This is a genomic window from Crocosphaera sp. XPORK-15E, assembly GCF_034931425.1.
Taxonomy (GTDB): domain Bacteria; phylum Cyanobacteriota; class Cyanobacteriia; order Cyanobacteriales; family Microcystaceae; genus UHCC-0190.
Genome location: NZ_JAYGHQ010000022.1, coordinates 14900 through 64098 on the forward strand (window position 1 = coordinate 14900; position 49199 = coordinate 64098).

At 39.8% G+C, this 49199-nt stretch carries 34 protein-coding genes; 24 read left to right on the plus strand and 10 right to left on the minus strand.

Annotation, left to right across the window (positions count from 1 at the left end; translation table 11 throughout):
• Positions 1–750: helicase C-terminal domain-containing protein (locus tag VB691_RS21650; protein WP_323293611.1), on the plus strand; the 750-nt coding region annotated here is incomplete at its 5' end.
• Positions 751–1189: 439 nt separating this feature from the next.
• On the opposite strand, the gene VB691_RS21655 is transcribed toward VB691_RS21650, so the two are convergent.
• Positions 1190–1883 (minus strand): IS1 family transposase gene (locus VB691_RS21655; RefSeq protein WP_416245406.1). Its coding sequence is split into 2 segments (ribosomal slippage): positions 1190–1790 and positions 1789–1883, totalling 696 coding nucleotides; the frame shifts between segments, so codons are not numbered across the junction.
• Positions 1884–2002: 119 nt separating this feature from the next.
• On the opposite strand from VB691_RS21655, the gene VB691_RS21660 reads away from it, so the two are divergent.
• Together VB691_RS21660 and VB691_RS21665 are read left to right on the plus strand one after the other, a co-directional pair.
• Positions 2003–2386 (plus strand): hypothetical protein, encoded by a 384-nt coding sequence (locus VB691_RS21660; RefSeq protein ID WP_323293612.1) that lies wholly within the window; start codon positions 2003–2005, stop codon positions 2384–2386.
• 21 nt (positions 2387–2407) lie between these two features.
• Complete coding sequence (locus tag VB691_RS21665; protein ID WP_323293613.1) at positions 2408–5128, plus strand: AAA family ATPase; 2721 nt, start codon at positions 2408–2410, stop codon at positions 5126–5128.
• A gap of 4 nt (positions 5129–5132) precedes the next feature.
• Here VB691_RS21665 and VB691_RS21670 read toward each other — a convergent pair whose 3' ends face one another.
• On the minus strand, positions 5133–6113 hold the full coding sequence (locus VB691_RS21670) for an FHA domain-containing protein (protein ID WP_323293614.1): 981 nt from the start codon (positions 6111–6113) through the stop codon (positions 5133–5135).
• Between the two features lie 62 nt (positions 6114–6175).
• Here VB691_RS21670 and VB691_RS21675 point away from each other — a divergent pair, with 62 nt between their 5' ends.
• Positions 6176–6778 (plus strand): 4Fe-4S single cluster domain-containing protein, encoded by a 603-nt coding sequence (locus tag VB691_RS21675; RefSeq protein WP_323293615.1) that lies wholly within the window; start codon positions 6176–6178, stop codon positions 6776–6778.
• A gap of 235 nt (positions 6779–7013) precedes the next feature.
• The gene (locus VB691_RS21680) at positions 7014–7568 is read left to right on the plus strand and encodes a hypothetical protein (protein WP_323293616.1); all 555 of its coding nucleotides are present in this window, start codon (positions 7014–7016) and stop codon (positions 7566–7568) included.
• A gap of 33 nt (positions 7569–7601) precedes the next feature.
• Here the strand turns inward: VB691_RS21680 and VB691_RS21685 are convergent, their stop codons facing one another.
• From VB691_RS21685 to VB691_RS21695, 3 genes are all read right to left on the minus strand, one after another.
• Positions 7602–9227, minus strand: a complete 1626-nt coding sequence (locus VB691_RS21685) for an NADP-dependent glyceraldehyde-3-phosphate dehydrogenase (RefSeq protein ID WP_323293617.1) — start codon at positions 9225–9227, stop codon at positions 7602–7604.
• Between the two features lie 204 nt (positions 9228–9431).
• Entirely contained in the window at positions 9432–10427 is a 996-nt protein-coding gene (locus tag VB691_RS21690) for an L-lactate dehydrogenase (RefSeq protein WP_323293618.1), read from the minus strand.
• A 359-nt stretch (positions 10428–10786) separates the two neighbouring features.
• Positions 10787–13312, minus strand: coding sequence for a glycogen/starch/alpha-glucan phosphorylase (locus VB691_RS21695; RefSeq protein ID WP_323293619.1), 2526 nt, complete (start codon positions 13310–13312; stop codon positions 10787–10789).
• A gap of 451 nt (positions 13313–13763) precedes the next feature.
• Here VB691_RS21695 and VB691_RS21700 point away from each other — a divergent pair, with 451 nt between their 5' ends.
• On the plus strand, positions 13764–13970 hold the full coding sequence (locus VB691_RS21700; protein ID WP_323293620.1) for a hypothetical protein: 207 nt from the start codon (positions 13764–13766) through the stop codon (positions 13968–13970).
• Positions 13971–14240: 270 nt separating this feature from the next.
• On the opposite strand, the gene VB691_RS21705 is transcribed toward VB691_RS21700, so the two are convergent.
• Positions 14241–16652, minus strand: coding sequence for a phosphoketolase family protein (locus tag VB691_RS21705; RefSeq protein ID WP_323293621.1), 2412 nt, complete (start codon positions 16650–16652; stop codon positions 14241–14243).
• A 390-nt stretch (positions 16653–17042) separates the two neighbouring features.
• Here VB691_RS21705 and VB691_RS21710 point away from each other — a divergent pair, with 390 nt between their 5' ends.
• Together VB691_RS21710 and VB691_RS21715 are read left to right on the plus strand one after the other, a co-directional pair.
• Positions 17043–18914, plus strand: a complete 1872-nt coding sequence (locus VB691_RS21710; RefSeq protein WP_323293622.1) for an alpha-amylase family glycosyl hydrolase — start codon at positions 17043–17045, stop codon at positions 18912–18914.
• A 348-nt stretch (positions 18915–19262) separates the two neighbouring features.
• Positions 19263–20432 (plus strand): Na/Pi symporter, encoded by a 1170-nt coding sequence (locus tag VB691_RS21715; protein WP_323293623.1) that lies wholly within the window; start codon positions 19263–19265, stop codon positions 20430–20432.
• 102 nt (positions 20433–20534) lie between these two features.
• Here the strand turns inward: VB691_RS21715 and VB691_RS21720 are convergent, their stop codons facing one another.
• Positions 20535–20729, minus strand: coding sequence for a hypothetical protein (locus VB691_RS21720; RefSeq protein ID WP_323293624.1), 195 nt, complete (start codon positions 20727–20729; stop codon positions 20535–20537).
• Positions 20730–20778: 49 nt separating this feature from the next.
• Here VB691_RS21720 and VB691_RS21725 point away from each other — a divergent pair, with 49 nt between their 5' ends.
• The 12 genes from VB691_RS21725 (at position 20779) to VB691_RS21780 (ending at position 43266) form a co-directional block, all read left to right on the plus strand.
• A complete protein-coding gene (locus VB691_RS21725; RefSeq protein WP_323293625.1) occupies positions 20779–22056 on the plus strand; it encodes a DUF1576 domain-containing protein in 1278 nt (425 codons plus the stop codon).
• Positions 22057–22670: 614 nt separating this feature from the next.
• The gene (locus VB691_RS21730; protein ID WP_323293626.1) at positions 22671–26999 is read left to right on the plus strand and encodes a 5'-nucleotidase C-terminal domain-containing protein; all 4329 of its coding nucleotides are present in this window, start codon (positions 22671–22673) and stop codon (positions 26997–26999) included.
• 216 nt (positions 27000–27215) lie between these two features.
• Positions 27216–27749 carry a PEP-CTERM sorting domain-containing protein gene (locus VB691_RS21735; protein WP_323293627.1) on the plus strand — a complete coding sequence of 178 codons (534 nt, stop codon included), beginning with the start codon at positions 27216–27218 and terminating at the stop codon, positions 27747–27749.
• Between the two features lie 555 nt (positions 27750–28304).
• The gene (locus VB691_RS21740) at positions 28305–30137 is read left to right on the plus strand and encodes a cyclic nucleotide-binding domain-containing protein (protein ID WP_323293628.1); all 1833 of its coding nucleotides are present in this window, start codon (positions 28305–28307) and stop codon (positions 30135–30137) included.
• 172 nt (positions 30138–30309) lie between these two features.
• Positions 30310–31998 (plus strand): L-lactate permease, encoded by a 1689-nt coding sequence (locus VB691_RS21745; protein ID WP_323293629.1) that lies wholly within the window; start codon positions 30310–30312, stop codon positions 31996–31998.
• 303 nt (positions 31999–32301) lie between these two features.
• Positions 32302–33963: a phosphoglucomutase (alpha-D-glucose-1,6-bisphosphate-dependent) gene (gene pgm / locus VB691_RS21750; protein ID WP_323293630.1), complete on the plus strand. Its 1662-nt coding sequence runs from the start codon at positions 32302–32304 to the stop codon at positions 33961–33963.
• Positions 33964–34034: 71 nt separating this feature from the next.
• Complete coding sequence (gene eno / locus VB691_RS21755; protein ID WP_323293631.1) at positions 34035–35309, plus strand: phosphopyruvate hydratase; 1275 nt, start codon at positions 34035–34037, stop codon at positions 35307–35309.
• 78 nt (positions 35310–35387) lie between these two features.
• On the plus strand, positions 35388–36962 hold the full coding sequence (locus tag VB691_RS21760; RefSeq protein WP_323293632.1) for a glucose-6-phosphate isomerase: 1575 nt from the start codon (positions 35388–35390) through the stop codon (positions 36960–36962).
• Between the two features lie 424 nt (positions 36963–37386).
• Positions 37387–38811, plus strand: a complete 1425-nt coding sequence (gene pyk, locus VB691_RS21765) for a pyruvate kinase (protein WP_323293633.1) — start codon at positions 37387–37389, stop codon at positions 38809–38811.
• 2 nt (positions 38812–38813) lie between these two features.
• Positions 38814–40727, plus strand: coding sequence for a transketolase C-terminal domain-containing protein (locus VB691_RS21770; RefSeq protein ID WP_323293634.1), 1914 nt, complete (start codon positions 38814–38816; stop codon positions 40725–40727).
• Positions 40728–40830: 103 nt separating this feature from the next.
• On the plus strand, positions 40831–41526 hold the full coding sequence (locus tag VB691_RS21775; RefSeq protein WP_323293635.1) for a 2,3-bisphosphoglycerate-dependent phosphoglycerate mutase: 696 nt from the start codon (positions 40831–40833) through the stop codon (positions 41524–41526).
• A gap of 132 nt (positions 41527–41658) precedes the next feature.
• Positions 41659–43266, plus strand: a complete 1608-nt coding sequence (locus tag VB691_RS21780) for an aspartate:alanine exchanger family transporter (RefSeq protein ID WP_323293636.1) — start codon at positions 41659–41661, stop codon at positions 43264–43266.
• A 17-nt stretch (positions 43267–43283) separates the two neighbouring features.
• Here the strand turns inward: VB691_RS21780 and VB691_RS21785 are convergent, their stop codons facing one another.
• Together VB691_RS21785 and ppk1 are read right to left on the minus strand one after the other, a co-directional pair.
• Entirely contained in the window at positions 43284–43511 is a 228-nt protein-coding gene (locus VB691_RS21785; protein ID WP_323293637.1) for a hypothetical protein, read from the minus strand.
• 290 nt (positions 43512–43801) lie between these two features.
• Positions 43802–45967 carry a polyphosphate kinase 1 gene (gene ppk1 / locus VB691_RS21790; protein ID WP_323293638.1) on the minus strand — a complete coding sequence of 722 codons (2166 nt, stop codon included), beginning with the start codon at positions 45965–45967 and terminating at the stop codon, positions 43802–43804.
• 152 nt (positions 45968–46119) lie between these two features.
• On the opposite strand from ppk1, the gene VB691_RS21795 reads away from it, so the two are divergent.
• From VB691_RS21795 to VB691_RS21805, 3 genes are read left to right on the plus strand one after another with little or no spacing between them, the layout of a single operon-like run.
• Positions 46120–46410 (plus strand): hypothetical protein, encoded by a 291-nt coding sequence (locus VB691_RS21795; RefSeq protein ID WP_323293639.1) that lies wholly within the window; start codon positions 46120–46122, stop codon positions 46408–46410.
• 57 nt (positions 46411–46467) lie between these two features.
• Positions 46468–46854 (plus strand): cyclic nucleotide-binding domain-containing protein, encoded by a 387-nt coding sequence (locus tag VB691_RS21800; protein WP_323293640.1) that lies wholly within the window; start codon positions 46468–46470, stop codon positions 46852–46854.
• A gap of 33 nt (positions 46855–46887) precedes the next feature.
• Complete coding sequence (locus VB691_RS21805; protein WP_323293641.1) at positions 46888–48567, plus strand: NAD-binding protein; 1680 nt, start codon at positions 46888–46890, stop codon at positions 48565–48567.
• On the opposite strand, the gene VB691_RS21810 is transcribed toward VB691_RS21805, so the two are convergent.
• Positions 48561–48794: a hypothetical protein gene (locus tag VB691_RS21810; protein WP_323293642.1), complete on the minus strand. Its 234-nt coding sequence runs from the start codon at positions 48792–48794 to the stop codon at positions 48561–48563. The two genes, VB691_RS21805 and VB691_RS21810, sit on opposite strands and share 7 nt — an antisense overlap.
• 76 nt (positions 48795–48870) lie before the next feature.
• Between VB691_RS21810 and VB691_RS21815 the strand changes: the two genes are divergently transcribed.
• Positions 48871–49041 carry a hypothetical protein gene (locus tag VB691_RS21815; RefSeq protein WP_323293643.1) on the plus strand — a complete coding sequence of 57 codons (171 nt, stop codon included), beginning with the start codon at positions 48871–48873 and terminating at the stop codon, positions 49039–49041.
• The last annotated feature ends 158 nt before the right edge of the window (positions 49042–49199 follow it).

The following is a 49199-nucleotide window of genomic DNA, read 5'->3' on the forward strand; positions in this document are numbered from 1 at the left end:
AAAGTCGCTGAAAATATCAGGAGTCAACCTCAATGGAATCGGCAAACTTATCCCTTTCAAACTTCAGATGATGGCACAATTGTTAAACTTGATTCTGAGCAATGGTTAAAGTTAGCGGTTGAACATTTTAACCAAGAAGACTGGTTGATTAATCCTGATTATGTCAGAATTATCGCCTGGAGAAATAAGACGGTTGATAAATACAATGAAGCTATTAGAAAGGCTTTATACGGGGAAAATGTAGAACAGTTAGTAATCGGGGATAGGTTGATTGCTAAAAAGCCTGTATTTAGAAAATTACCAGGGGGGAACACACAACAGAAAAAGATAATCTTGAATAATTCAGAAGAATGTAAGGTCATAGAAAATCCTGAATTAGCGTATAATGAGCAGCATAAGTGGGAGTTCTATCAAGTTAAGGTAAGAACGGATGAAGGTACAGTTTTAGAGTTAAGAATCTTGACAGATGAATCTGAAGAAAAAAGACAAAAAGAATTAAAACGGTTGGCTGATAGAGCCAAAGAAGATGTTACTTACACAGAGAAAAAGAAGCGATGGGCGATCTATTTTGAGTTAGAAACCTTGTTTGATAATATGGCTTATGCTTATGCTCTGACTTGTCATAAAGCTCAGGGGAGTTCCATTGATAATGTGTTTTTATTGGTCAGCGATATGCACTATTGTTCTGATAAGCAAAAAATGATTTATACTGGGCTGACTAGGGCTAAGAAGTGTTGTTATGTGGCTTAAAAACAAAAGATAAAAGACAAACATAAACTCATGTCTCCCTTTCCATTCAACTGATTTCTCTTAATAAAAGAGAGTCAATGTTCTTATTGATACATCCATCTTTTTTAATGAACTGGTTTGAAGTTGCTGTGCGGCATCTGAGTCCAGTGATGAGTTATGTCGATCTTAATAACCGTTTTAGCCCTTTGATTTGTTCCTCAAAATCTAGTTGATAATTGAAACTAAACACTTTATATCCAGTATGCCACTCAAAATTATCTCGTTTAACCTGATCATACTGTTTGAGTTCTGGGTTATCATGAACTGAACCATCACAAAAAATGGCGTTGCATCACTGCGGGATGATTTCGGCTTTCTCCTAATTTTTAAGTTTTCCAATTTCAACAGCGTTGCTTTCGCACTCGCTCCGCGAGACCGCCAAATAATAAAATAGCAAAATTTAACCTCTGATTATTGTAGAAAGGTTTTTCTCTTTCAAATAATAAATAAGTAGTTTAATTGACAAAAATAACATCTCCTTTGACTTAGAATAACAGAATGTCTTACGGTGTAGTCTTGCCAAATAATGACGTAAACGACTATTTTCTCCTTCTATTCTTGTCATAGATGTTTTACTGATAATTTGGTCACCATCAGGAATGAATTTTGGATAAACTTTATATCCATCTGTTATCCAAAAATAACAATTCCAATCTTTAATTTTTTCCCATAATTCTTCAAATATTTTGGCACTTCTATCACCTATTACATATTCTAAAATCTCGGAGTAGTCTTTGTTTAAAGCTGTCCAAATCCATATCTTATTTTTTTTACCTATAAATGTTTGTAATTCGTCTAGTTTGCCTACCTGTGGAATTTGGTGGTCGTTAGAACTATCTGGTAACTGATTTTCTGTCTGTCTTACCCAACGTATGACTGTGTTATGATTGACTTTTGTAATTCTTTCAATCGCTCTAAATCCGTTACCATTAAGGTACATAGTTAAACAGTTTTCTTTGACCTTTTTAGAATAACCTAGTTCAGAATGAAATTCGTGCTTATTGACGACCACAAGTCTTACATTGATAGTTTTGTTTTCCTCTTCTATGACCATTTTTTCTAATATTATTGGAATTACATTTTGGACAGTTCATTTTCTTTTTTTAGAGACGCGATCGCTGTCATAAAATTTTCCTCTTTATTATAAATCATCCGGCAATGGTGCAACGCCCGATTCCTGAGAAGATTTCATTTGGCAATGTTGAGTTCTCAAATGCGCGCTGAAATTGCGGATCTTGTTGTATCTTCTCTGTCGGATTTAGGCTATACTTTGGTTAATTCTGAAACCGATGCTATTTACGAAGGTGATGATCAACGAAAAGCTTACGTTGTCAAAGTTAAAAATCTGGCTGGGGATGAAGTTGTCGCAATAATCAAGCCAGAAGAAGAGTTTGGTAGGAATTCGATTTCTATCAATGCTTTTAGTGAAATTCTAGTCGATGAAACTGCTGCTCAACAAAATGCCAAAGCGGTTTTTGAGTCTTTGGATGCTTCAGGTATTCAAGGAATAGGTGAATTTCAATGCAAGTCAAAAGCCAGACCAGAATATCGTAATCTCAATGAAATAAAACAGCGTGGAATCCCCCAATCTTTTTAATAAGTTGAAAAAAGGTAGATTATGCTAATCTTTTCCTTATTTGATCCTCAACAAAGTAAAACTCTTCAGCAATGGCAATTTGAGCAGGAAGATCTTGTGCGTATTGGGCGTGCTAGTGATAATAATGCTGTAATTAACAATGATTTGATTTCCCGATACCATCTAGAACTTCATCAAATTCAGCCTCAACAGTGGCAATTAATTAGTAAGGGAACGAATGGAACTTTTTTCAAAGGACAGCGAATAGAGCAGTTGATGTTATCAACTGGGATAGAAGTTCAACTAACTCAAGGTGGTCCTTGGTTAAAATTTGAACTTTCACCTACTGCTGAAACTGAAACCCTTCCAATTTTCATCATAGTCAAACCCCCAAATCCAGAATCACCGACAATTGATCCTACCGGGTCAGATTCTCATATAAGTCAATTAGAAATTTTTTTAACTGGTCTTAATGCACAGTTTTCTAGGAGCTTTCTCAGTCAACGCAAGGAAGAAATCAATAAACGCTTAGGAGAAATTCAAAAGTTACAAACAGAATTAAAAGAAGCAGTTAATTTAGTAGAAAAAAACAGCCAATATCCCAAAAAATTGCCAATCTTTGAGAAAGTTATGCAAGATACTAGCCAAAAATCAGCACTGATCTTCTCTCAAGCAGAAGATATTGGAGAATTTGAAAACAGGCGAGAATTATTTGGACGGATTGCCGATTGGTCACGCCTTTTACCGGATAATCTTAACCTCTGTATTTTTATATTTCATCACGAAAACAGGAAAGAATTAGAAGACTTTTGTAATCGTATTGGATTTACTTTTTTAGGGAATCTGACAGCAAATCGTAATACAATGGGAATAAGTTCCTTTAATTTTATTCGTTTAAAAGGCCCAGAGCGCAAAGAAATTACAAATTTAGTCGAATACTTTCGCCTCCATCATCATCGTCCCCTAGACTGGAAAAATCGAGATCAATTGATGGTCTGGTTGTCGGCGGAAAATCGCTCTTTAAACTATTGGTATGCTAACTTTCAAACAGTCTCGGAAATTTCCCTCGCTTCTGCTCAAAAGTGTCATTGGTTGTCTGGAACTGTCAGCACTAAACCTGCTTTAGAACGACTAGAACAAATGATTGGACTAGCTCAAGTTAAAAAAAATATTCGTCAACGGATACAGGTTTTAGAAGTCCATAAAGCCAGAGAAACGACTGGACAAATAACTGAACCCCCTCGTCTTCATCTAGTATTTAAAGGCAATCCAGGTACGGGAAAAACAACGGTTGCTCGTCTGATTGGGGAAATTTATCGAGATTTAGGATTATTAGAAAGAGGTCACGTTATTGAAGTAGGTGGTAGAGATTTAGTAGCAGGTTATGTAGGACAAACAGCAATACGAACTAATCAATTAATAGATAGTGCTTTAGATGGAATTTTGTTTATTGATGAAGCTTATACTCTGGTTCAGGGAGGACAGAATGATTTTGGAACTGAAGCAATTGATACCCTACTCAAAAGAATGGAAGATGAACGCGACCATCTTGCTGTAATTGTGGCAGGTTATCCAGCCAATATGGATGAGTTTATCAAGGCTAATCCTGGCTTAGAACGTCGCTTTAATACGGAAATTATCTTTGAGGATTATAACCCCAAAGAATTGATGGCAATTTTTCAACAACGCGCTACTAAAGTTAAATGTAACCTCTCCCAAGAATTGATGGATTCTATGCAGGTTTTATTCACCGCACTCTATGAAGGACGCGATCGCACTTTTGGTAATGCAGGAATGGTTGAAAACCTCTTTCAAGCAATGGATGAACGCCGCGCTAGTCGCGTGCTTGAAAGCAATCTAGATCCGCTAAATGAACCTTTTCAATTGCATGATATTCCCGAAGTTTATCAACCTCTGATTCGAGATAATTCGACCACTTCTAGCACTGTTAATGATCTGCTTCAAGAATTAGGCAGTTTAATTGGTTTGGATTTAGTTAAGTCCGCTATTCGGGAAATTGTTGATACCCAGATTGCTAATCAAAGATTACGAGAAGCTGGATTAGTTGAAAAGACAGAATCTACCATCGGTCACATGATTTTTTTGGGAAATCCAGGAACAGGTAAAACCACAGTAGCTAGATTGATTGGACGAATTTTTAAGGCTTTAGGAGTATTACCAAAAGGACATTTTATTGAAACGACTCGTCGGGATTTAGTAGCGGGTTATGTGGGACAAACTGCTGAGAAAACAGCTAAAGTGGTCGAGTCTGCTTTAGGAGGAGTTTTATTTATTGATGAAGCTTATGCCTTGGCACGTTCTGAATCTTCGGGAGATTTTGGTCGAGAAGCTATCGATACTTTAGTCCCGATGATGGAAAATAATCGTGATCGATTAGTGGTTATTTTGGCTGGTTATTCTCAGGAAATGACAGCCTTTATTGAGGCTAATTCTGGTTTTTCATCTCGCATTTCTTATACTATCGATTTTCCGGATTATAGTGGGGAAGAACTCTCTCAAATTTTCCGGCGAATGTGTCAGCAAGATAAGCGTATTTGTCCCAAGGATGTAAGCAGGAAAGTCCAAGAAATTTTTTTTCAAATTTATGAAAACCGCGATGCCAATTTTGGTAATGGTCGAGAAGTTCGCAATTTTTATGAGAAAATGGTTAGGCGTCAAAAAAGCCGTATTGTTCGGGATAATCTTTCGGGAGCAGCTATGATGACTTTTATTCTTCCAGATATTCCCTCAATTGATTTTTAGTAAATTATTCATGCTCTAAATACTTTTGAATCCAATCAATTAACTGAGTAGCATTATAAACTAATTGAGCCTTCTCAGCATCTCTACTAGAACCAGAGAGAAATTGAAAAAGGTTAGAGTTCAAATATTGCCGCCATGTAAAAGCTAGTCTTAAACTTTTATTATCTTCGCGGACTAATTCTATATTAAAATCGTTATATTGAGTTCCACTATCCCCTTCATAAACAGATTTTTGTAAACGGACAGCCGTAAATTCTTCTAAAGGATAAAATTGATAACGATAATGATTAAATAAGCTATCAACAAAAGATTGAGAGGTAATAGTTAATTTTTGAGTATCGAGATCGAATTGATAGCTAGTTACTGGGGCATAAAAAAATATAGTCATTATAATTATAGCAATAATAATGTTGAAAGGAAATAGATTTATTGAAGACCATAAAGCGTAAATCAAAAAGAATAAAATGATTCCTCCAACTAATTTACCAGCCACATTCCACCAAAATTCACGTTGTTTTTGACGATTATTGCCAATAATCGTGTTAATAATCAGTTGTCTCGGCAATATTTCTAGACAATATTGTTGTGTCTCAATTGTCTGACGAGGTGCTACTGCTTCTGATTGATTTTTCTCAACAGCTATTCCAACAGGAACTTGATATTCAAAAACAAATTCAGGACCTCCTTGGGAGAATATCAAATGATCGCCTGGATGCAGTATTTGTGTTCCTTGTAGTCGATTACCATTAATATAAGTTCCATTAGAACTATTGTGATCCACAATTTCCCATCCTCCTCCCTTTAGAGGACGAATACTAGCGTGGCGGCGTGATATATTAGTATCAAAGTCTAAAGGAATATCACAAGTAGAATCGCGTCCGATGAGAATTTCTAGATCATTGGATAAAGGATAGGTAGCATCTGGTTGAATTTCTCCCTCAATTACCAATATTAGAACCCCTTGGCTAGAATGTTGATGTCCCATTGAACTTTCTTCCTAATTCTTAGCATTAAAAATAGTGTTAATTTATCCGATAGGTTTAGGTTATGACTTTGTTAAATATTGCTGAAATATGCTCTTCAACTCGCGTCTTAGGACCTGGTCAACGCTGCGCGATTTGGGTGCAAGGTTGTTGTTTTGATTGTCCGGGTTGTGTGGCTCCTGATTGGATTCCTCAGAAGCAAGCTCAGTTAATTGAACCAGAAAAACTAGCTAACTATATCTTAACACTACCTCACCTCGATGGTATTGCAGTTTCAGGAGGGGAACCCATGCTGCAAGCTGAAGGATTAAATGAACTTTTCACCTACCTCAGACGAAAAAGTAACCTATCGATTATCTGCTACTCTGGGTTTACTCTCAAGCAGATTCAATCTAAAAATGAGCCGATTTTTAGGCAGTTACTTCAGCAAATTGATGTTTTAATTGATGGATTATATATTGCCCAATTAAATGATAATTTAGGTTTTCGTGGTTCATCTAATCAAGTTGTTCACTTTTTAACAGATCGCCATCTTCAGGAAAGAGAATTATTTACTCAACGCAAGCGCGATGTGGAAATCCATGTTCAAAAAGATTCTCTCTTGGTTGTTGGCGTACCGCCTCTCAATTTTTCCCCCGATCTTAAGCAGTCTCTAGGGTTAAAATGAAGACTTGATCAATGGTGCAACGCCAATTTAATTAAACCCTCAATATCATGGAGAAAATGCCACCTTACTCAAAACACGATGGCAATCACACATCAAGTTGGTAAAAGTCCCCATGCCACTCCATGAAAAGCTCAAAGAACAGTTTATTAACAAAATATCTAGATCCCCTTGATCTAAGTTAAAATTTGAGAGGTGAAATCGAATTGGCTAAATTGCCAGGGAATAGGGTGTTTGTATGCTAACTTCGTTTCAAAAACAGAAACTGACTAAACTATTTAGTATGTATGATGCGGAGAACATGGGAGTTCTCAAGTTATCGAGTTTTGAAACGATTGCGCGTCGTCTAGGGGGTTTGAGGGGATGGAAGTCCGGTTCCCAAGAGGAACTAAATCTTCTAGAACAATATACTTATCGTTGGATGAGATTAAAGAATAATATTAAAGAGTCTACCCACCATGGTTCGGGTAGTACCATCAACTTAGAAGAATGGTTTGTTTATCACGAAATATTGCTCGAAGAAGATGCTTTTAAACAAGATATCAAAGCTCTAGGAAATCTCATTTTTGATGTGATTGATCTAGATGAAAATCAGAAAATTGATCAACAGGAATGGACAACTCTCTTTAAAATTTATGGACTGCCCGTTGTTTACAGCCCGATGGCATTTTCTCAAATGGATGAGGATGAGGATGGATTTCTCACCAAAGAAGATATTTTGAGACGATTACAAGAATTCTATTGGAGTCAGAATCCACAAGAGAAAGGGAATTACCTATTTGGTCCTATCTAAGTAAATAGATTCTTAGATGAGTTAATCAAGTGTTTACAAAATGAAATCAGTGGAGAGAAAATTAGACTGATGTTCCCTGACAATTTCAGTGATTAATCGTTTGTTGAGATCAATCTCTTTTGCCGCCACCAAAGTACGAATAGAAAAAGCGCGTAAGGCATCATGAACCGATAAAGTTCCTTCAGCAGAATCTTTTCTTCCCGTAAAGGGAAACGTATCAGGCCCCCGTTGACATTGGCTATTTATATTAACACGACAAACCTGGTTAACCAAGGGATCAACTAATTGAGCGATCGCTTCTGAATTTTGTCCAAAAATACTTACCTGTTGACCATAATCTGACTTCACTAAATAATTAATTGGAGTTTCAATATCATCGAAAGGAACAATGGGAACAACGGGGCCAAATTGCTCAACAGAATAGATTTTCATTTGGTCATTAACGGGATACAAAATAGCGGGATAAAAGAAGGTTTCATTAATGATACCGCCCCCTTCATTAATAACTTCTGCTCCCTTATTTTTAGCATCTTCTACCAATTCTTGAAGATAGGTCGGTTTGCCGGGTTCAGCAATCGGAGTTAAGAAAACATTGTCTTCCCAAGGCATCCCAAATTTTAAATCACTAACGGCGGCAGTAAACTTTTCTAAAAACTTATCAATAACTGCGCGATGAACAAAGATAATTTTGATGGCAGTACAACGCTGTCCATTGTAAGAAAGGGTTCCTAAAATACATTCTTTGACTGTCAAATCTAAATCAGCATGGGGCAGAACAATGCCTGGATTTTTTGCTTCTAATCCTAAAATAGAACGCAAACGATGAGATTTTGGGTGTTGTTTTTTGAGATTATTAGCGGCATGACTACTCCCAATAAAAGCTAAAGCATCTATCCTTCCTGATTCCATTAAAGGTGGAGTAATGGTTCTTCCTTTGCCATAAATTGTATTAACAACTCCTGGGGGAAAAGAGTCTTTAAACGCTTCTAACAAAGGATAATTTAATAATACGCCGGGTCTGGGAGCTTTAACAATTACCGTATTGCCCATAATTAAGGCGGGAATTAGAGTCGTAAACGTTTCATTTAAAGGATAATTAGCTGGCCCCATGCTTAGAACAACGCCCAAGGGAGCGCGGCGAATTTGTCCGATAACCCCTTGAGAAATTTCAAAGCGAGAAGATATACGATCTAGGTTTTTCAAAGCATCAATGGTATCCTCAATATAGTCAACTGTTCGGTCAAATTCTTTACAAGAATCGGTGTAAGATTTGGCAATTTCCCATATCAATAAATTAACGACTTCATGGCGTTTTTCTTTCATGCGATAGGCGAAATTTTGAAGACATTCGATGCGTTGACCCACAGACATGGTGGGCCATTGTCCCCTACCATGATTATAAGCTTTCACAGCCGCTTCTAAAGCCGATAGAGCAGTCTCTTGATTAAAAAGCGGAAACTGCCCAATTTTTTGACGAATTAGTCCTTCCGTGGTTTGTAGATAAACAGGAGAAAAAGCTGATTCCATTTCTCCCTCCCAACTCTGCAATTTCCCATCCACAAGGTATTCCCTTTGGTCAATGGGATGCTTTAATTTGAATTGGGAAGGAATGTGTTCAATTCGGGGAAAAATTTCTTTAATTCTTGCATTAATGTTCATTGGTGTTGGCCTTTTGTTCAAAGTAGGTTATTAATAACTGCCTAAACAAAATTAATCACAGGGCAGGTTTTAATTTATTGTAACATTTTTGTACAATAATGGCGGGTTTTTGAAACTTATTTATGAGAAGCATTAATAAGTTTCAAAAACCCGCCCCTACAAAATGACTTTTTGAATTTGTGTATTTTTTTTGTCTACTTAATATTAAAGCTTAAGTTTTTCAAACACCCCTTGTAAAACTTGAGCCGAATTTAACAATTGAGTTTTCTCCATTTCATTGAGAGATAAATTGACAGTTTTCAGCGCACCTCTTTCGTTAACAACTGTGGGGATACTTAAACAAATGTCGTTAATTCCGTACAACCCATTCATTAAGGTACTCACCGTTAAAATCCGTTCTTGAGAGCGTAAAATGGCCTTGACAATATCAGTCACAGCTAACCCAATAGCATAGGAAGTATAGCCTTTGAGTTTAATAATTTCATAGGCCGCATTTTTGACCTGATTAAAAATAGAATTTAATTCGTCCTTATCTTGCTGTGGAAGACTTTCCCAATCTTGAGGAATGATTTTTGCTCCCCCAATATTGGCCATACTCCACACAGGAAATTCACTATCTCCATGTTCTCCCATAATATAAGCATGAACACTACGGGAATCAATATTGAGTTTTTGTCCAATCAAAGAACGTAATCTCGCTGTATCTAAAACTGTTCCCGAACCGATCACCCGCGCACTAGGAAATCCTGTTAATTTTAAAGTAACGTAAGTCATAATATCCACAGGATTACTGACAATTAATAAGATGGCATGGGGACAATATTTAACCACATCAGCCAAAATACTGCGAAAAATATTAACATTGCGTCCTACTAATTCTAAGCGACTTTCACCTGGTTTTTGAGCCGCCCCAGCCGTAATAATAACAAGATCTGCATCTTTTCCTTCATCAGCAACTGTACCACTTTTTAGTTCAGTTGGAGGAAGAAAAGGCATTCCTTGGATTAAGTCCATGACTTCTCCTTCAACCTTTTCTTTGGCAATATCTTGCAGGACTAATTCATCAAAACAATCTTGAATCAAAATTGAATAAGCGCAGGCCATTCCTACTTGTCCTAGACCAATAATTACACCTTTACGGGGACGAATTAGTGTAGGTTTTGCTGCGTCAGGATTAGGAGTAAAAATTTGTTCAAACATCTATAAATCACCTAAACAAGAACTAATGTTGACCGTAAGAACAATGAAAGATAGCAGTCCTAAATTATTGAGCATAGTTTTCTCTTTCCTATTCCCTGTGGCTGAGATCTATATCTCATAATTTACATAGAACTGCTATAGAAAAAGTCAATCTTATCGACATTTAAAGGGAGCATCCCATTTGGGTAAGCTCATAACTCAAAGTTATGACAGAAAAGGGTTTCAGCCCCCCTTCAAAGGTAAACGTGCAAAATGGGGATGCTCCCCATTTAAAGGATATTTTTGGCTAAATAAATCCTTATTTCAATGAGAGTTTTTATCATAAAATGGAAGACTAAGCTTCCATTTTATGATAACATTTAAAACCCATTATTGAGATTTAATTTGGCTTCAGCTTGCACATAATTTTTCAATTCAACGGAAACAGCTTTGGCATTCCAAATGCCTTCACAATATTCTTGAATCGAGCGATCGCTGGAAAATTTACCCATCCGTGCCACATTTAAAATGGACATCCGACTCCAATATTCAGGATCTTTGTAAGCTTGAGATACCTTTTCTTGACATTCAACATAAGATTGATAGTCAGCTAACAAAAGATAGGGATCATCGTAGAGTAAATTATCGACAATGGGCTTAAATAATTCTGTATCACCACGAGAAAAGAAACCAGAACTAATTAAGTCTAAAACCCCTTTAAGTTCAGGATTGGAGTCATAATAACCGCGAGGATAATAACCTTGGGCTTTAGTTTCTAAAACCTGTGGGGTTGTTAACCCAAATAAGAAGAAATTTTCTTCTCCAACTTCTTGAAGAATTTCTACATTAGCCCCATCTAAAGTACCGATAGTTAAGGCACCATTGAGGGAAAACTTCATGTTTCCTGTGCCTGATGCTTCCTTACCTGCAGTAGAAATTTGTTCCGATAAATCCGCCGCAGGATAAACCCTTTGACCAAAGGTTACATTATAATCTGGCAAGAAAATAACCTTCAAGCGATCACCGATATCGGGATCATTATTTACCACATCTCCCACTGCTGTAATTAACTTAATAATTCGCTTGGCCATGAAATAACCAGGGGCAGCTTTTCCACCAAAAATAAAGGTACGGGGTGGAATATCTAAACTGGGATTTTGTTTGAGACGATTATAAAGGGTGATAATGTGTAACACATTAAGATGCTGCCGTTTATATTCATGAATGCGCTTAACTTGCACATCAAATAAGGAAGCAGGGTTAACAATTATGCCCAATTTTTGATGAATATAATTGGCTAAATCTTGCTTAATTGCCTGTTTAACTTCCCGCCACGCCCAACGAAAACCGCCATCATCAGCACAACCTTCTAAATAGCGTAATTCCTGTAAATTCTTAATCCAATTCTCCCCAATTTTTGAGTTAATTAATTCAGTCAATCGGGGGTTACTTTGAACAATCCAACGACGAGGGGTTACGCCATTAGTAACATTGGTAAATTTTTCGGGAAATAGTTGATAAAAGTCATGTAAAACTGTTTCTTTGAGCAACTTTGAATGTAACTCAGCTACCCCATTAATATGATGGGAACCTACACAAGCTAAGTTAGCCATTCTCACATATTTATCCCCACTTTCATCAATAATAGAAAGGCTAGAAAGTTTGTAATCATCATTGGGGAATTTAATACGAACTCGCTCTAAGAAACGCTGATTAATTTCATAGATAATTTCTAAAAGACGAGGTAACAAATTACCAAAAAGAGCGAGGGACCATTTTTCTAAAGCTTCAGGTAATAATGTATGATTGGTATAACCAAAAGTATTTTGTGTAATACTCCAAGCTTTTTCCCATTCATAATGATAAACATCCACCAATAAACGCATTAACTCAGCTACCCCAATAGAAGGATGAGTATCATTGAGTTGGACTGCCCATTGTTCCTGGAAATTATCTAAATTAGGATTATCATTAAGATGAATCCTAATCATATCTTGAAGAGAACAAGAAACGAAGAAATATTGTTGTTGTAATCGTAATTCTTTGCCTTGAATGGGTTCATCATTTGGGTAAAGAACTTTACTAATATTTTCTGAGTGAACTTTACTATCTACTGCCCCATAATAGTCTCCTACATTAAAGCGTTGAAAATCAAAAGATTCACAAGCTTCGGAACGCCATAATCGTAACGTATTGACCGTATTTACTTTATAGCCAACAATGGGTGTATCATAGGGAATTCCTTTAACTACATATCCAGGAACCCAACGCACACGATAACACCCTTGATCATCAGTATAAGGTTCTGTCTGACCCCCAAAATTAACCGCAACGGAAGCTTCTGGACGGGCAATTTCCCAAGGGTTTCCATAGGCTAACCATTTATCCGTAATTTCTACTTGCCAACCGTCCCGAATTTCTTGATCAAAAATGCCAAATTCATAGCGAATTCCATAACCAATAGCAGGGACTTCTAAGGTTGATAAAGAGTCCATATAACAAGCGGCTAAACGGCCTAATCCACCATTCCCTAAACCGGGTTCTTCTTCGGTTTCAATCAATTCTTTGATGTTTAGACCCGATTCTGTGATGGCTTGTCTCACTTGTTCGGCAATGCCTAAATTGATTAAATTGTTTTCTAAATGAGGGCCAACTAAAAATTCAGCAGATAGATAACAAACCTTTTTGACTTCTTTTTTCATAGCGGTTTGAATCGTGTTTAACCAACGTTGTAAAAGACGATCTCTTACCGTATAAGCTAAGGCCATGTAAAAATCATTCTTGCTGGCAATTTCAGGAAATTTACCTTGAATATACAAAAGGTTATCTAATAAGGCACGTCGTAAGGTAGAAATCTCTAAACCGGTACGATCATCTTCGATTTGAACGGGTGTTGTGTTAATCATATTCCTCGCTGACTTGATCCTTCTTTTTAAGCCAAGATGTTCTCAGTGTAAGCTATTTTGTCTAAACAGAAATTTTTTTTTCATAATCTTAAGTATTCTAAATGTTCAATAATTCTAGACAAAAGAAAGAAAAGATTAACTTTATGTTAACCTTGGTTAAAGAGAAAAAAAAGCATTTTTTTGATCCCTTTTCTGGGCTGTTTTTTCTTCCAAAAAATCGTGATTTCTGTCCTTGTTAGTCCAGTGATTTTTAAATTGAAACTTAATGTTTTTTTAATTAGAAGTTAATCAATTTTTAAATTGAAACTTAATGTTTTTTAAATCAAAAGTTAATCAATTTTTAACCTCTCTGAAAAACGGAAAGGGCTATGATCATTGTGCATGGTAAAATGTAACAATTGCTACAGTTTTCTGTCCTTGATAACCCAACTTCTCTTAAGAGGCAACTTTAATGGAAAATCTTCAAAATAAGACAGCAACTTTATTTTTGCCGTCTTTACCACAGGAACAAAGTAAACAGTCGCCGTTGAAGTCATTAGATCCCCTTGAAGAAGATTTTGATTTTGATCATTGGGCGAGAGTTGTCAAAAAACAGATGATAGCTTCTCTAAATGCCTCTTTATTACTTGCATTAGATGAGGAATTTCCCAATAATTGAGAATTGGAAAATAAAGAACATTTAGTGAATTTCCGTTGTCTGTTTCTCTGATCAGCAATTCTCATTTTGAAACGAGTTTGCGCCGTTTCAGCGATCACTAGATTTGTTACGAATTGTCAACCCCTCTTTATGTAAGGATTTCAATGTCATGAAATCTTAAAATGAGAATTGCTGTTCTCTGATTGATACTTAAGAAAGGTGGGCAAGGCTCATCCCAGGAGTTTTATTAGGACTTAAATAAAACTTAAGCCCTAATAAAGTTAGCTGAAACTAAAACGGCCATTTCCAGTCAGTAATTTCTGGCTTATCAATGCCATTTTCGTAAGCATAAGCCCGATGTTCAATCATCTCATTCTTCATGCGTTGTTGAACATAAGCAGCAGCAGATCCTAATTTTGGCACCCGATCAATCACATCCAAAACCAAGTTAAATCGATCAATTTGGTTGTTCATTGCCAACTCTAAGGGTGTATTAATATTACCCTTTTCTTTATAACCCCGTACATGGAGATTATCATGATTAGTCCGATGATAGGTTAACTTATGAATTAACCAAGGATAGCCATGATAATTGAAAATAATCGGCTTATCGGGGGTAAACAATGTATCAAAATCTCGGTCAGATAATCCGTGAGGGTGTTCTGATTCTGATTGCAGTTTAAACAAGTCTACCACATTAATAAACCGGACTTTTAATTGAGGGAATTCTTCCCGTAAAATAGCAGTCGCGGCTAAAGATTCTTGAGTCGCTACATCTCCACAACAAGCCATAACTACATCAGGATGATCCGGTTCTTTGCCACAGTCATCATTACTGGCCCATTCCCAAATTCCAATGCCTTTTGTGCAGTGTTTAACGGCATCTTCCATGTTTAAAAATTGGAGATGTTTCTGTTTATCTGCAACAATTACATTGACGTAATCTTTGCTTTTTAAACAGTGATTGGCTACGGATAATAAACAGTTAGCATCAGGGGGAAAATAAACCCGAACAACTTCTGCACTCTTATTAGTTACTAAGTCAACATAACCAGGATCTTGATGGGAAAACCCGTTATGATCTTGTCGCCAAACTGTCGAAGAAAGTAGAATATTTAAAGAAGAAACAGACGCACGCCAAGGCACTTCATGCTTACAAATATCTAACCATTTGGCGTGTTGGTTAAACATAGAATCTACCACATGGGCAAAGGCTTCATAGGTGTGGAAAAATCCATGACGACCTGTTAATAAATACCCTTCTAACCAGCCTTGTAAGGTATGTTCACTTAACATTTCCATCACCCGACCATCTCTGGTGATTTCTGTGCCGTCTGCATCCTCTTCTAAGATATCAGCCATCCACACTTTTTTGCTGACTTCATAGATCGCATCTAAACGGTTAGAAGCGGTTTCATCTGGGCCAAATACGCGGAAACTGTTCATATTATTAGCCATGACATCCCGCAAAAAGATCCCTAATGGCTTTGTATTTTCTGCTTCTACCGCACCAGGTTTGTCCACTTCTACGCCGTATTCCCGAAAATCAGGCATTTTTAGGTCTTTTCGCAAAACTCCCCCATTAGCGTGAGGGTTGGCACTCATGCGACGGTTTCCCGTGGGGGCCAAGTCTTTTAACTCTGGTAACAGTTTACCTGTCGCGTCAAAAAGTTCTTCCGCTTTGTAGCTTTTTAACCAGTCTTCTAATATCTTGATGTGTGCAGGGTTGCCGTGCATTCCTGATAAGGGGACTTGGTGCGATCGCCAAAAATCTTCAGTCTTTTTCCCATCTACGAAGGCGGGGCCAGTCCACCCTTTAGGAGAGCGTAACACAATCATGGGCCACATGGGACGTTCAGCCACCCCACTAAGACGGGCCTCGTTTTGAATCTGTTTAATCTCTAAAACGACTGTTTCGAGGGTTGCAGCCATCTTCTGGTGCATAATTTCGGGATCAGATCCTTCCACAAAATAGGGTTTATAACCATACCCTTTAAAGAGATATTCTAATTCTTCGTGACTAATACGGGCTAAGATGGTGGGATTAGCAATTTTATAACCATTTAGGTGCAAAATCGGTAAAACTGCCCCATCTCGGATAGGATTGATAAATTTGTTAGAATGCCAAGCCGTTGCTAAGGGGCCGGTTTCAGCTTCTCCGTCTCCCACTACCGCAACGGTAATGAGATCAGGGTTATCTAACACAGAACCGTAAGCATGGGATAAACTATAGCCTAATTCTCCTCCTTCATGAATAGAACCGGGGGTTTCTGGGGTGCAATGACTACCGATACCACCGGGGAAGGAAAACTGTTTAAAAAAGGCTTTCATTCCTTCTTCATCTTCGCTTTTTTCGGGGTAAACTTCCGAATAGGTTCCTTCTAGATAAACAGGGCCTAAAATTCCAGGCGCACCATGGCCAGGGCCGGCCATATAAACAGTATCTAAATCGTATTTTTTGATCAGTCGGTTAAGGTGAATATAGATAAAACTTAGACCAGGACTTGATCCCCAATGACCTAATAAACGGTTTTTAACCTGTTCTTCTTTTAAGGGTTCTTTAAGTAAAGGATTATCCCGTAAATAAATCATCCCAACGGCGAGATAATTACAAGCACGCCAATAAGCGTGAATTTTACGCAATTCTTCGGGAGATAGGGGGTTTTCTGTTGACATTGTTGTTTGGGAGGGTGCCTGAACCATAATCTTCTCCTTATAATTACCAAGTTAATAACGAATCTTGGTTAATAACTTTTCATTTTGCCTTAGTTTGTGTCCATTTTGAACTGACTGGTTTCTTAAGAAAAAATAAATAATCGAATCATAAACTTAGCTTCATCTTTTGTTAATTTTTCAAGAAAACTTTAATGATAGACTAAGCCTGAAAGACATTTTAAAGGGACAATAGGCATCTCCAAAAGCCCAGATTCCGCCCCGATGCTACAAGGGTTTGAGGTTAATTTATGGAGATGTCTAATGAGTTCAAGAAGTGATATACTCCCATCGTTGAATCAAAGATTTCAACGTGGGCTTCTCTAGGAATTACTTCTTTCGAGCATTTTTTACTAAATCTTGTAAGGAAAAATTTCACTCATGGTTTCTCTACCTACTACTATCGCCCAACAAGCCTCAAAGGGTTTTGACAGCCCCAAACCTGAATCAGATAAAAAAGCGGACTTTGAGTTTTTCTTCACTCGTTCTCTTGAATTTCGGCAAGAAACGATCTACTTCATTGTGGTAGATCGTTTTTTTGACGGAGACTCTAACAATGATGAAGGTCCCAACCCCAAACTATACGATCTTTCACGGCAACATTGGGGAAAATATTGGGGCGGAGATTTAGAAGGAGTAATCAAAAAATTAGATTATCTCAAAGAGTTGGGGATAACGGCGATTTGGTTATCTCCTCTCTTTGAACAGGTGGAGGAAATGGCTGAAAGTGCTGCCATGCACGGTTATTGGACAAAAGATTTTAAACGAATCAATCCTCGTTTTATTGGCAAAGGGGAACCTAATTCCCTTTATCAAGAGACGGTTTTTGATCGTTTAGTGGCAGAAATGCAGAAACGAGGGATGAAGCTGATTTTAGATATTGTTTGTAATCATAGTAGCCCTGACATCAACGGACAAAAAGGCAAACTTTATGATGATGGTCAACTAATTGCTGATTATCATGATGATCGCAACGATTGGTATTATCATAATCCGAGTATCAGTGATTGGAATGATGAACACCAGTTGTTGTACTACGAAATGTTAGGATTAGCTACTTTTAACGAAAATAATGCCGATTATCGCCACTATATCAAGACAGCTATTAAACAATGGTTAGACAAGGGAGTAAATGCCCTGCGTATTGATACCGTTAAGCATATGCCTGTCTGGTTTTGGCAGGAATTTCTCACAGATCTTAAAACCCATAAGCCGGATCTGTTCACTTTTGGAGAATGGGGATTTGGAAACCCTAATGATGGTCGTTCCCCTCAATTTGTTAATGATACAGGAATGTCCATTGTTGACTTTGGTTTATGCTACGCTATCCGAGAAGCGATCGCTCAAAATCAATCCGGTGGTTTTCATCGTCTTCAAGGGATTTTTGATTGTGATCACTACTACAATAGCGCGACAGAATTAATCACTTTTTTTGATAATCATGATATGTCCCGTTTTTTGAGCTTAAATGACAACGGGAATAAATTAAGGTTAGCCGTTGCTGTGATCCTAACCTGTCGAGGTATCCCTTGTCTTTACTATGGCACAGAGCAATATTTACATAATGACACCAACGGAGGCAATGATCCCTATAATCGTCCCATGATGTCTGAGTGGAATACCGATACGGATTTATATCAAACAATCGGAAAATTATCAAAGTTAAGACGAAAAAATCCAGCAATTTCACTGGGTAGCCAAGAACAAAAGTATCTTTCCGATAATATCTATGCTTATCTACGCCGTTATCGTGATTCTCGCTGTTTAGTGATCATGAATAAAGGAGAAGCAACCACCATCGATATTGACAATACGGAATTACCCGATGCGAACTATACTTGTGTGATAACAGAACGCTCCATTTCTGTATCTGGTGGACGCATTTTTGGTCTTAATCTTTCCCCTGATGAAGTAATCGTTTTAAGTCATGAAGGAGAAATTGTCACGGGGCAAATGGTGGTGCGAGTGCAACTCAATGGCGTTCAAACTAATCTTGGAGAAACCGTCGTGGTCACAGGAGATTGTCCAGAACTGGGTAATTGGGAGATAGACAAAGCTTATCCCCTTGAATACATTAATCAAAATACTTGGTTTGGAGAAATTCCTTTTAATGAAAGTGCGGGTAAAGCGATTGCCTATAAATATGCTGTCATTCGCCCATCCAGGCTTCCTCTGCGAGAAAACTTACCCTGTCGTCGCTGGATATTGTCCGAAAGTGGAATGGTAAAATGGCGTAATAAGTGGGCTGGATAATTAATTGAGGTATCTTGAAACCGTTCAAAAGATTTACCAAGAAAAAATGAAGTTTTGTCAAAAAAAAAGGGAAAGGGAGGATAACCTTTCCCCGAAAAAGGCAATGCCAGAATGGAATTTTCTTAACCTAAAAATAACATACCCTGAATCTAAAAATAAAATTCTCTTAACCTAATGATGTAATACTTTTGATTGATAGTCAGCTAAAATAGGCAATTTTAACCTGAAGACTCTAATACCATAGTACAAAGTCCCCCTAAAAGGGGGAGGCTTTAAACCCAAATTTTCGGTAAATTTACTCGAATTCTTCTATATACATATTTTCGGCAAGCAATCACGAGGTTCTTTATGAATACACATCCGGCTGAGTCTTCTTTACCTGAAGCGACTAGCAGAAGAAAAACGTTTTTCCTTTGGCTACTGGTTTTGGTGTTAGTTTACATACTGATCCTCGGCGTTGGAGTCATTAGCAGAGGCTTTAGAGCAGCCGTTGGCGATGAAGCAGAACAGCTTTTTGCCTTTGCCAACAACCCATTTGTCGGACTCGTCGTGGGGATTATTTCAACTTCATTAGTTCAGTCCTCTAGTACCACAACGTCGATTATTGTGGGTTTAGTCGCAGGCGGTTTACCCGTCCGGATCGCCATTCCAATGATTATGGGTTCTAATATTGGAACCTCTATTACCAATGGCATTGTCAGCTTAAGCTATGTAGGCAGCAAGGAAGAATTCAAAAAAGCCTTTGCCGCATCAACTGTTCTGGATTTATTCAATCTCATTGCAACGTTGATTTTCTTCCCACTAGAGATCTTATTTCATCCTCTCGAAAGCCTCAGCACAGCTTCTGCTGGCTTCTTTTTAGGTGATCGCGATTGGAGCGTCGACGAATTTGACTTAGTTGGTGCTATGGTTCGACCTGCCCGTGACTTAATTCGGAGTGCCACAGGTTTTCTACCCGAACCCTTCAACGGTATTTTGCAGATTATCATTGGCACTAGCTTAATTTTTCTCTCGGTGTACCTGATGGGTAAATTGCTCAAGCAATTGATGGTAGGTCGAGCCAAAGATATCCTTCACACCGCTTTAGGCAAAGGACCGATCGCCGGAATTTTGGCGGGTATATTTATCACCATCCTGGTGCAATCTTCTTCAGTAACCACCAGTTTGATGATTCCGCTTGCTGGTTCGGGCGTGTTTGGACTCAATGTCATTTATCCGTTTACCCTCGGTGCTAATATTGGGACAACGGTAACTTCCCTGCTTGCCGCTACGTCTGTCACTGGGGAAAGGGCGTTACCAGCTTTAGAAATTGCGAAGGTGCATTTGTTCTTCAACCTGTTAGGAGTTTTGCTGGTTTTTGGCCTTCCCTTCTTGCGCCCCTTACCTGTGATTGGGGCAGAACGATTAGCAACTGCCGCAAGCGAGAACAAACTCATTGCTTTGGTGTACCTCGTCGGTGTGTTTTTTGTGATTCCCCTGATTCTATTAGGACTTTCGATCTTACTTCAGGGACAATGACAGAGCAATCGCATTAAAATTTCAGACCCCCGATCTGGTAAGGATTTTGAGTATCAAGCGATCGCCTACAGAGATCGCGGAACTATTTACCCTAACTGTCTTTCAACAATTAAATGCGATTGCCCTGGGGACAATAAAAACTAGGCGTTTTGCGTCGTACATCTTTACTATTATCAAGCCACGCATTTTCGTTGTTTGAACTGTTACCGCGATCGCCAGATAGCTTAATGGCGATCGCCGATTGGGGAAAATATGCCGTAAATAAACACCAACAGCATATTGATCATTTTTTGTCAATGCGAACTCCTACTTATTATAAATTGGAACTACAGCAAGTATTTTTTCTATGCACTATCCACAGGTTAAACACAACAAAGAACTATCAGACAATGGCAGATATTTAATTTTAGCCCTATATTTTTGCTCATTGATTCTGTTTGGTTTTTTGGTGAATACACCAACGGAAATATTTTGGGGAATTGAGAAAATCATCACCTCACCTGATACACTTATCACCGATTATATGGGCGTTGGTGGGATAGGAGCAGCGTTAGTAAACTCAGGTCTTCTAACATTAATTGTTCTTTTGATATTTTATAATTTAAAACTTCAAATTAATGGTGTTTCAATTGCTTGTCTATTTACTGTTGCTGGATGTTCTCTTTTTGGAAAAAATCTCTTTAATATATGGTTTATTATTATCGGAGTCTTTTTATACATTAAGGTTCAAAAAAAAAGCTTTAAAGATCTAATTTACCCCGCTTTTTTTGGTACGGCTCTTGCTCCAATCACAACAGAAATTTTATTTAGTACAACAGCTTCTATATGGATAAGAGTTCCATTAGCTATTACGATTAGTCTAGTTATCGGTTTTATTTTGTGTCCTGTCTCAGCCAATTTATTAAAAGTCCATCAAGGGTTTAATTTATACAACATGGGATTTACTGCGGGAATTGTAGGAACGATAGTTGTATCCTTATTAAATTCTTATGGGATTATACCAGAACCGCAAATGATCTGGACAAGAGGAAACAACAAAATTTTCGGCTTTTATCTATTTTTAATGTTTTCTTCCATGATTATTACTGGAATTTATTTGGAGAAAAAACCTTGGCTAAAACTTAAAAACATTTGGGAATATTCTGGTCAACTCATTACAGATTTTGTCCTTCTGCAAGGGTTTGGTGCTTCCTTAATTAATATGGGGATTAATGGTTGCATTGTCACCTTGTATATATTACTGATTGGTGGAGATCTCAATGGGCCAACTATGGGAGGAATTTTGACGGTCGTCGGTTTTTCTGCCTTTGGTAAGCACCCCAAAAATATCGTACCTATAATGATAGGAATATGTTTAGGGGCTTTAGGTAAAGAAGGAAACATTAATGACCCCTCAATGTTATTAGCTGCTTTATTTGGCACAACTTTAGCCCCCATAGCAGGAAAGTACGGCTGGATGTGGGGACTTGTGGCTGGATTTATCCATTCATCAGTAGTAAGAAATGTAATAGTCCTGCACGGAGGTTTGAACTTATACAATAATGGTTTGGCTGCAGGAATTGTTGCTGCAGTTCTCCTCCCTATTATCGAAACCTTCAAGCAAGATAAACTAAAAAGCCTTTAAGATGTTGCTTCAGAAATCATAAAACTAGGAGTTTTTAATCGCACATCTTTACTGTGATTAGACTACACATTTTCGTTGTTTGAACTGTTACCTTGATCTCAGATCTTGCACCATGATTGGAAAACCACAAATCCCCGACTTTTAAAGCCTAAAACCCTGATAAGCTCGTTAATATTTCGCAAAAAGTCGGGGATTTTAAACTAGGTTCAAGATCTCAGTTGATCGCCATATAGCTTAATAGCGATCGCCGATTGGCGAAAATACGCATTAAATAAAAACTATTTTTACCAAAATCATATTGATCGTTTTCTGTCAATACGAAACTCCTAAAACTATAAAGCCGTTATGGATGATTCTATTCTCTGGAGTGCTTTTTTCATGGGATTCGCCAGTGCTTGTTCTATAGCAAAAAAAGAGTTGGTTAGGACAAAACTCTGAAAGCATTATCCATAGCACTTTGTAAATAATCAAATTGGTTTAAATTAAACTTACTTTAAACTTTGATAAAGAAAAAATTACCTCCACTTAACCTTAATTATGGAATTATGGACTATAAAATAGACAGGACTTAAAACAAAGAGCATCTTTTCTAGTATTTAAAGATAAAACCAACAATGACGACTAATACCCTTCAACTTGAACCACCTAATTACATTGATTTCGATAGAGCAAATGTAACGCTTTCAGAACTTAGCATCCATGATATTCAGGGAACAGGTTTGAGATCCCCCCTAGAAGGTATGCTGGTGACTAATATACCTGGAATCGTCACAGTAATTGCCAGAAATGGCTTTTATCTCCAAGATCCTAACCCTGATAACAATCTAGCAACTTCTGAAGGTATCTTCGTCTTTACGGGATCAAGAGACATCAGTAATATCCAGGTTGGTGACTCTGTTAATGTCAGTGGAACAGTATCAGAATTTCAATCTGGCGGTGCTACCACCAATAATCTCACTATTACTCAGATTAATGCCCCCAGTACAATTAATGACACAATCGAAGTCGTAAGTTCAGGCAATGCGTTACCCACCGCAACCATAATAGGAGCAGGAGGTCTGATACCTCCCACCGAAATCATCGCTTCAGCCGACTTTCCCGAAATCCCCTTAGATAGCGGCATTGGTTTCTATGAAAGCCTAGAAGGAATGCTGGTAACGGTACAAGGTGCTTTAACAGTCGGTCCAACAAGTAATTTTAGTAGTAATTCAGAAATTTGGGTAGTATCCAATCAAGGAGCCGATGTAACGGGGATCAACAGTCGCGGTGGTCTTGGTATTACTCCTGATGATTTTAACCCCGAACGGATTCAACTTGATGATGGACTTCTGCGTTTTATAAGTGGCAACACTGCACCACAAGTTAATGTAGGCGATTCCTTGGGGGATGTAACAGGGGTAATAAGTTACGCCTTTGGTAACTATGAAGTTTTGGCAACCCAACCATTTAATGCTACTTCTGGCGGATTGCAACGGGAAGTGACTGATATAGTTGGTACAGCAGATAAGCTAACGATCGCTAGTTATAACGTGGAAAACCTCAATCCTACTGCGGGGGCCAGGTTTAACGTACTCGCAGGGCAAATTATCAATAATTTGAAAGCTCCTGATATTATAGGACTTCAGGAAATTCAAGACAACAGTGGCCCCATCAATGATGGTATAGTGGCGGCTGACCAAACCTATCAAGGCTTAATCGATGCGATCGCGCTTGCGGGTGGCCCCATTTACGAGTTCTTAAATATTGATCCGATCAATAATCGAGATGGAGGCGCACCGGGTTCTAATATTCGAGTTGGCTATCTCTATAACCCTGATCGCGTCAGCTTTGTAGAAGATTCCCTGAGACGCATCACTGACCCCAACGCTACGCCTGATGATGATGGTGCTTTTACCGCAAGTCGCAAGTCTCTAGTGGCTACCTTTGAGTTTAACGGACAAGACGTGACGGTGATTAATAATCACTTGACTTCCAGAGGAGGGCGCGGTACACCTTTATTTGGCGATACTCAACCTCCCATTATTGGCGGCGATACAGAACGCACGGCTCAAGCTACGGTTCTCAATGGCGATATTAACCAAATTTTGGCAACAAATCCCAACGCTAAGATAGTAGTTTTAGGGGATCTTAACGGCTTTGATTTTGAACAGTACCAACAAATCCTCAGTGGTGGGGTCTTAACTAATCTTTCTCAAACCCTGGATATCAGGGATCGCGCTACCTTCAACTTTCAAGGCAACTCCCAAGCGTTAGACCACGTTTTGGTAACTAATAATCTTGCCAATAATGTCCAGTATGACATCGTTCACGTCAACGTTGATTTTGCTGATCAACCTGCCGATCACGAACCTCTAGTCGCATCCTTAGACTTACCAACCTTTACTCTGCAAATTCTGCAAACATCGGATCAAGAAGCAGGTATTCCAGCTTTTCAGGATATCCTGGGATTTTCGGCGGTAATGAATGCTTTGGATGGCCAGTATGACAATACCTTGAAATTAACGACGGGGGATGTCTACATTTCTAGTCCCTTCTTTAATGCCAGCCGCGATATTTACGATAATGCCATAACGGGTAATCCACAGGCAGATCAAGGAGGCATTGCCGACATCCTGATTAATAATGAATTAGGCTGGGATGTGGCATCTGTGGGCAACCATGAATTTAGTGGTGGTGCGGGTTCTTTCCTCAATCTTTTAGCCCCTAATCCTAATTGGGTTAATGGGCAGAATGGCGGTGTTGGTATCGGTGCAGGAGGCTATCCTGGAGCCGCATTCCCCTATTTAGCCAATAATCTTGATTATAGCAATGCTACCCTTCCTAACGGCTTAACTGTGGTAGCTAATGGGGGTGCGCCTTTACCCAATACCTTAACTGGTAGTGTGATTAAAGACTATAACGGCGAAAAAGTAGGAATTATCGGCATTGTCACCCCCTATCTCAAATCTATCGCTGATACCGGACTAATACAAGTAACCACCAAAGATGCTAACGGTAACTTGATTACTGGGACGACTTCCATTGATGTTCAAGTTGACTCGATTATTGCCAATATTACCCCCGAAGTTCAAAATTTAATCAACGCAGGTATCAATAAAATTATTTTGATGACCCACCTGCAAGAATCCGCCATTGAGATAGCTTTAGCCCAAAAAATGGCGACTCTTGGGCTAGAAGTCGATCTGCTTTTTGGGGGTGGTTCTCACCAACAGATGTCTTCGAGTACGGGAGTTCCCCCCTTACGGGAAGATGAAACCCAACAAAATAACGGACAGTTGCTTCAACCCTTTCCCCAAGTGTACGGAGAGGGAGATAACAAGGTTATTTACGTCAATTCAGCCGCGAATTATCGCTATTTGAATCAATTAGTCGTGACTTTTGATGATCAAGGCGTAGTCATTAACATTGGAGATGATAGCGGCCCCTATGCTACCGATATCGCCGGAGTTGATCGCCTCTATGCTGAAGATATTACTACCCTTGACCAAGTTAAAGCTAAAGCTGATCCCGATATAGTCAATATTGTTGATGGGGTGGAATCCTTCGTTAACATCCTAGATGGCACTATTTTCGGTCAAACAGACGTTTTCCTTAATGGTGTCAGGGGAGATGTACGCACCCAGGAAACTAACTTAGGTAACTTGACGGCTGATGCTCAAGATTTCTACGCTGAAGCCTATTTGAATCAGCATAACCTGCTTCAAGGCTTTAACAAAATTGATATCTCCTTCACCAATGGAGGCTCAATTCGGGATCAGATTGGACGGTTTGGAATCGGAGAGTCGGGAGAAATAATTCCCCTGCCTCCTCAAGCTAACGAGGAAGTGGAGAAAGAGGAAGGGGATGTCTCCCAACTCGATATTGCCAACTCCTTAAGGTTTGACGGCGATATCGTTGTCGGTACAGTCAACGCTACCGGATTCCTCCAACTGGCTGAACACATGATTTCTTCCGTTGAAACGGGGAATGGTCGTTTTGGTCAAATTAGCGGATTTAACTTTAGTTATGACCCCACTGCCTCTGCTGGTAGTCGCATTCGCAGTCTAGCTTTAGCGGATGAAACGGGTAATAGTGTGCAAATCATTGTGAAAAATGGGGAGTTAGTAGTTGCTTCTAATACCACGTTTAGCGTAGTTACTCAAGCTTTCTTGGCTAATGGGGGTGATAGTTATCCCGTTGTCCTCCAAAATGTAGTTAACCTCACTAACTATACAGAACCCGATTCTCTGGGTAACGCCAATCTCAGGGCCGGACGGATACAAGATGCTTTTGCTGAGTATCTTTCGGCTTCTTACAACAATAATAACGAACAACAGCCCTTTGCCCAAGTTGATACTCTCCAATCAGAAGATCAACGGATTCAAAGCCTCGGTTTCCGTCAAGATACGGTTCTCGACGGTATTACAGCCTTGCCTACAACCGTCAATGGAACGTCTGGTGATGATACCTTTAATGCGGCTTTGCGTGATGGCAAACAATTTATCGGCAATAACCAAATTCTCAATACAGGAAGTGGCAATGACACGGTAGATGTTCGCTTTGCCGTCGGTGGCAACAATATTCGTACTGTTTCGGGTAATGATACCGTTTACGCTGGCACGAATAACCGTATTGATACGGGTGCAGGGGATGACTTACTATTCCTGGGTTCTGCTGGTGGTAATAACATCGTTACCGGGGGTGCAGGTAAGGATCAATTCTGGATTACGGAAAATGATGCTCTCTTACCCGCAAATCCCAATATTATCGCTGATTACAAAGCAAATCAAGGGGATTTAATTGGTTTCTTGGCTACTAGCTTAAGTTTTGGTTCTCGCGGTACGAATTGGGATTATCGTCAAGCGGGTGCGAATACCATTATTGAAGCGTTTGGGCAAGATGTAGCCATTCTCAATGGAGTTAATGCTTCTACCTTGACTCAAGCTAATTTTGTCTTTGCTTAGTTTCCTGACTCATATTGGGGCGCAAGGCCTTGCGCCCCTACTTCTAAATTGAGGGGTGCGACTCATAAAACGCACACCTTTCAATAAGTACCTAGGCAAAATTAATTACACATAGCGATCCTTGCGTAGCAAGGCTTTCAGACCTCTGTGATAGGTAATTAATTTTGTGTGACTACTTACTAACATTTTCGGACAATCTAATGTAAAGAGGACAAAATGATTAATTCTTGGCAAAACGCGGCTGTTATTACTTCTGGTTTAGTTTTAAGTCTTGCAGTTCAGCAAATTAACCCTGCTCAAGCGGCGACTGTAAATTACAATCTATCAGGAACGATAGAAAATGGTTTATTGACAGGACAAACTTTTTCTGGAACTTTTAGCTATGATGACTCATTATTAACGGGTTCAGGTTTTGAAACGTTAGGGATATCTGAAGTAAATTTGAGCTTTTTCGGTTCAATTTTTACGGCTGTTGATGATGATTCTTATCCTGATAGTCCTACTGTAGAATTTTTAGACGGTAACTTTCTTGGTTTGAATTTTACTGTGTCTAGTTCCTCTCCAGAAGTCTCTTTAATTCCTGCTTTTGGTAATACTGTAGCTACTTTTTCTTATATTGGAACTAATGATGACGGTTTTGGCAGTATTCAATATGCCGCTGTGACTGTGCCTGAATCTTCAACCGTTTTAGGAATTATTGCGGTAGGTATGGGCGGTTTTTGGGGAGGGAAAAAACGCAAGTCTGAGTAATTTTTTAGGGATCTAAAATACCTATTGGTAGGATAAGCTGTTAAGAATTTAAACCGCGTATTTTGAAGTCTGAAACCCTTTACTGGCTTAGATTGTTCTAGAAAATTGAATGCTTAACAGCTTATCTATGACAATAGGTAAGACATCTCCGGGATTAAATGAGTGCTTTAACTACTGCTTTATAATAGGGTTCCATATTCCTTCAATCGTTAAGCAAGGTATCTCGAAAAGTCGCTTTATTTTTTTCTCCGACTTTCAAAGAAAAGCGAATGATTTGGGGGCTAATTTTCACATTTGCATCAGTCTAGTAAAGTAGTGAATGGGGGAATAAGCTGTTGTGCATTTAAACTGCTTATTTGTTAAATTGAAGGAAACAGCTACAACCCTCTTTCATGAAAGCTTTTTGCTTGGTTGGTGCATACTTCGACCAAGCTCAGTACAAGTCTCGACTCCGCTCGATAACCGCTTGTCGAACCATTGCCTTTTGCCTTGCTAATACACATTTTAAATGCGTATTAGCTTAATCTTCCCCATGTTTTTCTGTCGTTAATAATTATGTCAAATTCCCCAATTTTGAATGCCTTTCTCTACGGAATAATCAGTGCTTGTTCCATGCCTCTAGGTTCAATTACTGCGTTGTTTTGGACTCCAGTTTCTCGGATGATCTCATTTCTGACTGCGTTTGGGGGTGGAGCTTTATTAGCAGCCTTAGTGATTGATTTAGTGGGAAGTGCCACGGAAAAAGGGCATATTTTTGAATTAGTGATTGGCTCGATAATGGGCAGTTTATTCTATACCATTGTTAATCAATTGGTAAACAATTCTGGAGGATTTTTGAGAAAACCTTCCACAACCCTTTCTTATTTAACCCAACAAGACTCTCGCCGCTTTCAACAACGACTTTTGAGTCTGAAGCGAATTGACCTTTTTTATGAGTCTCCTCGTTCTTTTCGACAACAATTGGCACAAAAAATGCTGGTTGCTGATTATCCGAAAGGGACAACTATTTATCAACAAGAAGATCCCAGTGAAAGTCTTTATATTATTAGAAAAGGACAAGTTAAGTTATTAGATCCCCAAGCTGACTTTCAACCTTTAAAACATCTTTCGGATAACGATGTATTCGGTCAATTTGCATTTTTAACAGGTTCTCCCCATCAAACGGTGGCTCAAACAACAGAAGATACGCAACTGGATATTTTGCCCCGTCCTCATTTTGAAGAATTATTGCAAACTTCCTCCTATCTATCCCCAAAAACGGAATCATTTTGGCAAACTCAAGAATTATTTGATTATCTGCAACAACGTCAGAAACTCAATAAAGAAAAAATTAACCATTGGCTGAGTGCAGCAACAGAGAAAATACATAGCGAAGGGGTTATTTTGCCTGCTGTTGAAATTGAGCGTCATGTTCAAGAATTTCTGCAAATCGCCCGACAAATTACCAGATTTCCCCTCTTTCGTTATTTGTTTCAAGAGGAACTGCTCGAAATTGCTCAACGTTTAACCTATCATGATCGCAAGAAGGGTTATGTTTTTTTTCAGCCTCAAGAAGCCTCAGATCGCCTCTTTATTATTCGTCAAGGGGAAATAGAAATTGTCTATCCCCATCACCTGCAAAAGCCTCCTTTCGTCTTAAAATCAGGAGATCCCGTCGGAGAATTATCCTTTGTCACTGGGGCCAATCATTCAGTGAGTGCGATCGCCCTGACGGATGTTCAAGTCTGGACTTTAAGGAAACGTGATTTTGAGGAAATGATACAGCAATCAAAAAACCTCGAAGAAGCGATTAAAGTTTTTCTGGAAAAACCGAAAATGCAGAATTATCTTCTTAAACAACAAAATTTTACCCCGTCCCAAGCTGGACAATGGATACAAAAAGCCTGTCAAAACATGAATGCTGGCCATTTAATTCCTTCAGCAAGTGCTATTTCTAACACAGTAGCCCAACATAAAGATGCACCAATGGCTATTTGGTTGGGGTTGTTAATGGATGGTATTCCTGAAGCTTTGACCATTGGGGCCCACCTTGTCTCGGCACCTTTGAGTCCCTCCTTATTAGCGGGGTTATTTATTGCTAACTATCCAGAAGCCCTTTCCAGTTCTCAAGGGATGAAAGAACAAGGTTTTTCTGTGAGGAAAATCTTAATTATGTGGAGTTCTATTACGCTAATCACCGGAATTTTAGCAGCGATTGGCACACTTTTATTTGCTAATCTTCCAGAATCGGCTGTTTCTTTTGTGGGAGCCATGGCCGCAGGAGCAATGTTAACCGTTATTTCTGAAACAATGTTACCCGAAGCTTATGCCAAAGGAGGATCTATTGTGGGAATGTCTACGTTATTGGGATTTTTATCAATTATTGTTATCAAAAGTTGGGGACATTAGTAAAATTAATTAATTGAATAATACCAATTTCCTAAAGTCCGGCTACACATAACCTAACATCTTGGCGATCAGGTTTGATAGATTACTTTTACAAGTGTTGTATAATAAGTTAATGAAATTAGTGTAACAATTTCAATTTTATTCTCTATCCCAGCTTTAAAAATATTTTTCTATGCAACTATTTTTTTATACAATCATTGCCCTTTTTCCCATAATTTGCGTATTTTTTTTCTTGGTAATAAAAAGATGGCCTGCCCAAAAAACCATGCCATTAGTGTATTTCATTACAGTATTTAATGCGGGGATTATTTGGCAAGTTCCTCCACAGCAAATTATGGCAGCAACAATTGATGGCATGATTACTGCTTGCCAAATTCTTTATATTTTATTTGGAGCCGTTTTACTCTTAAATACTTTAATTGAATCAGGGGCTTTGTCAGCAATCTGTCAAGGACTGTTAACACTTTCTGGAGATCGACGAATTCAAGCCATTTTGATTCCTTGGTGTTTTGGGTCATTTCTGGAAGGGGCTGCGGGTTTTGGAACCCCTGCGGCTATTTGTGCGCCTTTATTGGTAAAATTGGGTTTTCCTCCCCTGGCTGCGGTATTAGTTTCCCTACCCGCTCAAGGCATCCCGTCTTGTTTTGGGGCAGTGGGAACTCCTTTGTTATTGGGAGTAGCTACAGGTTTAGGGTTAAATGACTTACCCGTTGTCAATCAACGTTTAGCCGAATTAGGAGTTAGTTTTGATGATTATTTAAGACAAATTGGCGGACAGACTGCCATTGTACATGGATTAGTCGGAATCTTAATGCCATTAATTATGGTGACAATGTTGACAGGATTCTTTGGAGAGAATCGTTCTTGGCGTGAAGGATTAGGGGTTTGGCCCTTAGCTTTATTAGCGGGATTATCTTTTTTTATAACCTTTGTCTTGACAGCCTTATTTTTAGGTCCAGAATTTCCTTCATTATTAGGAGGTTTAGTCAGTTTGATTGTTGTTACCTTGGTCTTAACTCAAGGTTGGTTTCGGCCTCAACAAGTTTGGGATTTTGCTCCATCTCATCAATGGGAGGAGGAATGGGGAAGGCCTATGAATTCAAAATTCAAGCCGAGAAGTCATCCTATTGGTTTAAAAAAAGCTTGGATTCCTTATATTTTAGTGGGATGTTTTTTAATTATTTCTCGCTTATCTTTTTTGCCTATTCAAGATATTTTATTGTCTGTAGAATGGCGATGGAATAATATTTTCGGAACTCTTATTACTTCGACGGTTCAGCCCCTTTATCTTCCTGCATCGATTTTTATTTTGGTGGTTATCATTACCTACGGACTTCATTATATGGGGAAAGAACGAATCACAAACTCCCTTCATCGCACGATTTTGACCCTAAGAGGAGCGATAGTTGCTACCTTGGGGGCAGTGGCTTTAGCTACTGTCTTTGTCAATTCAGAGATTAATGCCCTTAATCTTGAAAGTATGCCCTTAACTTTAGCGATGGGGGTTTCTAGTGTCGTTGGGGGTATTTGGTCAATATTTGCCCCTTTGATGGGCGCGATTGGAACTTTCATTGCCGGAAGTACCACTGTTAGTAATATGATGTTTTCCTTATTTCAATTTGGAGTAGCAGAACAAACGGGAACTATGGAAAGCTTGATGGTCGCTTTGCAAGCTGGAGGTTCGTCTTCAGGGAGTATGTTTTCTATTAATAATGTCGTCTCTGTTTGTGCAACTGTTGGTTTAGTGAGACAAGAAGGATTGGTGATTCGGAAAGTTCTGCTACCTTTAATTTATTGTGTCTTAGCTGAAGGAATTATTGGCACATTGTTAAGTGGTTTATTTCGAGTTATGTTTTCTTAATTGTTGTCTCTTTTTTATTGCTAGGATCACATTGATCAATTGACAATTGGTTGATTTCGTTTATCGCTTCGCTAGTTTAAGCTTTAATTAGGGTTGTTTAATGGTTAGATTAAGAACGAAATCTTTAGGTTTTTTTAAGAAAAAATATTACTAGAAAATGGCTAAATAGAAAATAATCTACAAAAAACACTTCAAACTAAATAGGAGTAAAAATTTTCAACCAAAAGAACATTGGCAAGAAAAAGTAACGAGAAAAGTAACGAGAAATAAAATAAATAAAATCCTCAATAACATAGTCACACAATGAAAACAAAAGAAAACAAGATTAGTCACCTAGCAGGTAAACCCGCGCCCGATGAAATTATCATCGATGTCGTTAAACTGAGAGAGCAATACTACGGTATTAAGCCCGATCCTGAAAATTCCCAACAACAGGTAACATTTGGCACATCTGGACATCGAGGATCTTCATCTTTAGGAACGTTTAATGAAGATCATGTTTTGGCCATGGCCCAAGCAGTAGCAGAATATCGTCAAAGTCAGGGAATAAACGGGCCTCTGTACTTGGGAATGGATACCCACGCCCTCTCGTCCCCGGCCCAAAAAACAACCCTAGAAGTTTTAGCGGCCCAAGGGGTAGAAGTTTGTTTAACGACAGAGGAAGGAGAGCGTCAATATACCCCAACACCTGCCGTTTCCCATGCTATTTTAAACTACAATCGCGGACGGACAGAAGGGTTAGCCGATGGCATTATAATTACCCCTTCACACAATCCCCCAACAGATGGCGGGTTTAAATATAATCCCCCGTCCGGTGGCCCAGCAAATCCAGAAATTACCCAATGGATTCAAAAAAGAGCCAACCAACTGCTAAAAGAAAACAATCGAGAGGTGAAGCGAATCCCCTATGAAAAGGCACTGACAGCTTCAACTACCCATCAATTTGATTTTATTACCCCCTATGTTAATGATCTCGACAAGATCATTGACATGAAACTTATTCAAGCTGCTGGCATCCGCATCGGGGCTGATCCTTTGGGCAGTGCTAATGTTGGCTATTGGCAACCGATCATTGACCGTTATCATCTCAATTTAGAGATAGTTAACCCCACAGTAGATCCTACCTTTAGCTTTATGACAGTGGATTGGGACGGTAAAATTCGCATGGATTGTTCCTCTCCTTACGCCATGGCCAATCTGGTTAAACTCAAAGACCAATATGACATCGCCTTCGGCAATGATACAGACTCAGATCGTCATGGTATTGTCACACCTCAAGGGGGACTGATGAATCCCAATCATTTCCTCTCGGTAGCCATCTGGTATTTATTCAGCCATCGTACCCATTGGCCTGCTACCAGTGCCATTGGGAAAACCATCGTTAGTAGTAGCTTAATAGATCGAGTGGCCAAGGACATAGGGCGCAAGCTTTGGGAAGTTCCAGTGGGCTTTAAATGGTTTGTCGATGGGTTATTAGATGGTTCTTTGGGCTTTGGGGGAGAAGAAAGTGCCGGGGCTTCTTTCCTACGCAAAGATGGCACGGTTTGGACGACGGATAAAGATGGTTTGATTATGGATTTATTGGCGGCAGAAGTCACCGCAAAAACCGGAAAAAATCCGCAACAACACTATCAAGAGTTGACTGCCCGCTTAGGAGAGTCATTCTACACCAGAATTGACGCACCTGCGACCCCAGCACAAAAATCCCGTCTTAGCGAACTTTCGCCCCAAGATGTCTCAGTAACTTCCCTCGCAGGAGAATCTATTACCGCGAAACTAACTAAAGCACCTGGCAACGATGCCCCCATTGGTGGCTTAAAAGTTGTCACAGAAGCAGGTTGGTTTGCGGCCCGTCCATCGGGGACAGAAAATGTCTATAAAATCTATGGCGAAAGTTTTAAAAGCCCATCCCATCTTGACCTCATCTTAGAAGAGGCCCAAACTATTGTTTCTAATGCCTTCTAAGTAGTCGGACATGAATAAACGACTCTGTATTAAGAAATATTAACCAAGCATTATTAGGAGACTTAAACTTCATGCGTATTAAATCCATCACTGCTGCCGAAATGCTCGATTCACGGGGAAATCCCACCCTTGAAGCCCAAGTGGTTCTCGAAGATGGCACAATGGGCAGTGCGCTTGTCCCATCAGGGGCTTCTACAGGAGAAAAAGAAGCGGTAGAACTGCGGGATGCAGATCCCAAACGTTATGGCGGAAAAGGGGTTCTTAAAGCTGTCGAAAATGCTAACGAGCATCTAGCCCCCGCCCTCATTGGTATGGATGTGACCGAACAACGGGCCATCGACCACACGATGATTACCATCGATGGAACGCCCAATAAAGCCAACATGGGAGCGAATGCCATTCTCGCTATTTCCTTAGCCGTTGCTCGTACAGCAGCTAATTATTTAAAAATGCCTCTTTATCGTTATTTAGGAGGGACAAATGCTTGTTTATTGCCCGTTCCTTGTATGAACGTTATCAATGGCGGGGTACACGCTGACAATACCATTGATTTCCAAGAATTTATGATTGCCCCCCACAATGCCCCTAGTTTTGCTGAGGCCATTCGGATGGGCGTAGAAACCTTTCACACCCTCAAAGGGTTGTTGAAAAAGAAAGGATTAAGTACAGGGATCGGGGATGAAGGCGGATTTGCCCCTAATTTAAAATCTAATGAAGAAGCGATCGAATTTATTATTGAAGCCATTGAAGCGGCAGGGTATAAACCAGGTGAAGATATTTCCATCTGTTTAGATCCAGCGACAGCAGAATTATGGAAAGATGGCAAATATTTGTTCTTTAAGTCCGATCAATCCACCAAAACCCCAGCAGAAATGGTGAAATTATGGGAAGATTGGGCGAATAAATATCCTATTGTTTCTCTGGAAGATGGCATGGGAGAAAATGACTGGGAAGGCTGGAAACTATTAACCGATGCTATTGGCGATCGCGTGGAATTAGTAGGAGATGACCTCTTTTGTACTAATGCGGAAATTTTAGCCAAAGGCATTCAAGCAGGTATTGCTAATTCTGTCTTGATTAAAGTCAACCAAATTGGTAGTTTAACGGAAACTCTAGACACCATTGAACTGGCCAAGAAACATAATTATAAATGTTTTGTTTCTCATCGTTCCGGTGAAACAGAAGATACAACCATTGCGGATTTAGTGGTAGCAACCGGGGTCGGACAAATTAAAACAGGTTCCGGTTGTCGCGGCGAACGGATCGCTAAATTTAACCAACTTTTACGCATTGAAAGGCAATTAGGTAAAACCGCCCGTTTTGCCGGAAAATCAGCTTTTTCATAAAGGATAAGGCTATTCGTTTTTCTGAAAAGCCTGACGACAGAAGCTTTTTGCTATCTATACTGACTAGCGGACTGAATTATGAACCTCTGGCAACGTTATCAAGATTGGCTATATTATCACCAAGGGCTAGACCTTTACCTTGATCTTAGCCGAATGCGCTTTGAAACCAGCTTATTTGAAAGCCTAAAACCCCGATTTGCTAAAGCTTTTCAAGAAATGGAGGCGTTAGAAAAGGGTGCGATCGCTAATCCCGATGAAAATCGCATGGTAGGGCATTATTGGTTACGAGATCCCGATATTGCGCCGCCAGAACTAAAAAAAGAGATTATCGATAATCTCGAAGCCATTGAAGCTTTTGTGCAAAAAGTCCATCAAGGCACGATTAAACCCCCAGAAGCGGATAAATTTACCGATATTCTTTCCATCGGCATTGGGGGATCAGCCCTCGGCCCAGAATTCGTTGCTGAATCTTTAGCCCCTGACTTTCCGCCCCTTGCCATTCACTTTATTGATAATACTGACCCAGCAGGGATAGATCGAGTTTTAAATCGTCTCAAAGACCGTTTAAAGAGTACCTTGGTGATTATTGCCAGTAAGTCAGGGGGAACCCCCGAAACCCGTAACGGAATGCTGGAGGTCAAATGGGCTTATGAACAGCTTGGCTTGAATTTTCCTGCCCATGCTGTCGCCATTACAATGATTGGTAGCAAAATGGACGAATTAGAACGTCTGGAAGGCTGGTTAGCTGAATTTCCCATGTTTGACTGGGTGGGGGGACGTACCTCAGAAATGTCGTCGGTGGGGTTACTTTCTGCTGCCTTATTGGGCATTAATATTCGAGAGTTACTGGAGGGGGCCAAAGAAATGGATACCGCCACTCGAATTAAAGATGTAAAAAATAATCCGGCGGCTCTTTTGGCCTTTGCTTGGTATTATAGCGGTGATGGCCAGGGTAAAAAAGATATGGTAATTTTGCCCTACAAAGATAGTCTCCTGCTGTTTTCTCGCTATTTACAACAATTAGTGATGGAATCCTTGGGCAAAGAAAAAGATCTTGATGGTAAGATTGTGCATCAAGGGTTGGCGGTATATGGCAATAAAGGTTCTACTGATCAACACGCCTATGTCCAGCAATTACGGGAAGGCATTCCTAACTTTTTTGCCACCTTTATTGAGGTATTAGAAGATCGTCCAGGAAAATCTTTAGAAGTTGAACCTGATGCTACTTCAGGGGATTTTTTGTCTGGTTTCTTATTAGGAACGCGACAAGCTTTATATGATAATCAGCGAGATTCTATCACCATTACTATTCCTCAAGTCAATCCTCGAACTGTGGGGGCTTTAATTGCTCTCTATGAAAGGGCTGTGGGGTTGTATGCCTTTCTCGTTAATATCAATGCTTATCATCAACCAGGAGTAGAAGCAGGCAAGAAAGCGGCTGCCTCAATTTTAAGCTTACAGCGAGACATTTTAGGGGTTCTCAAAAACTCCGCTACATCCTTAAGTATTGCAGAACTGGCTGAGAAAGCAGGAACAACAGAGCAAATTGAAACGGTTTATCAACTTGTCAGACATTTATCTGCCAATGAACGAGGGGTAACATTAACAGGCGATCGCTCTCAACCCGCTAATTTGACTGTCTCCTACAAGTAAGTCGGTACAGACAATTAATGACACAAAAGATTGTAGGAGCAGGTTTTTGTAGGGTCGGGTTTTTCACAGGAGTTAAGCTTAGACGCATTTAACCTGCGTTTTTCCACACCACAAACCCTTGCCGTGGCTAACCCAATGAGACAAACTAAATGCGTCTAAGCTTATGATTCTCACAAATACTGGTGTTTAACCGGATTTGATATTAATTGTGTTTCATCACTTAATGTTTCAAAAATTAGTTGTATCGCCATGTTAAAAAGCCGTTGACCCCTACACAGACAAGGTTTCAGAGGTAATAAATGTCCTAACCTTAATGGGTAATGCTATAGCTCGAACTCAGGCTCAGAGCTAGACAAAAACCTAGTTTCATTGAACTCACGTTTTTCAAAATTCTGCAATCTATCAATTCCAGACACAATCGTTTATGAAACCATTAAATTTTCGCACCAAAATCGTGGCCACCATTGGGCCAGCCAGTAATTCCCCCGATGTGCTGCGTCAAATGATGCTGGCGGGCATGAGTGTCGCTCGACTTAACTTTTCCCACGGTAGCTATGAAGATCATGGTCAAATGGTCAAATTACTGCGTCAGCTTTCCCAAGAATTAGACTTGCCTCTAACCATTTTACAAGACTTACAGGGGCCTAAAATTCGGGTGGGAGAACTACCAAAAGAAGGAATAACCTTAAAAGAAGGTTCATCTCTGACCTTAGTTCCCTTAGCTGAGTGGAATAACCAAGCTAATACTGTTGGTATTGATTATCCCTACGTTGCCGAAGAAGCCCAACAAGGTACACAAGTTTTACTTGATGATGGATTATTAGAGTTAAGCGTTCAAACTGTCCAAGGCAATGCAGTGACTTGTAAAGTCGTTGGTGGAGGCATTCTCAAAAGCCATAAAGGGGTAAACTTTCCCTCCCTAACATTACGACTGCCTTCCATGACGGAAAAAGACAAAAAAGATTTGGAATTTGGTATTTCTCAAGGAGTTGATATCATTTCCTTGAGTTTTGTTCGTCAAGCAGAAGATATTAAAACCCTCAAAGCCTTTTTAGAGGCGAAAAAGGTTGATATTCCTGTTTTAGCTAAAATTGAAAAACCTCAAGCCATTGAGCATTTAGAAGCTATTGTGGATGAATGCGATGCTATTATGGTGGCCAGGGGAGACTTGGGGGTAGAAATGCGTCCCGAAAAAGTGCCTCTCTTGCAAAAACACATTATTCGGATGTGTAATCAAAAGGGCATTCCGGTGATCACCGCTACTCAGATGCTAGATAGTATGATTCGTAACCCTCGTCCTACCCGTGCTGAAGCGAGTGACGTGGCCAATGCCATTATTGATGGTACAGATGCGGTGATGCTTTCAGGGGAATCTGCCATCGGCGATTTTCCCGTACAAGCCGTTACCATGTTAGCTAGTATTGCCCGTGATATTGAGCCAGAAATCACCTTTACTAACTATCCCCCCCGCCATAAAGATAAGGCCGACGCTTTAGCTGAAGCCCTTAATGCCATTGATAAAGTGCTAGATCTTCAGTGTATTGTTACTTTCACAGAAACAGGATACTCGGCTAAATTGGCGGCGGCTGAACGTCCCAAGGTTCCGGTGGTGGCTTTAACCCCCAATTTAGAAGTTTATCATCATCTTAATCTAGTTTGGGGGGTACGTCCCGTTCTGTTTCAATACGATGAGCTTACCTTAGAAGCGTTGCTCAAAAAGATGGAATCAGAATTATTAAAGCGCAATTTTGTTGCTCAAGGAGATCAAGTCTTAATTTTGGGGGGTTTGCCCTTGAGACAAGCTAGAAGCACTAGCTTTCTTGATATTTATACCATTGGAGAGAATTAATAATGATAGCAACAACAACCCCATTTCCTATTGATTTAAGAGCTTATCAACCTTTAGCTCTAGATTTCAACCAGCCGGAATTAACTTCGTCACAAAAAGAAACCCTCAAAGCCAATATTCAACTCTGTCGAGACGCGATCGTTTTTTTTACCGCGACTGGTGCAGCTAGGGGTGTTGGCGGACATACAGGCGGCCCTTACGATACTGTGCCTGAAGTGATGATCCTTGATGCCTTCTTTCGAGGTTCACCTGACAAATTTGTTCCTATTTTCTTTGATGAAGCGGGACACCGCGTTGCTACCCAATACCTAATGGCAGTATTACGGGGTCATTTGAATGCCGAAACCCTGCTGCATTACCGAGAAGCCCATTTTAAACTTCCTGGACACCCAGAACTTGGTCTTACTCCTGGTGTACAATTCAGTTCTGGACGTTTAGGACACCTGTGGCCCTATGTTAACGGTGTGGCTAAGGCTAATCCTAATAAAATTGTCTTCTGTCTGGGTTCTGATGGAGCGCAGCAAGAAGGGGATGATTCTGAGGCTGCCCGTTTTGCGGTTGCTCACAATCTTAATGTCAAATTAGTCATTGATGATAACGATGTGACCATTGCTGGCCATCCTTCCAAATATCAAAAGGGTTACGACCTTAGCCGCACTTTAGGGGGACACGGATTAGCCACCTTTGCGGGAGAAGGAGAAGATCTCGATAATCTCTACCGTCGCCTTCACCAAGCCGTAACTACGGACGGGCCTGTAGCCGTAATTAACTGGCGCAGAATGTGCGTTGGTATTGAAGGGTTGGAAGGTTCACCCCATGGCCATGATGTCATCCCTTTAGATTTAGCGATCGCACACTTAGAAAAACGGGGTCAAGATGGGGCAGTAGCTTACCTCAAGAGTATCCCTAAAGGCAAAAATCCCTATACTTATCTCGGTTCTGGCACTAAGATGGGGTCGAACCGTAATATCTTCGGTGATACGGTGGTTTCTCTCCTCAGTGGCATGAGTGAAACGGAACGCAAGGAAAAGGTACTCTGTGTCGATAGCGACTTAGAAGGGTCTTGTGGACTTCAACAAATTCGTCAAGCCTATCCCGAAATCTTCATCAGTGGTGGGATTATGGAACGGGCTAATTTTTCTGCGGCGGCGGGTTTTGGCATGGAGAAGGGAAAACAGGGCATTTTTGCCACTTTTAGTGCTTTTTTAGAGATGTGCATCTCGGAAATCACTATGGCACGGCTTAACTTCTCAAACGTTCTCTGTCATTTTTCCCATGCGGGCATTGATGACATGGCGGACAATACCTGCCACTTCGGTTTAAATAATATGTTTGCCGACAATGGACTAGAAGACGGCTATGAAACGCGCCTCTACTTTCCGGCAGATGCTGGACAGATGAAGGCTTGTGTCAAAGCCGTTTTTAACGATCCAGGACTGCGCTTTATCTTTTCAACTCGTTCCAAAGTTCCTAACTTATTAGATGCCCAAGGTAAAGATCTCTACGGGGAAGGTTATACCTTTACATCTGGTAAGGATGAGGTTGTCAGGGAAGGAACGGCGGGTTATATCGTTAGTTTTGGTGAGGGGCTGTATCGTGCTTTAGATGCCGTAGAAAGACTGAAGCAGGAAGGGGTTGAGGTCGGCTTAATTAATAAATCTACCTTAAACGTGGTTGATGAGGAAATGATGCAAAAAATTGGTCAATCTCCCTTTGTGGTGGTGGTAGAAGCTTTTAACCGCCGTACCGGACTTGGTAGCCGTTTTGGCACTTGGTTATTGGAACGAGGCTATTCGCCTAAATATGCTTATCTCGGAACTTACCGAGAGGGTTGTGGAGGACTCTGGGAGCAATATCCTCATCAGGGAATTGATCCTGATGGCATCATTAGCCATGTCGAACAATTACTTTCTTAACTCAGGTTTCTTAATTTTCATACCATTGGAGAGCAGAGTTTAACAAGATTTCTAGAAAAGTCAAAGGTTAATTTTTTACAAGAGGATGGAGGGTTAGAAAATTATGGCTAAACTCATTTTGATTCGACATGGACAAAGTTTATGGAATGCTGCCAATAAATTTACGGGATGGGTTGATGTTCCCTTGAGTGAGCAGGGGCGGGCCGAGGCCACCATCGCCTCTTGTAAATTACGGGATTATCGGGTTGATGTTTGTTTTACCAGTATGCTGTTTCGTGCTATTGAAACAGCCGTAATTTGTTTAACGGAGGTCGATGACATCTGCGGTGGCAAAATTCCCATTATTAAGCATAATGCCGATGATGAAGCATGGCATGGCTGGGATAAATACGACGGAGATCCCAAAGACGAATTACCGATTTTTCTCAGTGCTGCCCTTGATGAGCGTTACTATGGCGATTTACAAGGGTTAAACAAAACTGAAACTGTCAAGAAATTTGGGACTGAACAAGTCCATACTTGGCGACGTTCCTATGATGTTCCTCCCCCTGGTGGAGAGAGTCTCGAAGATACTCGTCATCGAGCTTTGCCCTTTTTCCGTGAGCGTATCCTCAAACATATTATTGAGGGAGACAATGTTTTGATCGCTGCTCATGGCAATTCGCTGCGGTCGATTATTATGGAACTAGAAAATATTTCTGAGGAGGACATTCCTAATTTGGAACTAGGTACTGGAGTTCCCATTGTTTATGATATGGATCAATCGGGCAAAGTCATCGATAAAAAAGTTTTGAAATAGCATTCTGCTTGTACAAAAAGGGTAAAACCACTCGCTTTACTACTTCACTAATTAGACAGAACTTACCCCTTTTACCCTATGAAACTTGAAATCATTGATCTTCTGAAAAATCATCCAGAGCTAGTGCTTTTTGTGTTGCTGGCACTATCTTATCTGATTGGCAGAATCAAAATTGGTCAGCTTAACCTGGGTGCGCCTCCAGGAATGCTGATCGCAGGACTTGTCCTCGGTGCATTAGGTTTTACGGTTTTTCCTGGAATTCAAACTATTGGGCTGTTCCTGTTTCTCTACGCGGTGGCTTTTCAGGCAGGTCCTAGCTTTTTTTCGGTGGTCATGGCTGATGGCTTAAACTATGCTAGTTTGGCAGCGATCGCCACCCTAGTTGGTTTTGTCCTCACCTATGGGGCAACGCTCATTTTTCAATTTGATCCTGGCGTTGCCGCCGGACTCCTAACAGGTTCTCTGACCACTCCAGCAGGACTAGCAGCAGCATTAGATGTGATGCGAGCAGGGGAAGTACCTCTGCCTCCCGGTTTAACAACAGAACAGGTGTTGCAAAATATCAATGTTACCTATGCCCTAACCTTTCTCGTGGCGGACATTGCAGTCATCTTGCTTAGTCGTAACCTACCTAGATTGTTTCGTTTTGATCTTCGCGCAGAATCTTTTAGAACAGCCCAAGAAAAACATATTGAGGAGAAGCCAAAAGCCCCCAACTGGTCTCTGACCCTAAGAGCCTACGAAGTCCAAACACAAGAGATGATAAACAAGACCATCACTGACCTGCAAGAACTTTCGCAATGCACGGTGTTGGCACACAAGCGCGATGGAATGGTTATGGAATTTCAGCCCAATACCTTACTGCATAAAGGCGATCGCTTGGCCATTTGGGGTAAAGTCGAACGACAAGACTGGTTGGACGACCTGATGGGGGCAGAAGTTGCTGATGAAGATTTACTATCGTCTAAAATTGTCAATCGAGATGTCATTGTGACTAAACCGGAAGCTTTCGGTAAATCTCTTTATGAACTCGACATCACCCAACAATATGCCTGTTACCCTCTACGACTCTCCCGATCTGGCATTGACCTAGCCCTTACCCCGACGGTGACCCTATCCAGGGGAGATGTTTTAACGCTGTCGGGTCCTCAGATTTGGCTGGATAAACTGGCGAGTCAAATTGGTTTCTTTGAGCAGGACATAAATGCTACTGATCTGCTCACCTGTTCCCTGGGCATCATTGTGGGATTCTTAATTGGGCAAATTAGCTTCAGTGTCGGTGGCATTGCCATTGGACTAGGAACCTCTGGTGGACTATTGCTGATGGGACTGATTCTCGGCTATCTTCGCTCAACTCATCCCTCCTTCGGGCGTATTCCTCCTGCTACTCTATGGGTGTTTAAGGAATTAGGCTTGCTGTTGTTTTTGGAAGGGGTCGGTATTAGTGCTGGACAGGGGTTGGTGACGGCAATGCAGTCTCAAGGTCTTGTTCTCTTACTTTGTAGTCTCTTAATTTCCACAATGCCAGTAATCGTCGCCTTTCTGTTTGGGCTTCACTATCTAAAAATGAATCCCGCATTACTTCTTGGAGCCGTAACTGGTTCAGTCACCTGTACCCCCGCCATGGCAGCCGTCAGCAGCGATGCCAAAAGCTCCATTCCTACCATCGGTTATGCAGGTACTTATGCTTTTGCCACCGTACTCTGTGCGATTGTAGGCAGTATTATGGCGCATTTATAAATAACATTTATTCAAATTCAGCAATCCCCAATTCCTAATTGATGCTTAGAATTTTCTAGTTGCTCCCAAAGTGAATGAATTTGTGCATAAGCTTCACTAGGAGAAATTTTACCGTTGGTTTCTAAACCACAAATGTAGCCAATTCCCACGACAAATTCTTGAAGATTACTGTTAAAAACTAATTTTTCTGGTTTGACTTGACCATAGTAAGGACTTTTGGGGTTGAGAAATTCGGACTTGTCCATGTTTAACTCACTGGCATTATGCCGATAAATCGTGATTTCTTTGTTGCTAATTTGAGTCTACATAGCAATCCTAAATGATGTGTAAGATTTCCTAACCCCTATTATATGAGATATTTTCTCACAATTGAAATAGGACTGCTATGGAATGATTCAGGTTAACTTATGTCGATCAATAAGCTTAGACGCATTTAACCTGCTTTTTTACACACCTCAAACCATTGCTGTGGCTAACTCAATGATACAAACTAAATGCGTCTAAGCTTAACATAAGTCTTGCCAGAACCTTTTTGTCAATAATCTAATTGAGCCGCTTTTTCCATAAAGATCTGTTGTGCATTCCTTTCTGGTTCATCGTTTTCAGGATAACGTTGACGATAAGAGCCATCTGATTGCAGTTCCCAAGCTTGACGGTTATCTGACCAAAAAATATCTAACATATCTCTCAAATTTTTCGCCAAATCTGGGTCATCAACAGGTGTCACCACTTCAACCCGTCGATCTAGGTTTCGCGGCATCCAATCAGCACTGCCGATAAAGATTTCGCTTTGTGTGTCATTGTGAAAATAAAAAATGCGTGAATGTTCCAAATAGCGACCAATAATGCTAATTACCTGAATATTTTCGCTTACCCCTTCTATCCCAGGTCGTAAACAGCAAATTCCTCGTATAATCAGTTTGATCTCTACCCCTGCTCTAGAAGCTTCATATAAGGCTTGAATCAATTGAGGATCAACGAGGGAATTCATTTTAGCAATAATTTGAGCCGATTTCCCTTGTTTTGCTTGTTCAATTTCCCTCTGAATTAAACTGATTAAACGGGGTCTGAGACTAAATGGGGCAACGAGCAATTTACGATAAGATTGCTGTTGAGAAAATCCAGTGAGATAGTTAAACAGATCAGTCAAATCTTCTCCCAGTTCTTCACGACAACTAAAAACACCAACATCTGTGTAGAGTTTGGCTGTTTTAGAATTATAGTTGCCTGTCCCAATATGGACATAACGGCGAAGGACTTGATCTTCTTTTCTAACCACTAATACGGTTTTTGTATGAGTTTTTAGTCCGACCAACCCATAAACGACATGAACTCCCGCCGCTTCTAATTCTCGCGCCCAATTAATATTACTTTCTTCATCAAACCTTGCTTTTAACTCCACTAAGGCGGCGACTTGTTTTTGATTTTGGGCGGCTTTAATCAACGCTTTGATAATAGGCGAATCCCCTGATGTTCGATACAAAGTCATTTTAATTGCTAGTACCTGGGGATCGTCAGCCGCTTGGGTAATAAACAGTTCCACCGAATCAGCAAAGGATTCATAGGGATGATGAACCAGTAAATCCCCTTGTCGAATTACGCCAAAAACATCTTTTTTTTGTGCTAATTGGGGATAGTCTTCTTCTTGAGATGTTGGATAATTATTAACTGGTTTAAGACGGGGAGGAATCACCGCAGTCCAAAGGGGATCTTTGAGTTCTGGTAAAGGCATAGACAAGAAAAACATCAAGTCTTTTAAGTTTAATAGTCCTGGTATTTCATAAACTTCCTGGGAACTTATTTGTAATCCTTTCATTAACATTTCTTTAATGAAAGATGAGGCTGATTGTTCAATTTCCAAACGAACGGTAAACCCCTGAAAATGACGTTTACTAATTTCTTGTTGAATGGCTATCAGTAAGTCATCGGCTTCATCTTCTTGCACCGGAAAATCTGCATCTCTGGTAAGACGAAACAAACAAGTGTCTTTGATCTTCATTCCAGGAAACAAAAACGATAAGTTATCTGCAATAACTTGTTCTAAGGGAACCCCCACCCAAACCCCTGTTCCCAAGTCTCCCTGCCAGAAGTCTGAGGGTAAGGGAATAAAGCGGGGTAATAAGTCAATGGGAACTTTTACCCTGGCAAAATTTTCTTTTTGGGTACTCGGATTTTCGACCGTAACAGCCAAGTTTAAACTTAAGTTGGCCATTGTGGGAAAGGGGTGTCCTGGATCGACGGCTAAAGGCGTTAATACTGGAAAAATTTGTTGTTTAAAATAATCTTGAAGATATTGAATCTGTTGAGCCTCAAGGTCTGTATAATTCAACAAGTGAACCCCGACTCTAGTAAGTTGAGGCCGTAGTTCTTGCTCAAACTGTTGGTGCTGTTTCGTGATCGATGGTCGGAGCTTCTTTTCAATGGCTTCTAGCTGCTCTTGAGGAGTCAACCCGTCTGGGGTTAATTGGCTAACTTGCGCTTCTACTTGTTCTTTGAGGGTTGATACCCGAATCATGAAGAACTCATCTAGGTTTGAACTGAAAATGGCACTAAATTTCAAACGTTCTAATAAAGGTGTTCGATGATCTTCAGATTCGTGTAGCACTCTTTTGTTAAATTCCAGCCAACTTATTTCTCGATTTAAGTAATATTTTTGATCTTTTAAATTGAGCGACCCAGATTCTTTCTCGGTTTTAGGCATTTCTTTGAGCAAAATGTATTTCCTGAATCCTAGTTCTTCAAGTTTAAGAGAACTTTATCTAGGTTAAGGTCAAAAAAATTTCTTCTTGAAAAGATCCAGAAGCAGCATAAAATGTTCTGTGTCCACCAGTTTTCTCCCAATAGTTCTTCGATATGGAAAATCAAAAGCCCCAATGGACTATGACTGAACATTCTATTTTGGCGATCGCCACAGAAATGCACACTCATTTCCGCGATTTACAATCTTATTACAAAATTGCCAAAGGAAATTTATTAAGTCAGATGGAATCTGCTTCTGATGAGCAACAGGTTCTCTCCCTTCAAGAACAGCTTTGTGAAGTTGAAGAAAAACTTACTTTTTTTCATGTTCTCAATAATTCTATTTCTACCGTTGATACTGTTTTGCATACTCCCAACATGATTACTGAATTTAAAACACATTAGTCGGATTATGAACAGTTGATTATTTAATCGTCTCTGACCTCTTTTTGATTGAAAACTATGTTAAATCCCATTGAAACTGTGAAGCTTTTTGAATCTCAACCAGAACTCAATTTCGCCTCTGGGGAGATTATTTTTCAAGAAGGCGACCAAGGACAGGTGATGTATGGCATTGTTGAAGGTGAAGTGGAAATGTCGATTCATGGACATATCCTTGAAGTTATTAAACAGGGTGATGTTTTTGGACAAGGTGCATTGGTTCATGAAGATTACCTTCGAGCTTCTGCTGCCATCGCTAAAACTGATTGCCAACTGGCCTGTTTGGATCGAGAACATTTTTTGTTCGCTGTTCAACAAACTCCCATGTTTGCTTTAGAAGTCATGAAAAGTTATTCAGATCGTCATCGCTTACTCAAGCAACTCGTGGACAGTCTTCTGACTATTTAACCTCGAATTGGTAAAAATCCCCAAAACCCTAAGATGTTTCAAGAGATAACACTGTTTCTCGTTTGTGGATTAGGAAGTCTTGGACAACATTGCGTAATGGCTCTCAAAAAATTTGGCGTGAGAGTTATTGCCATTGAACAAACTATCCCAAAAACTTGGGACTTTCCTGAATTCCCTCAACAATTAGAAGAACTAATTATCGGAGATTGTCGTCAAATTGAAATCTTAGAAAGGGCCAGATTACAAAAGTGTCGCTCTGTCTTAATTGTTACCAGTGATGAAGAAGTCAATGCCCAAACTGCGTTAACAGTTCGAGAGATTAATTCTCAGATTCGTCTGGTGGTTCGTTCGGGGCAAGAAAACTTAAACCAACTGCTTAATCAACAATTAGGAAACTTTTTTGCAGATGAACCAACTCAACTTACTGCCGCTGCCTTTGCTTTAGCTGGTTTAGGGGATGAAACTATTGGTTTTTTTACTTTAAATAATCATCGCTTACAAGTTGTTAAACATCTAGTTAAATCTGATGATCCTTGGTTTTATCGCTCCGACAAACTTCATGAATTAAATAATAAAAAACGTCATATTTTGGCTCATTTTTCTGAGCCTTCTCTCAATTTTCAAGGGTTTAATCAATGGGAAGCTAATACCCAATTAAAACCAGGAGATACTCTCATTTATGTAGAATTAGTGGAAGAATTTTTTCAGGGACTTTCTTCTAGTTTAAGTAAATCTCGAAAGCAACGACATCAGTGGAAAGACAAACTTAAAAAGTTTATTAATCGTTTTAAATTAGAATTATGGCAACTAGGAAGTTTTAGCTTATTGCGTCAAGTTCGCACCGTAATATTAGTTTGTACAATCTTGGTTCTACTGTTGCTAATTATCGGAACATTCCTCTTTAATTCTTATTATCCTGAAACGACACTTCTTTCTGGGTTTTATGCCACAGTAATCTTATTATTAGGGGGTTATGCTGATCTTTTTGGAGACTTTCAACCCGTTAGTTCTATGCCCCCTTGGTTACAATTTTTTGCTCTTAGTCTTACCATTATTGGCACTGTTTTTGTCGGGGTTTTATATGCTGCTTTAACCGAAGCCTTATTATCAGCTAAATTTCAGTTACTTCGCACTCGTCCTCCTATTCCGCAAAAAGACCACTTAGTCATTGTTGGTTTAGGGAAAGTCGGTCAACGAGTTGCATCCTATTTAAACGAAATAAAACAACCCCAGGTCGCCATTACCTTTAATCCTGATTTTGATCGGACAATTCTCCCAAATATTCCCCTAATTATTGGCAATTTAAAAGAGTCTTTAACCCAGGCTCATCTTAGTACGGCAAAGAGTATCATTATCACCACTGATAATGAAATGTTAAATCTAGAAATTGCTTTGATGACAAGACTGATTAATCCTGATAGTCGTTTAGTCATTGGTGCTTACAGAAAAGGATTAAGTGAAAGGTTAACTCTTCTCCTCAAAAATACTCAGGTTATTAGTTCTTATTCCGTTCCTAACCAAGATGCTGCCTTTGACGGCTCTAATGCAATCTCCCGGATTTCTGGTTGTAATTTGGCATTAGCAAGAAGCTTGATGAAGTCCTTTCCCAAAACTTTACCGATGCCATTTTATCAACATCAAGCTCAATATTTATTGCGGGAGTTAAGCAAGTTTTTGATTAAAGCAGAATTAATTGATCTCTTTGATCATTGAGTATTTAGCAGTTGAATAAGTCTTTTTTTTCTTTCCGGATCTAACTTTTCCCATAGTAAGTCATAAGCAGACAGCCTCATCTGTCCTTTTTCATTATTCAGTATTTGAATCGCCAGTAATAACCCTTCTTCTCCATAGTTTAAAAGACTACTCTGGGCCTCCGATAAGGCAGATATTTTCGCTTGTTGTGATGTACTTAGTCTTTGATGCGATAGGTTATTCAACATAATTTAACTCACATCGGAATCAAGGGCTTGATGGAACCTTTTTTGATTATACCAACGAGTCATTACCATCGGATTAATGGGATTATGGGATGCCCCTCGAAGTGGAAGAAAAAGAAAATGGCGATCCGAAAATATAGAAGAACTTACGAAACAATTAGATAAAGAACCAAGAACTTACAATCGTACCCAGTTGTTAGAAATCTTAGATACATTAAATGGAGTCTATTTAATCTGGGAGTTACTATAGCAATCAGGGTAATAAATCGGGGAATTAGTCAGTGTACCCTGGCTAGTTTATTATAAATTCTGTTCAATGAGACAGAATCTAGCAGCTTCTTCTGCGGCTTTTTGAGTATAGTAAATTCCTTTGGGTTCAAAGATTTTGCCAAACTATTCCTCATTTTC

Bases quoted from the DNA above. Each gene is read 5' to 3' on its own strand.
- VB691_RS21660 (WP_323293612.1), top strand. From the start codon at position 2,003: ATGCGCGCTGAAATTGCGGATCTTGTTGTATCTTCTCTGTCGGATTTA.
- VB691_RS21665 (WP_323293613.1), top strand. From the start codon at position 2,408: ATGCTAATCTTTTCCTTATTTGATCCTCAACAAAGTAAAACTCTTCAG.
- VB691_RS21670 (WP_323293614.1), bottom strand. From the start codon at position 6,113: ATGGGACATCAACATTCTAGCCAAGGGGTTCTAATATTGGTAATTGAG.
- VB691_RS21675 (WP_323293615.1), top strand. From the start codon at position 6,176: ATGACTTTGTTAAATATTGCTGAAATATGCTCTTCAACTCGCGTCTTA.
- VB691_RS21680 (WP_323293616.1), top strand. From the start codon at position 7,014: ATGCTAACTTCGTTTCAAAAACAGAAACTGACTAAACTATTTAGTATG.
- VB691_RS21685 (WP_323293617.1), bottom strand. From the start codon at position 9,227: ATGAACATTAATGCAAGAATTAAAGAAATTTTTCCCCGAATTGAACAC.
- VB691_RS21690 (WP_323293618.1), bottom strand. From the start codon at position 10,427: ATGTTTGAACAAATTTTTACTCCTAATCCTGACGCAGCAAAACCTACA.
- VB691_RS21695 (WP_323293619.1), bottom strand. From the start codon at position 13,312: ATGATTAACACAACACCCGTTCAAATCGAAGATGATCGTACCGGTTTA.
- VB691_RS21700 (WP_323293620.1), top strand. From the start codon at position 13,764: ATGGAAAATCTTCAAAATAAGACAGCAACTTTATTTTTGCCGTCTTTA.
- VB691_RS21705 (WP_323293621.1), bottom strand. From the start codon at position 16,652: ATGGTTCAGGCACCCTCCCAAACAACAATGTCAACAGAAAACCCCCTA.
- VB691_RS21710 (WP_323293622.1), top strand. From the start codon at position 17,043: ATGGTTTCTCTACCTACTACTATCGCCCAACAAGCCTCAAAGGGTTTT.
- VB691_RS21715 (WP_323293623.1), top strand. From the start codon at position 19,263: ATGAATACACATCCGGCTGAGTCTTCTTTACCTGAAGCGACTAGCAGA.
- VB691_RS21725 (WP_323293625.1), top strand. From the start codon at position 20,779: ATGCACTATCCACAGGTTAAACACAACAAAGAACTATCAGACAATGGC.
- VB691_RS21730 (WP_323293626.1), top strand. From the start codon at position 22,671: ATGACGACTAATACCCTTCAACTTGAACCACCTAATTACATTGATTTC.
- VB691_RS21735 (WP_323293627.1), top strand. From the start codon at position 27,216: ATGATTAATTCTTGGCAAAACGCGGCTGTTATTACTTCTGGTTTAGTT.
- VB691_RS21740 (WP_323293628.1), top strand. From the start codon at position 28,305: ATGTCAAATTCCCCAATTTTGAATGCCTTTCTCTACGGAATAATCAGT.
- VB691_RS21745 (WP_323293629.1), top strand. From the start codon at position 30,310: ATGCAACTATTTTTTTATACAATCATTGCCCTTTTTCCCATAATTTGC.
- pgm (WP_323293630.1), top strand. From the start codon at position 32,302: ATGAAAACAAAAGAAAACAAGATTAGTCACCTAGCAGGTAAACCCGCG.
- eno (WP_323293631.1), top strand. From the start codon at position 34,035: ATGCGTATTAAATCCATCACTGCTGCCGAAATGCTCGATTCACGGGGA.
- VB691_RS21760 (WP_323293632.1), top strand. From the start codon at position 35,388: ATGAACCTCTGGCAACGTTATCAAGATTGGCTATATTATCACCAAGGG.
- pyk (WP_323293633.1), top strand. From the start codon at position 37,387: ATGAAACCATTAAATTTTCGCACCAAAATCGTGGCCACCATTGGGCCA.
- VB691_RS21770 (WP_323293634.1), top strand. From the start codon at position 38,814: ATGATAGCAACAACAACCCCATTTCCTATTGATTTAAGAGCTTATCAA.
- VB691_RS21775 (WP_323293635.1), top strand. From the start codon at position 40,831: ATGGCTAAACTCATTTTGATTCGACATGGACAAAGTTTATGGAATGCT.
- VB691_RS21785 (WP_323293637.1), bottom strand. From the start codon at position 43,511: ATGGACAAGTCCGAATTTCTCAACCCCAAAAGTCCTTACTATGGTCAA.
- ppk1 (WP_323293638.1), bottom strand. From the start codon at position 45,967: ATGCCTAAAACCGAGAAAGAATCTGGGTCGCTCAATTTAAAAGATCAA.
- VB691_RS21795 (WP_323293639.1), top strand. From the start codon at position 46,120: ATGGAAAATCAAAAGCCCCAATGGACTATGACTGAACATTCTATTTTG.
- VB691_RS21800 (WP_323293640.1), top strand. From the start codon at position 46,468: ATGTTAAATCCCATTGAAACTGTGAAGCTTTTTGAATCTCAACCAGAA.
- VB691_RS21805 (WP_323293641.1), top strand. From the start codon at position 46,888: ATGTTTCAAGAGATAACACTGTTTCTCGTTTGTGGATTAGGAAGTCTT.
- VB691_RS21810 (WP_323293642.1), bottom strand. From the start codon at position 48,794: ATGTTGAATAACCTATCGCATCAAAGACTAAGTACATCACAACAAGCG.
- VB691_RS21815 (WP_323293643.1), top strand. From the start codon at position 48,871: ATGGGATTATGGGATGCCCCTCGAAGTGGAAGAAAAAGAAAATGGCGA.